The 57,671-nt window shown below is 37.2% G+C and carries 54 protein-coding genes, 1 tRNA gene and 1 pseudogene (2 of these 56 only partly in view); 23 read left to right on the top strand and 33 right to left on the bottom strand.

Translation table 11 applies throughout. The features are described from left to right. The 6 genes from ANA_RS08280 to ANA_RS26995 all read right to left on the bottom strand — a co-directional run. Positions 1–275 carry the 5' end (the start) of a GumC family protein gene (locus ANA_RS08280; protein ID WP_015079611.1) on the bottom strand. The gene continues 1,930 nt to the left of window position 1, outside the view, so 275 of the gene's 2,205 nt are visible here — the first part of the coding sequence; its start codon is at positions 273–275; the stop codon falls past the left edge of the window. Positions 276–735: 460 nt separating this feature from the next. Further along, positions 736–807, bottom strand: a tRNA-Gln gene (locus tag ANA_RS08285). A gap of 127 nt (positions 808–934) precedes the next feature. Further along, positions 935–1,747, bottom strand: coding sequence for a carbon-nitrogen hydrolase family protein (locus ANA_RS08290; protein ID WP_015079612.1), 813 nt, complete (start codon positions 1,745–1,747; stop codon positions 935–937). Positions 1,748–2,350: 603 nt separating this feature from the next. Continuing rightward, positions 2,351–3,004: an HAD-IA family hydrolase gene (locus tag ANA_RS08295; protein WP_015079613.1), complete on the bottom strand. Its 654-nt coding sequence runs from the start codon at positions 3,002–3,004 to the stop codon at positions 2,351–2,353. 134 nt (positions 3,005–3,138) lie between these two features. After that, complete coding sequence (locus ANA_RS08300; RefSeq protein ID WP_015079614.1) at positions 3,139–4,332, bottom strand: NAD(P)/FAD-dependent oxidoreductase; 1,194 nt, start codon at positions 4,330–4,332, stop codon at positions 3,139–3,141. Between the two features lie 193 nt (positions 4,333–4,525). After that, a complete protein-coding gene (locus ANA_RS26995; RefSeq protein ID WP_174782924.1) occupies positions 4,526–4,684 on the bottom strand; it encodes a hypothetical protein in 159 nt (52 codons plus the stop codon). A 652-nt stretch (positions 4,685–5,336) separates the two neighbouring features. On the opposite strand from ANA_RS26995, the gene ANA_RS08305 reads away from it, so the two are divergent. The 3 genes from ANA_RS08305 (at position 5,337) to ANA_RS08315 (ending at position 9,942) form a co-directional block, all read left to right on the top strand. After that, positions 5,337–7,448, top strand: a complete 2,112-nt coding sequence (locus ANA_RS08305) for a S8 family serine peptidase (protein WP_015079615.1) — start codon at positions 5,337–5,339, stop codon at positions 7,446–7,448. A 729-nt stretch (positions 7,449–8,177) separates the two neighbouring features. Continuing rightward, on the top strand, positions 8,178–8,537 hold the full coding sequence (locus tag ANA_RS08310; RefSeq protein WP_015079616.1) for a hypothetical protein: 360 nt from the start codon (positions 8,178–8,180) through the stop codon (positions 8,535–8,537). A 250-nt stretch (positions 8,538–8,787) separates the two neighbouring features. Next, positions 8,788–9,942 carry an LptF/LptG family permease gene (locus tag ANA_RS08315; protein ID WP_015079617.1) on the top strand — a complete coding sequence of 385 codons (1,155 nt, stop codon included), beginning with the start codon at positions 8,788–8,790 and terminating at the stop codon, positions 9,940–9,942. A gap of 271 nt (positions 9,943–10,213) precedes the next feature. Here the strand turns inward: ANA_RS08315 and ANA_RS08320 are convergent, their stop codons facing one another. Next, positions 10,214–11,005 (bottom strand): lysophospholipid acyltransferase family protein, encoded by a 792-nt coding sequence (locus ANA_RS08320; protein ID WP_015079618.1) that lies wholly within the window; start codon positions 11,003–11,005, stop codon positions 10,214–10,216. A 112-nt stretch (positions 11,006–11,117) separates the two neighbouring features. Beyond that, the gene (gene tadA / locus ANA_RS08325; protein WP_041458316.1) at positions 11,118–11,558 is read right to left on the bottom strand and encodes a tRNA adenosine(34) deaminase TadA; all 441 of its coding nucleotides are present in this window, start codon (positions 11,556–11,558) and stop codon (positions 11,118–11,120) included. A gap of 38 nt (positions 11,559–11,596) precedes the next feature. Here tadA and ANA_RS24340 point away from each other — a divergent pair, with 38 nt between their 5' ends. Beyond that, positions 11,597–11,869, top strand: coding sequence for a hypothetical protein (locus tag ANA_RS24340; protein WP_083881446.1), 273 nt, complete (start codon positions 11,597–11,599; stop codon positions 11,867–11,869). On the opposite strand, the gene grxC is transcribed toward ANA_RS24340, so the two are convergent. Continuing rightward, the gene (gene grxC / locus ANA_RS08330) at positions 11,843–12,163 is read right to left on the bottom strand and encodes a glutaredoxin 3 (protein ID WP_015079620.1); all 321 of its coding nucleotides are present in this window, start codon (positions 12,161–12,163) and stop codon (positions 11,843–11,845) included. The two genes, ANA_RS24340 and grxC, sit on opposite strands and share 27 nt — an antisense overlap. 165 nt (positions 12,164–12,328) lie before the next feature. Here grxC and ANA_RS08335 point away from each other — a divergent pair, with 165 nt between their 5' ends. From ANA_RS08335 to ANA_RS28145, 3 genes are all read left to right on the top strand, one after another. After that, positions 12,329–13,429 carry an amino acid ABC transporter substrate-binding protein gene (locus ANA_RS08335; protein WP_015079621.1) on the top strand — a complete coding sequence of 367 codons (1,101 nt, stop codon included), beginning with the start codon at positions 12,329–12,331 and terminating at the stop codon, positions 13,427–13,429. Positions 13,430–13,583: 154 nt separating this feature from the next. Next, positions 13,584–14,510 carry an amino acid ABC transporter permease gene (locus ANA_RS08340; RefSeq protein ID WP_015079622.1) on the top strand — a complete coding sequence of 309 codons (927 nt, stop codon included), beginning with the start codon at positions 13,584–13,586 and terminating at the stop codon, positions 14,508–14,510. Between the two features lie 60 nt (positions 14,511–14,570). Then, positions 14,571–14,699: a hypothetical protein gene (locus tag ANA_RS28145; protein WP_256380198.1), complete on the top strand. Its 129-nt coding sequence runs from the start codon at positions 14,571–14,573 to the stop codon at positions 14,697–14,699. Here ANA_RS28145 and ANA_RS08345 read toward each other — a convergent pair. The 3 genes from ANA_RS08345 to ANA_RS08355 all read right to left on the bottom strand — a co-directional run bounded on the left by ANA_RS08345 (position 14,680) and on the right by ANA_RS08355 (position 16,648). After that, positions 14,680–15,609 (bottom strand): hypothetical protein, encoded by a 930-nt coding sequence (locus tag ANA_RS08345; protein WP_015079623.1) that lies wholly within the window; start codon positions 15,607–15,609, stop codon positions 14,680–14,682. The two genes, ANA_RS28145 and ANA_RS08345, sit on opposite strands and share 20 nt — an antisense overlap. Positions 15,610–15,709: 100 nt before the next feature. Beyond that, the gene (locus tag ANA_RS08350) at positions 15,710–16,240 is read right to left on the bottom strand and encodes a restriction endonuclease (RefSeq protein WP_015079624.1); all 531 of its coding nucleotides are present in this window, start codon (positions 16,238–16,240) and stop codon (positions 15,710–15,712) included. Between the two features lie 45 nt (positions 16,241–16,285). After that, positions 16,286–16,648 carry a hypothetical protein gene (locus tag ANA_RS08355; protein WP_015079625.1) on the bottom strand — a complete coding sequence of 121 codons (363 nt, stop codon included), beginning with the start codon at positions 16,646–16,648 and terminating at the stop codon, positions 16,286–16,288. Positions 16,649–16,823: 175 nt separating this feature from the next. Here ANA_RS08355 and ANA_RS08360 point away from each other — a divergent pair, with 175 nt between their 5' ends. From ANA_RS08360 to ANA_RS08370, 3 genes are all read left to right on the top strand, one after another. Beyond that, positions 16,824–17,090 (top strand): hypothetical protein, encoded by a 267-nt coding sequence (locus tag ANA_RS08360; protein WP_148279037.1) that lies wholly within the window; start codon positions 16,824–16,826, stop codon positions 17,088–17,090. Next, entirely contained in the window at positions 17,083–18,234 is a 1,152-nt protein-coding gene (locus ANA_RS08365) for an amino acid ABC transporter permease (RefSeq protein WP_015079627.1), read from the top strand. Before ANA_RS08360 ends, ANA_RS08365 begins: the two co-directional genes overlap by 8 nt. Positions 18,235–18,601: 367 nt before the next feature. Continuing rightward, the gene (locus tag ANA_RS08370; protein ID WP_015079628.1) at positions 18,602–19,342 is read left to right on the top strand and encodes an amino acid ABC transporter ATP-binding protein; all 741 of its coding nucleotides are present in this window, start codon (positions 18,602–18,604) and stop codon (positions 19,340–19,342) included. Positions 19,343–19,439: 97 nt separating this feature from the next. Here ANA_RS08370 and ANA_RS08375 read toward each other — a convergent pair whose 3' ends face one another. The 5 genes from ANA_RS08375 to ANA_RS08395 form a co-directional block, all read right to left on the bottom strand. Further along, entirely contained in the window at positions 19,440–21,416 is a 1,977-nt protein-coding gene (locus ANA_RS08375) for a DUF262 domain-containing protein (protein WP_015079629.1), read from the bottom strand. A 424-nt stretch (positions 21,417–21,840) separates the two neighbouring features. Further along, complete coding sequence (locus ANA_RS08380) at positions 21,841–22,884, bottom strand: WD40 repeat domain-containing protein (protein ID WP_015079630.1); 1,044 nt, start codon at positions 22,882–22,884, stop codon at positions 21,841–21,843. Between the two features lie 80 nt (positions 22,885–22,964). Next, positions 22,965–23,933 (bottom strand): CobW family GTP-binding protein, encoded by a 969-nt coding sequence (locus ANA_RS08385; protein WP_015079631.1) that lies wholly within the window; start codon positions 23,931–23,933, stop codon positions 22,965–22,967. Positions 23,934–24,081: 148 nt separating this feature from the next. Next, positions 24,082–24,762, bottom strand: coding sequence for a hypothetical protein (locus ANA_RS08390; RefSeq protein ID WP_015079632.1), 681 nt, complete (start codon positions 24,760–24,762; stop codon positions 24,082–24,084). A 500-nt stretch (positions 24,763–25,262) separates the two neighbouring features. Beyond that, a complete protein-coding gene (locus ANA_RS08395; RefSeq protein WP_015079633.1) occupies positions 25,263–27,524 on the bottom strand; it encodes an amylo-alpha-1,6-glucosidase in 2,262 nt (753 codons plus the stop codon). Between the two features lie 341 nt (positions 27,525–27,865). Between ANA_RS08395 and ANA_RS08400 the strand changes: the two genes are divergently transcribed. Together ANA_RS08400 and ANA_RS08405 are read left to right on the top strand one after the other, a co-directional pair. Next, positions 27,866–28,633, top strand: a complete 768-nt coding sequence (locus tag ANA_RS08400) for an ATP-binding cassette domain-containing protein (RefSeq protein ID WP_015079634.1) — start codon at positions 27,866–27,868, stop codon at positions 28,631–28,633. Positions 28,634–28,657: 24 nt separating this feature from the next. Further along, a complete protein-coding gene (locus tag ANA_RS08405) occupies positions 28,658–30,184 on the top strand; it encodes a glycine betaine ABC transporter substrate-binding protein (RefSeq protein WP_015079635.1) in 1,527 nt (508 codons plus the stop codon). 83 nt (positions 30,185–30,267) lie between these two features. On the opposite strand, the gene ANA_RS08410 is transcribed toward ANA_RS08405, so the two are convergent. From ANA_RS08410 to ovoA, 5 genes are all read right to left on the bottom strand, one after another. Then, complete coding sequence (locus ANA_RS08410) at positions 30,268–30,591, bottom strand: nucleotidyltransferase domain-containing protein (protein ID WP_015079636.1); 324 nt, start codon at positions 30,589–30,591, stop codon at positions 30,268–30,270. A 382-nt stretch (positions 30,592–30,973) separates the two neighbouring features. Beyond that, positions 30,974–31,468, bottom strand: a complete 495-nt coding sequence (locus ANA_RS08415; protein ID WP_015079637.1) for a DUF427 domain-containing protein — start codon at positions 31,466–31,468, stop codon at positions 30,974–30,976. A 68-nt stretch (positions 31,469–31,536) separates the two neighbouring features. Beyond that, complete coding sequence (locus tag ANA_RS08420) at positions 31,537–32,364, bottom strand: sterol desaturase family protein (protein ID WP_015079638.1); 828 nt, start codon at positions 32,362–32,364, stop codon at positions 31,537–31,539. Between the two features lie 70 nt (positions 32,365–32,434). Next, positions 32,435–33,412: an L-histidine N(alpha)-methyltransferase gene (egtD, locus tag ANA_RS08425; protein ID WP_015079639.1), complete on the bottom strand. Its 978-nt coding sequence runs from the start codon at positions 33,410–33,412 to the stop codon at positions 32,435–32,437. Positions 33,413–33,511: 99 nt separating this feature from the next. After that, the gene (gene ovoA / locus ANA_RS08430) at positions 33,512–34,834 is read right to left on the bottom strand and encodes a 5-histidylcysteine sulfoxide synthase (protein WP_015079640.1); all 1,323 of its coding nucleotides are present in this window, start codon (positions 34,832–34,834) and stop codon (positions 33,512–33,514) included. A 485-nt stretch (positions 34,835–35,319) separates the two neighbouring features. Here ovoA and ANA_RS08435 point away from each other — a divergent pair, with 485 nt between their 5' ends. Next, positions 35,320–37,308, top strand: coding sequence for a DICT sensory domain-containing protein (locus ANA_RS08435; protein WP_015079641.1), 1,989 nt, complete (start codon positions 35,320–35,322; stop codon positions 37,306–37,308). Here ANA_RS08435 and ANA_RS27000 read toward each other — a convergent pair. Next, positions 37,268–37,417 carry a hypothetical protein gene (locus tag ANA_RS27000; protein WP_200863845.1) on the bottom strand — a complete coding sequence of 50 codons (150 nt, stop codon included), beginning with the start codon at positions 37,415–37,417 and terminating at the stop codon, positions 37,268–37,270. The genes ANA_RS08435 and ANA_RS27000 overlap by 41 nt on opposite strands. 94 nt (positions 37,418–37,511) lie before the next feature. Here ANA_RS27000 and ANA_RS08440 point away from each other — a divergent pair, with 94 nt between their 5' ends. Both ANA_RS08440 and trpE read left to right on the top strand, forming a co-directional pair. Then, positions 37,512–37,928, top strand: a complete 417-nt coding sequence (locus tag ANA_RS08440; protein WP_015079642.1) for a photosystem I reaction center subunit II PsaD — start codon at positions 37,512–37,514, stop codon at positions 37,926–37,928. Between the two features lie 222 nt (positions 37,929–38,150). Next, positions 38,151–39,662 carry an anthranilate synthase component I gene (trpE, locus tag ANA_RS08445; RefSeq protein WP_015079643.1) on the top strand — a complete coding sequence of 504 codons (1,512 nt, stop codon included), beginning with the start codon at positions 38,151–38,153 and terminating at the stop codon, positions 39,660–39,662. 247 nt (positions 39,663–39,909) lie between these two features. Here trpE and coaE read toward each other — a convergent pair whose 3' ends face one another. From coaE to cobA, 3 genes and pseudogenes are all read right to left on the bottom strand, one after another. Further along, the gene (gene coaE, locus ANA_RS08450) at positions 39,910–40,503 is read right to left on the bottom strand and encodes a dephospho-CoA kinase (protein ID WP_015079644.1); all 594 of its coding nucleotides are present in this window, start codon (positions 40,501–40,503) and stop codon (positions 39,910–39,912) included. Between the two features lie 159 nt (positions 40,504–40,662). Beyond that, complete coding sequence (locus ANA_RS28470; RefSeq protein WP_371260391.1) at positions 40,663–41,469, bottom strand: uroporphyrinogen-III synthase; 807 nt, start codon at positions 41,467–41,469, stop codon at positions 40,663–40,665. A 72-nt stretch (positions 41,470–41,541) separates the two neighbouring features. Beyond that, a pseudogene (gene cobA / locus ANA_RS28475) lies at positions 41,542–42,261 on the bottom strand (uroporphyrinogen-III C-methyltransferase); the annotation flags it as partial. Positions 42,262–42,482: 221 nt separating this feature from the next. Here cobA and ANA_RS08465 point away from each other — a divergent pair. Then, on the top strand, positions 42,483–43,178 hold the full coding sequence (locus ANA_RS08465; RefSeq protein WP_015079647.1) for a response regulator transcription factor: 696 nt from the start codon (positions 42,483–42,485) through the stop codon (positions 43,176–43,178). A gap of 265 nt (positions 43,179–43,443) precedes the next feature. Here the strand turns inward: ANA_RS08465 and ANA_RS08470 are convergent, their stop codons facing one another. Beyond that, positions 43,444–43,725 carry an Npun_R1517 family heterocyst differentiation transcriptional regulator gene (locus ANA_RS08470; RefSeq protein WP_041458318.1) on the bottom strand — a complete coding sequence of 94 codons (282 nt, stop codon included), beginning with the start codon at positions 43,723–43,725 and terminating at the stop codon, positions 43,444–43,446. 995 nt (positions 43,726–44,720) lie between these two features. Here ANA_RS08470 and ANA_RS08475 point away from each other — a divergent pair. Together ANA_RS08475 and ANA_RS08480 are read left to right on the top strand one after the other, a co-directional pair. Further along, positions 44,721–45,077 carry an NAD(P)H-quinone oxidoreductase subunit M gene (locus ANA_RS08475; RefSeq protein ID WP_041457849.1) on the top strand — a complete coding sequence of 119 codons (357 nt, stop codon included), beginning with the start codon at positions 44,721–44,723 and terminating at the stop codon, positions 45,075–45,077. A gap of 350 nt (positions 45,078–45,427) precedes the next feature. Then, the gene (locus ANA_RS08480; RefSeq protein ID WP_015079652.1) at positions 45,428–47,593 is read left to right on the top strand and encodes a PP2C family protein-serine/threonine phosphatase; all 2,166 of its coding nucleotides are present in this window, start codon (positions 45,428–45,430) and stop codon (positions 47,591–47,593) included. Here ANA_RS08480 and ANA_RS27005 read toward each other — a convergent pair. Continuing rightward, a complete protein-coding gene (locus tag ANA_RS27005; protein ID WP_168651836.1) occupies positions 47,567–47,710 on the bottom strand; it encodes a hypothetical protein in 144 nt (47 codons plus the stop codon). The genes ANA_RS08480 and ANA_RS27005 overlap by 27 nt on opposite strands. Before the next feature lie 112 nt (positions 47,711–47,822). On the opposite strand from ANA_RS27005, the gene ANA_RS08485 reads away from it, so the two are divergent. Both ANA_RS08485 and ANA_RS08490 read left to right on the top strand, forming a co-directional pair. Further along, positions 47,823–49,442: a CHAT domain-containing protein gene (locus tag ANA_RS08485; protein WP_015079653.1), complete on the top strand. Its 1,620-nt coding sequence runs from the start codon at positions 47,823–47,825 to the stop codon at positions 49,440–49,442. 138 nt (positions 49,443–49,580) lie between these two features. Then, positions 49,581–50,213 carry a hypothetical protein gene (locus ANA_RS08490; RefSeq protein WP_015079654.1) on the top strand — a complete coding sequence of 211 codons (633 nt, stop codon included), beginning with the start codon at positions 49,581–49,583 and terminating at the stop codon, positions 50,211–50,213. A 37-nt stretch (positions 50,214–50,250) separates the two neighbouring features. Here the strand turns inward: ANA_RS08490 and ANA_RS08495 are convergent, their stop codons facing one another. The 5 genes from ANA_RS08495 to ANA_RS08510 all read right to left on the bottom strand — a co-directional run bounded on the left by ANA_RS08495 (position 50,251) and on the right by ANA_RS08510 (position 54,788). Continuing rightward, complete coding sequence (locus tag ANA_RS08495; protein ID WP_015079655.1) at positions 50,251–51,600, bottom strand: PrsW family glutamic-type intramembrane protease; 1,350 nt, start codon at positions 51,598–51,600, stop codon at positions 50,251–50,253. A gap of 189 nt (positions 51,601–51,789) precedes the next feature. Continuing rightward, a complete protein-coding gene (locus tag ANA_RS08500; RefSeq protein ID WP_015079656.1) occupies positions 51,790–52,248 on the bottom strand; it encodes a phosphate-starvation-inducible PsiE family protein in 459 nt (152 codons plus the stop codon). Positions 52,249–52,501: 253 nt separating this feature from the next. Continuing rightward, a complete protein-coding gene (locus tag ANA_RS25760; protein ID WP_371260392.1) occupies positions 52,502–52,672 on the bottom strand; it encodes a hypothetical protein in 171 nt (56 codons plus the stop codon). A gap of 129 nt (positions 52,673–52,801) precedes the next feature. Further along, the gene (locus ANA_RS08505) at positions 52,802–54,379 is read right to left on the bottom strand and encodes a B12-binding domain-containing radical SAM protein (protein ID WP_015079658.1); all 1,578 of its coding nucleotides are present in this window, start codon (positions 54,377–54,379) and stop codon (positions 52,802–52,804) included. 160 nt (positions 54,380–54,539) lie between these two features. Continuing rightward, complete coding sequence (locus ANA_RS08510; RefSeq protein ID WP_015079659.1) at positions 54,540–54,788, bottom strand: type II toxin-antitoxin system Phd/YefM family antitoxin; 249 nt, start codon at positions 54,786–54,788, stop codon at positions 54,540–54,542. A 177-nt stretch (positions 54,789–54,965) separates the two neighbouring features. Between ANA_RS08510 and trpS the strand changes: the two genes are divergently transcribed. The 3 genes from trpS to ANA_RS08525 all read left to right on the top strand — a co-directional run. Beyond that, positions 54,966–55,973, top strand: a complete 1,008-nt coding sequence (gene trpS, locus ANA_RS08515; protein WP_015079660.1) for a tryptophan--tRNA ligase — start codon at positions 54,966–54,968, stop codon at positions 55,971–55,973. A 59-nt stretch (positions 55,974–56,032) separates the two neighbouring features. Beyond that, a complete protein-coding gene (locus tag ANA_RS08520; RefSeq protein WP_015079661.1) occupies positions 56,033–56,947 on the top strand; it encodes a methylenetetrahydrofolate reductase in 915 nt (304 codons plus the stop codon). A gap of 192 nt (positions 56,948–57,139) precedes the next feature. Further along, positions 57,140–57,671, top strand: the beginning of a protein-coding gene (locus ANA_RS08525) for a serine/threonine-protein kinase (protein WP_015079662.1). It continues 1,172 nt past the right edge of the window; the window shows 532 of its 1,704 coding nt (coding positions 1–532); its start codon is at positions 57,140–57,142; the stop codon falls past the right edge of the window.

Consider the following 57,671-nt stretch of genomic DNA (forward strand, 5'->3'; position numbering starts at 1 on the left):
GATAACTGTGGTTTTTGTAAGTCTTTTGTCGTTTTTTCTGGCTTACTAGCTGGTAAAGATTTATCTGAATTATAACTTACCAATATTTGCATATAGCTTTGATAAGTTGGTTTACTAGTAATAGCTAAGAGGCTTGTTACTGACATAACCGCACAAGAAATCCCTAGAATAAACCAACGGTGGTGAAGTGCAATCGCAGTTATTTTTTTGATATCAACTACACTATGTGTATAGCTATTAAGCAATTTTTTTAACGTTATCGCATTTGTAGCCACAATTATATTCCTCTCAAATTCAATAATATATCTGGAAGAAGATGATAATTAGAAAACTTTTAGAGATATTTGATACTCAATGTTTTCTGTTTAATAATCAATACTTATTCTTCCTCTGATTACAGATATACTTAACAGAAAATATTCAGCAAGTAGTTCTTGGCTAATACCTTCAACTAGATATATGTCTAATCAGTGTGAGGAACATAAATTTTCTGCAAATATTTATCTTGGGAGGAGGTACCAGCAATACCTTTAGCCAATTTAATTCTTAGGTTGGATTGTTCGCGTCAAAGTTGCGTAGTGATAGTGCTTATCCCTTGCGAGAGCCTAATATATGACTTAATAAATGCCTTGGGTTTTGCTTTGTTGAATCCAAGCGACAGAAGAAGAACTTTTTCCAGCTTGGTGCAATGTAAAAACAAAAAAGGCAAGCGTTAAAAACTTGCCTTCTATATAACTGGGGCGCTAGGATTCGAACCTAGGGATGGCGGGACCAAAACCCACTGCCTTACCACTTGGCTACGCCCCAATGATTTCACTATAGAGAATATAGCAGTTCTCTTGGGATAATGTCAAGTGTTTTGGGAAAAAAGATTTTACTTAGGAAAGATCCCCGACTTCTTGAAGAAGTTGGGGATGTGCGGGAGTCTGAGTGGCTAAAATACGCGATGCTGTAGGGATGGCATTTGTCGGCGGACTTGTTCTAGTCTGGTAGGTTTGATTTCGGCGATCGCCACTCCCGGTTTTTCCCCAGCGTCTGCTAAAATGACACCCCAAGGGTCAATAATCATGGCGTGGCCATGAGTTTGGCGACGGTCATAGTTAGTACCAGTTTGGGCGGGTGCAATCACATAACAGGTATTTTCTATGGCTCTAGATTGCAATAATACTTGCCAATGGTCTTTACCAGTAAAAGCGGTAAAAGCGGCGGGAACAAATAAAATATCTGCACCCTGACTTGATAAATGTCGGTACAGTTCGGGAAAACGGACATCATAGCAAATAGAAAGGCCAATTTTCCCCAAGTCAGGGGAAGCATAAACAGGAGGTAATTCCAGTCCAGCCATGACGGTACTTGATTCTTGGTAGGTATTACCATCAGGAACATTGACATCAAATAAATGGACTTTTTGGTAACGGGCGAGTTCTTGACCGTTAGCACCGATAAGTAATGCTGTATTATAAACCTTACCGTTATGATCCACAGGGATAGGGAAGCCGCCGCCGAGAATGGTAATTTGAAAGCGTTGTGCCATTTTGTGGAGAAATGTTTCCGTTTCTTGGGCGATCGCATTTCCTTGTGCTAGTTTATCTTTTTCTTCTCCCATAAAAGAGAAATTTTCTGGTAAACTCACCAATTCCGCACCCTGACGCACGGACAAATCAATTAATTCTTCTGCTTGTGCCAGGTTTTTTTGCAAATCAGGCACACTGGTCATTTGAATAGCGGCGGCTAAATAAGACTTCATAGATTCAAAAACAAACGATAAATTGAGACAATGTAGATATTTGGCATTGGTGAATGAAAGTATGAATTTGCCTCACGCAAAGGCGCAAAGGCGCAAAGTTTAAGAGTTTCAGACATGGAATTTTTGCTTTTCATCTCTCAATTCAGCAACGCCAGATATTTAAATATATCGTCATATCATGCCATTTGAACTTCTAGAGTCACCGAGGTAGAAAGAAGGAGTTAAGAATAAGAATCTCTCAAAAATCGTTTCTTTAAAGCCAATGGCAGATTTTTCGCCATTTCTAAACCTTCTGCATTTTGCCAATTAGTTTTTTCATTTAACCATCTAATTTCTAGAGGTAACAGCGATAACTTATGAATTTGACACTCTCATGGAGCCAAGCCACTGAGATTCTACTGACAGAATTAAATTAAGAGTTTAGCTCAATCTAATCTCGCTGCGACCGTCAAACGCCGCCTAAACGCTCAAAACAACTGCCAATCAAGGTGTCGAAATTGCGCTTACTTTTATGGTTTTCAGTGTTTTTAGAATCCATCACTAAGCCAAGACGCGGTACGCTCCACAACCTGCCATTACTCTATTAACCGGACAATTACGGTATTATTCAGTGGAATTACGGTTAATCCAAATACCTCTTATTCCTGCGGATTTTGCCCCATAATAATCATCTGTTATACTGTCGCCAATGTGCCATGCGGCTTCCGGTGAACACTTGTGCTTGTTTAAGGCAATTTTAAAAATTTCTGGATCTGGTTTAGCAGCACGGACTTGAGTAGAAATCGTCACAGAAGTAAAATATTCTTTAAGTCCTAAACCTTGCAATACTAAATACAAACGAGAATCAAAATTAGATAATATTCCTAATTCAATTCCTAAGCGTCGCCAGTTGATTAAAGCTAACTTAACATCAGGATAAACATACCACGGTTCGGAAGTCCCAAAGTGGATATAAAGTTCGGTAAAAAAAGCGGGAAAATCGGTAAATTGTTGGAGAACTCCTGCACCTTCAAAGGTATTTAAAGCAATTATCTGCCACCAATCATATTCACGCTGGGGAATATCTTTGATATCTGCATCAATAAATATCGGTGGTGGTGATGCTTTGAAGCTTTTCATAAAGTTTTCATCCAAAATTTGGGCGGAAACTTCTACACCAAATTCTTGGGCGATTTGTCGGTAAATTTCCCCAACACTACCTTTAACACCAAATAATGTCCCCACAGCATCTACAAAAATAACTTTAGGCTTTTTCATAAGAATTAATACTTTAGTCCCCAGCAGTCGCTAAATACATAGCCATAATATCTGAATTTGTCTAGTTTACCATTTCAGATCCCCGACTTCTTTGAGAAGTCGGGGATCTTTATCTTTAATTAGGGGATATTTAATTACTTAGAAATGGCTTCTATTATAGGGCTAACTAACCAATTAAAACCGACTTTCAACTGATGATTTAAAGTTGGTAAACGATACAGATAAGCCAGCCGACGGGCTAAGTACGCAAAAGATCCGTCTAATTGCACACCTAACCCGGTGAGGGTGGCGTTATCTATTCCCAAAGCCATCATTTCTCCTAATGGTTGATAGCGGAAGGGAAGGAGGGGACGATTGGTAATAGTAGCCCAGATATTCCAAGCGGTATAATCAGCTTGTTGGAAAGCAACTTGGGCGGTGGCGGGGACTTGTTTTCCGTCTGCGTCGAGACAGTCGGCTAAATCTCCTAACGCGAAGATTTCGGGATGTTCTATGGCTTGTAGTTGGGCTGTGGTGGTGATTTGTCCACGCTGATTTTGCTTGAGGGGTAAGGCTGTGACAACTGGAGAAACTTTTGTTCCCACTGTCCAAATGACTACATCTACGGGAATGGTATCTACTTGATTTTTATACTCCAGAGAGATGCTATTTTGATCAATTGCTGCTACTTTGGTTTCTAAGTCAATAAATACGCCTTTGCTATCTAAGGCTTTTTTGGCGGCTTCACGGTTAAATTCTGGGGAAGTGCGGAGAATTTGGTCGCTAAGTTCAATCAGGCGGAAACGTCCTTTTTCACCGATTCTATCTGCTAGTTTACAGGCTAATTCTACGCCGCTGTAACCTGCACCAACTATGGCGACACGGATTTTTTCGGGATTTGCTGCTTCGAGAATTCGCAGCCGTTCTTCTAATTTGTAGGCATCAGTAATAGTACGGAAAGGGTAAGCATGAGTGACAGCACCGGGAACTAAGTCTAGGGGGGTTTCGCCACCTAAGGCTAAGACTAAGCGGTCATAATTTAGTTCTGATTTATCTGCTAATTGGACTGTTTGTTCGTTGATATCTATGGCGGAAACAGCGGCTTGGTGGAACTGGATTCCTGTTCCTTGCAGTAGTTCTGAGTATGGTGGGGCGATTTCCCAGGTTTGGAGTTCTCTGGTGAGGAGTTCGTAAAGCAGGGGAGAAAAGACAAAGCGATCGCTCTGATCTACTAAAATAATCTCAGGTTTTGGTGTAGATTCCCAGGGTAATTGGCTTAAACGCAGGGCGGTATAGAGTCCACCAAAGCCACCACCTAGTATACAAATTTTTGTAGTTGGTTGAGTCATAGTTTTTTCAGGTGCTAAATCCTAACAGGGTAAGATACTTTCTCTTCTTGATAGCTATATCCTTTGATATCACTTGGTTTGCTGTTCTTTACTTATCAGTGCTTTTACCAAGTTTTTAGCTTTTTTAATGGATAATGGGACTCGACTTATCCAGTTCATATTCACCATTAATTTTAAATTAGTTTCACGCTCATTAAGCACTGTCAGCAACCATTATACTGTCAAAATCTATTTGTTTAGAATATTCCACTAAGATGTGAGCGAATACGGTTTTATCTGATTCATTTCCTGATGCTCCTCTAAAAAATAAAGGTATATCTCCATCACTACTTACTATTAAATTAATATACATTGCTTTAAGTCTGGGCGATGGAACGGACTCTAGGGGTACTCGGACAACGAATTGAATTACAAATCACCACAAAATAGAATATATTCACCAAATAGAAGGAAAGGCACGGAAGCCACTTGGCAATAGATGCGTGGAGGAAGTGCCAACGGCGTTCGCGGAGCGTGCCGGAGGCTCTATTTATTCGCGGTGACATGATAGAATTAATTAGCAAGTAGGAATAACCATCAGCGCAAAGAAGTGTTTTATTAAGGAGAAACCCCTGATTTATCTCGTCTCGGCATAGCTGTAGCCTGGGTAAACAAGCAATGGTAAATCATGGAGCGTTTAACATTAAAAATTGATGGACTCACAAAAGCAGCAAAAAAAAATCAAAAGTAAGCGCAATTGCAATACCTGTCGTACTGGTATTTGCCTTGAGCGTCTAGGAGGATAATTGACTATCCTTTTTAAGCAAGTCTTAAAGAATCTGCGTGTCTTTAGACCGCAGAGTGTCAAAATATATTCGCCATTTTTTGTAGGTTTGGTTGACCCAAGGAAACCCAACAAATGCGTTGGATTTTGTCCCATTGCTGTGGGAACATAAACGTTCTACAACCCAACCTATGAATCAAGGTTTTTTCAATTTGGCTAATTCCACCAATCCCCAATTCTTATGAGTGATAATATTAATCCTGCGGATTTTCCTAAATCAGATGTAGCAAATAAAAGTCAGTCACTAACCTTACAACGCGGTGGTGAAGAGTTAATGCTAGAAAAAACGTTGTATCGTTTTACTATTCGTCCCAATGCTAATTTTCCCCATGAAAAATTATCACAGATTCCTGGTAGCGTATGGCGGCGGAGTATTCCTCAAGCGAAACTAGAACTATATACGGTCTTTCCTAATCAGCTAGATGCAGTTATGTCTCAATTACGCAATGATGAAAATGTGGACTTTGTGAGTCATGTTTATACATTGGAAAATAATCCCGGAACTTTTGTTTATCTCAGCGACCAAATTACAATTCAATTTGCTACTTGGGTAGATAATACTAAAATTAATACTATTACCAGTACATTGAATTTAGTTCAAGATCAACCAGTATTCGGCATACCAAATACCTTCATTTTTATTGTTAGTAAACAAGCCACACAAAATCCCGTTAAAATTACCAATTATTTACAAACATTGCCAGAAGTTTTGGCGGCTGAACCGAATATTCTCATTCAACAAGAACCCAATTATAAACCCAAAGATTCTCTTTATTCCCAGCAATGGTATCTCAATCATAATAGTAGTAATCAATTGGTAGCTGGTTCGCATATTTCCGTAGAACAAGCTTGGGATACTACTCGTGGTCTGCGTTCTATAGTGGTGGCTGTAGTAGATGATTCCTTTGATTTAAAACATCCAGATTTTCAAGGTACAGGTAAAATTGTTGCTCCTAGAGATTTAAAAGAAAATGATTTTTTACCCTTACCAGGAGAAAAAGAAACAAGTCATGGGACCGCTTGTGCAGGATTAGCTGTAGCTGAAGAAAATGGTTCAGGAATTGTGGGAGTTGCACCTGGTTGTGCAATGATGCCCATTCGCACTACTGGCTTTTTAGATGATCAATCAATTGAGGATGTTTTTAATTGGGCTATAGAAAAAGGCGCAAGTGTAATTTCTTGTAGTTGGGGAGCTTCTGCTGTTTATTTTCCCCTTTCTATTCGGCAAAAAGCCGCTATTAACCGGGCTGCTACCAATGGACGCAAGGGGAAAGGATGTGTGATTGTTTTCGCAGCCGGAAATGCTAATCGTCCCATTAATGGGACTATAAATGAACAGAATTGGCCGAAAAATATTGTTCAAGGGAAGACAAATTGGTTAAGCGGTTTTGCTGTTCATCCTGATGTGATGACTGTATCTGCGTCTACTAGTTTAAATAAAAAGGCTGCTTATAGTAATTGGGGAGGTAATGTTTCTGTTTGCGCTCCCAGTAATAATGCTCCCCCAGGAATGTGGTTTCAAGAAACTGGTTTTGTTTATACACAACCGGCAATTGTTTCTTCTCTATTTGGATTGGGAGTATTTACAACAGATCAAATAGGTGCGGCTGGTTATGATGCGGGAAATTTTACTAAAAACTTTGGTGGTACTTCCAGTTCTACTCCCATTGTGGCAGGAGTAGCGGCTTTGGTATTATCAGCTAATCCTGATTTAACGGCTCAACAAGTTAAACGGATTCTCCAAGATACGGCTGATAAAATAGTGGATAATAACCCTGATCTTCAGTTGGGTGTGCGTGGGGGTACTTATGATAGTAATGGTCATAGTCAATGGTTTGGTTATGGCAAAGTTAATGCTGCTAAGGCTGTGAGACTAGCGCAGCAGATGGGTGCGGTTGCTAAAATTACGAATAAACAAATTCAGGTCAAAAATTCTCAAGTTGTGAATATTCCTGATAATAATAGACAGGGAATTAAAAGTGCGATCGCTATTAATGAAGCTGTCAATGTCACAGATATCCAAGTTACCGTGAATATCACCCATGATTTTTTAGGAGATTTAGAAGTTTATTTAATTGCTCCTAATAATCAGCGGATTTTATTACAAAGTCGTACATTAGGTCGTCGTAATCAATTACAAAATACTTACACAGTGCGATCGCATCCTGCCCTCAAACAATTACTTTCTCTACCCGCAAAAGGTAAATGGCAATTACAAGTTATTGATTATGCTGTTCTAGATGTGGGAAAACTTAATTACTGGGAATTGGTAATTGGAGTAGGTAATAAATAATTCGTAATTGGAACCGCTAATTGGTATATCAATTCCTATTTTAGTGAAGTACAAGCAATAATAATTAAACGCAGATGGACGCTGACAAACGTAGATAGTTTTGTACTTCATTAGACTAGGAAATGCTATATTTGGTAATTGGTAATTGGTAATTGGTAATTGGTAATTGGAATAATTGTTATTTTCTCTTGTCTTTTTCTCTTGGTTATTATTAATTATTTCTTCTGTTGGTAAACAATCTTCCCAATTCAATTCTAACTCTCTGCATATCCTTTTCAGGGAGTCAACTGAAATTGGTTGAGCCTGAAAAAATTTGGTAACTGTTGTTCTAGATAAATGATGTTTAGCAAAATTGGATTTTGATTCAAATCCTAGTCTAATTAAAGCCATTTCGGCCTTCTTTATACATTGACAAGAGGCTGTCACGGTAATTCTTTTCTTTTTTTGATCATTATTAGGGCTTCTCATCACCTAAAAACATATTATTACTGACAGTATTTATTCTCTCATAAAAAGTCTCTCATCATGTATCAACAAATCTTATATGCCTCTAAAATCCCTTTGAAAGAAGCAGATTGAATAATTAACAAGTGTCTAATATTACAATAAAAAACTTTTTCAACGACCTCCAAGTTAATCATAAAACAGTCACAAGACAATCATTACTTAGACAGGAGTTGAGATTTTTAGATTTAGAGTGGGATAAGTAAATCTATGTAAAACTACTTTATGTTAAGAATTTTTTCAACTCATAGGCTTTTCGGATTTCTACTGATTGGTTTAATGATTACCTCCTGTGGTGGAGGTACATCAAGTAATACTCCTAGTACTACCTCTCAAACTACCTCTCAAGATCCCGGTCAAAATCCCCCTCCACCAGAGAAGCCTCGAACTTTAACTGTTAGTGTTCCCTCACTGGGAACAAGTTATACAGTTACTGAAAGTACAACTACTGGAGATATCGGCAGGTACACTAATGAGGGAGTAGAACAGTGTGTAGAAAGATTTGGTCTCAGTCAAAGAAATACTACCTGTCAAGCTGAAGTACGAGCAGCAAATAGTCAAGCACGTGATTTTATCCGTAGGTAAAGTGAAACATAAATAGGACTTACGTAAAAACAAAAGTAGGGGTAATTTATGAATTACTCTTATGCAATATTTAGAGTAGTAGTAGGTTGGGTAGAGCGACAGCGAAACCCAACATTTCCAAAAATAACTTCAACCAAGTTTACGAAAAACAAAAATAAGATTAATAAGCGCACCACAAAATTTTTATCACTAATATCTGTATATCAAAATATCGTCAACTGCTGCAACTACATAACCAGCAAAATGATAAATGAAAAAAATAAATATTTTTCCTCGCATATCATTACTAGAGCGCTATTTAATCTCGGAAATTACCCCGATTTTACTATTTACCATTGTTATTGTTACTGTTGTTGCGGAATCAATTGGTATATCATTCGAGCAATTTAGTTTTCTCCTGACGGAACAAATATCTTTTGGTACTTTAATATATTTACACATTCTTAAAGTACCTGAGTTTATTGTTTTGGCTGTACCAATTGCTATTTTAATGACCACAATATTCGTTTATAATAAATTATCAATTACCAGTGAAATTATTGCTTTACAAAGTTGTGGAATAAGCTTGTATAAATTAATCTGTCCAGCGATTCATCTAAGTCTTATTCTTTCATTAATCCTATTTATTGTTAATGAGAGTATTGTCCCTATCTCTAACTATAAAGCTGCTATTACCCTAGAAGAAGTGATGAATGTAAATAGATGGGATCTTAAAAGTCATCACATTGTTTATAAAGAATTAGCCAACAGAAATTATGAACAAATATCTGATAAAGATAATTATCTTAAATACTTCTTTTACTCAGAGAGATTTAGTGATGGAAAAATGCAAGAAGTTACCTTATTAATTAGAGATAATCGGGGTTTGAAGGTAATTATAAAATCTAAATTTGCTGAATGGAATGAAGGAAACAAATATTGGTTTTTTTATAATGGTGTCAAGAGTATAATTAATCCAGATGGTTCTTATGGTCAGGGAATTAAATTTGATGAAATTCGCCTTAATCTTTCTAGTATATCTCGGCAATTTCAACTAGATAGGGAAAAATTAGATCATAGAGAAATGAATATATTTCAAATTTATCAACGATTGTTAGTTGCAAAAAAAGCAGGAGATATCTCGAATCTAATCAAATTACAAGTTAATCTTCAAAAAAGATTTACCCTACCTATTTCCTGCGCTGTATTGGCTTTCTTGGGTACAGCTATAGGAATTAATTTGCAACCAAGGATTAAATATAATAGTTTTACAGTTACTTTAGTAATTCTGGGGTTAATGAAAATATTTGAGGCGGTTATTAATGCTTTAATTATTTCAGGAAATATCTACAGTTATGTAATATGGCTACCAAATATTTTGGCTACAGGTTTTAGCTTTTACATATTAACTGAAAAAAATTCCTGAGAGGTTGTTTGAAAAGTTTTAGGTTGTGATTTTAGGCACTTACAGATCCCCCCTAACCCCCCTTATTAAGGGGGTAACTAGAATCAAAGTCCCCCTTAATAAGGGGGATTTAGGGGGATCAAAAAATATTTGATACACCATGAGGGACTTTTAAAACATCCTCTGAAATCGGATTATATTTGTTAAATACCTGTAAGTAATGGGAACTAGGGGAGGAATTTTGCTGATTGTAACTTATGAATGGGCGCAAGCCCTGCGCCCCTACCTGATTTTAATTATGAATTTTTGCAAAAATGCGATCGCTAATTTCTACTTCTTGATGACTTAATTGTTTTAATTTATGGGTTAAATCTGCCGTCAGCCTTTTGGCTTCTAGTTTTAAATTTCCATTCATATAATCTGCGGCTTTGATAGGTTCACCAATATGAATACTCACATCAGTACCCCAATGAGGATAGGGTTCACTGTAATGGATACCGACAGGAATAACTTTAATATCTAATCCTGGATAGGTAGATTCAGCCGTCACAGCTAAACGAGCGATTCCCGGCTTCAGGGGGTGAAGTTGACCATCACGATGAATACCACCTTCGGGATAAATAACTAACATTTCCCCCTGCTGCATTAACTCTACTGTATGCCGGAGAGTTGCGATCGCCGGACGTTCAATATTTACAGAAAAACCCCCCATTCGCAGCACAAACCAACCTTGCAACCCCTGACATTCATTACTCGTTACCATAAATCGCATATCTCTACCCGTCACACAACGACCAGTAGCATAGGGCAAAACCAAGGAATCCCACCGGGAACGATGGGTAGGTGCCAGAATTACCGGTCCACTTTTAGGAATATTTTCTCTTCCAGTCACCTTAATATGCCCAAAGAAAGATGGCAAAATCATGTAGTGTCCTAGAAGATAAGCAACACGGATTAACCAAGGCGAAACCCGCGAGGTATTCTGAAGCACCGAAGGTCGCCGAGCGGAGTCGAGGTGAGGATTTACAGGCGTATTTTTAGTTTGAGAATGGCGGTTGGTAGAAGCAAAGTATGATTTGATCATAACGGTGGCTGATTTTTTGGCTAATAAAAGATGACACCAACTTGATTATGTCCACCGTAGATTTTCTTGGGTAACTTGTGTTTTCCCCTTTGGACAGTTTTATCTGTGTCTGTTATTTTTGTTGACGTTGGGTAGCAAACCAATTTTGTAATTGTTCTCGACAGTCTGATTCTAGAATACCTCCTAGCACTTTCAGACGGTGATTAGAGGCTGGATGGTCAGGGATGTTGATAACAGTACGAATCGCGCCAGTTTTGGTATCGTCCACGCCATAGATCAATTTTCCCAATCGGGCATGAACTATCGCACCGGCACACATCGGACAGGGTTCTAGAGTGACATATAAAGTGCATTGATGCAAGCGCCAACTTTGTAAAACTTGACTAGCAGCCCGAATCGCCATAATTTCTGCGTGTGCAGTCGGATCTTGATCCCGTTCTTTGCGATTTTCACCCACAGCAACCAATTGATTATCTGTGTCAACAATCACAGCCCCCACAGGAACTTCACCAGCATCACCCGCCACCCGTGCCAATTCCAGGGCGTGATTCATCCATTTTCGATGTTGTAAATATTCTGGGTGTTCAAGCATTGGGGGAAGAAGGAGTCACCGAGTCAGGAGTCAGGAGTCAGGAGTCAGGAGTCAGGAGTCAGGAGTTCAGGAGTCACCGAGTCAGGAGTTCAGTAGAAGGAGTCACCGAGTCAGGAGTCAGGAGTCAGGAGTTCAGGAGTCAGGAGAAGAAAGAAGAAAGAAGAAAGAAGAAAGAAGAAAATTACCCAATCACCAATCACCAATCACCAATCACCCATTACCAATTACCAATTACCAATTACCAATTACCCATTACCCGCAACCTCAAATAACAGAGGGTCAAGTTGAGCTTTTGCATCTAATTGATACAGGTCATCACAACCACCAATATGTTGATTATTAATAAAAATTTGGGGGACGCTACGGCGACCGTCGGCGCGTTCTGCCATATTTGATCTGGCTGTTTCGTCGCCATCAATTTTGTATTCGGTGAAATTAACACCTTTCCATGATAGTAGCATTTTAGCGCGGATGCAGTAGGGGCAAGTTTGCCAAGTATAAATTTCAACATTAGCTTTGATTCGCTCTGGGTGGCGACCGAGAAGAGAGTTGAGAAAATTTAGCATATTCTTAATTAAGAGGTTTTCTTGTAATTAAATCTCATCTACAGAAATCCAGTTTAATAGCTGGAGTGCCGTTAGTTATACTCCTCAGAGGATATATTTGCCACGAGTATCAATAAATGTTTCAATTATGTAGAAACATCCAAAGAAGATTCTTGGGAAAAAACGATGATGAAATTTAGGAGATTATCTGTCATTTTACAGGGGATAGGGATGCCTTTAGCGATCGCCCCTTTAATCCTAATTCTGAGTGGCTGTAATGATCAACCACAAAATAATACAAAAAATCCCGTTAGCACTCCCCAAGGACAAGTTACTCGCGTTCTCTGGAATCGCATTAAAAGCCGTGGACAGCTTATTTGTGGCGTTAGCGGTGAACTACCAGGATTTAGTTTTGTCGGCACTGACGGCAAATATAGCGGCATTGACGTTGATATTTGTCGGGCTGTTGCAGCAGCAGTATTTGACAATCCAGACGCGGTAGAATATCGCAATCTCAACGCGAAGGAACGATTTACCGCTTTACAAACTGGAGAAGTAGATATTCTCAGTCGCAATACTAGCTGGACTTTTAGCCGTGCAACTTCCCAAGGTTTAGATTTCGCACCTGTGGTATTTTACGATGGTCAAGCTGTCATGGTGCGTAAAAATAGCAATATTAAATCTATCAAAGACCTGAAAGACAAAGCCATTTGTGTGCAAACTGGAACTACTACCGAACAAAATTTAGCAGACCAAATGCGGAAACGGGGAATTACTTATAAACCCGTTGTTTTTGAAGATGTGAATATTACCTTTGGTACTTATGCTGAAGGACGTTGTGATGCTGTAACTACAGACCGTTCCGCTTTGGTTTCTCGACGGACAACCTTACCTAAACCAGAAGATAATATCATTTTAGATGATGTTCTTTCTTCTGAACCTCTAGCGCCAGCAGTTGCTAAGGGTGACAGTCAGTGGAGTGATATAGTGAAATGGACTGTTTATGCTTTGGTGAAAGCGGAAGAATTAGGCATTAATTCTCAAAATTTAGCCGAGTTTGCTAATAGTAAAGATCCCGATATTAAACGTTTTTTAGGAACAGAAGGAAATCTCGGAGAAGGAATTGGTTTAACAAAGGATTTTGCTGCCAAAATTATCAAGCACGTTGGTAATTATGGCGAAATTTATGATCGCAATTTAGGAACAAAGACAAAACTAAATCTCCCGCGCGGACAAAATCAAGTTTCCACAAAAGGAGGATTACTTTATTCTCCACCTTTCCGCTAAGGAAGCAAAAGAACTTTATTACTATTAATAACTGACAACTGACAACTGACAACTGTACGGGCGAAGCATTTGGAGAACTATTTTTGGCAATGACCGACAATTTATCTTCCAAATGCTTCGCCCCTACTAACAACTGACAACTGACAACTAACTAATGACCAATTCAAAACCTCCTTTATGGCGTGATCATCGCTTTTGGCAAAATGCTATCCAGCTAATTTTTGTATTTTTAGCAGTGGCTATAGTTATTATCTTGTGGGGGAATGTCAGACGAAATTTACAGCAATTAGGAATTCAATTTGGATTTAATTTTCTCAAACAACAAGCATCTTTTGATATTGGGGAAACTCTCATTAACTACAAACCAACGGATGCTTATAATTATGCTTTATTAGTAGGATTAGTTAATTCTCTAAGAATAGCAATAATGGGAATTTTTCTCACCACAATTGTGGGAATTACTGCGGGAATTGCGCGATTATCAGATAATTGGTTAGTGAGGAAAATTAGTCTGGTTTATGTAGAAGTTTTTCGGAATACTCCATTATTATTGCAATTGCTATTTTGGTATTTTGCAGTTTTCTTGAGTTTTCCCAAAGCTGAAAATAAACTTTCCCTATTGGGTTTTGTTAACTTTAGCCAAAACGGGATTCAACTTCCTTGGTTTACCTTATCTCCAGAATTTTCTAGTTTATTATTGGGGTTAACTTTTTACACAGGTGCGTTTATTGCGGAAATTGTGCGCGGGGGAATTCAATCAGTCCCGACAGGACAACTAGAAGCAGCCAAATCCTTGGGGTTAAACCCAGGTTTAGCAATGCGATTGGTTATTTTTCCCCAAGCTTTGCGGGTGATTATTCCCCCATTAACTAGTCAATATCTCAATTTAACCAAAAATTCCAGTTTAGCGATCGCTATCGGTTATCCTGATATTTATTTTGTTGCTTCTACTACTTTTAACCAAACTGGAAAAGCTGTGGAGGTAATGCTGTTAATTATGATTACCTATCTGACTTTGAGTTTGATAATTTCTTTCACGATGAATTTGTTTAATCGTTCTGTGCAAATTAAGGAAAGATGAGTTTAAGCGCAGATGTAGCTACTTCCGATTCTGAATTGACTCAAAAATGGCTGGTTCAATATGACAGAACATCAGAAGTTTAGCCAACTTACTAAAGATTTCTCCTCAGAAAGAAAAGCCAAAATTGCCAATCAAGCAGCTACACTAAAAGAAAAAGCGGATTATCATGCTAAGTCTTCAAAAGTATAACTTCAAGTTCTGAACGTTCTCGAAAGCGAAAGGGCAATACTTGAGTTATTGCATTTGTAGTAAATTTAATAGTTCCTGTACACCATACATCTGTCCAGATCAAGCTGTATTCACAAGCATTGTCACCACTAAGCTCAACTTCGTACTCTAACTTTTCACTTGTTGTATAACTACGCCCTCTTTGCCTTTCTACTTCAGTGAGTATTGAAGCTCCAATAATATCCTTAAATCCTAAATTCAGATTTTCGCCTTTTAAATTACGCAAAGTAATATCTAATGTATGTTCAATTGTACGAGATCGTCTGACCGTAATTTTGACATTGAGAGGTACAAATATCGTCTCAGCACTTGTCCGAATCCTTTCAAAATCTGAATCAAGACAAACCTTGACATTTTGGATATTCTGTTTATCTACTGGCTCAGAATATTTACCGCTAGTATGTGTTTTTTTCTCCAAGTTTCTAACATGGTCAGATAAGCAAATCCATCGGCTGCTATTCAATACTAGAGATTGTTGATCAATAACTATTCCATATTGACTTAATACCCAAGGTGCTAAAAAATTATTCAACAATTCACTACACTCTATCGGAAGATTATTTGTTGTTGCAGCATACAAAATGGAATCAACTTGATAGCAGATACTGAAAGATGAAAAAGTCTGCAATATCGCCAATTGACCAGGAGAAGCAATAAAAAAGTTTACTTCTACTTTTGGTATTAATCTTTTAGATGTAGTTCCAGAGATAGCTGCTGCCAAAGTTTCTGTATAAGCCAGAAGACTTGCTGGAGGAGCATGGAAATAAGTAATCCCACATCCACGTTGTTTAGCCCAGGCATTAATAGCGGAGTAAAATTTATCCAAATTAAAATCGGATAATTTGTATCTTCTAATACTCCATTCAACCATTTATCCCTCCAGCCCCATAGATTGCATTAACCGATATTTCGCTATTATACAGATTGTTTAAACCAACTACACAACAGAACTGTATAAACTTTTATAGTGCTTATTCTACAGGATGCTTAGTATATGATGAATATAGTTGAGCAGCACTTATACTACCAAATTCTTCAGTAAATACAGCAACAGCCTGATTATTTTCAGGAGAACGAATAACAAAGTTTTTGTCTGTTGAATTATAGTCTAATTGCAATAATTCTATACCTTCATACTTAGCTACTTTACTAGCCCCTTCTTGTAATCCTTGTGTAGTTACGATTATTCCTCTACTTGCTCCCACATCTTTAATTATATAAGCAAATGCAGCTATTATATTTTGTTCTAATGCTGCACCTTTTTCAGATTTTTTGCGTTTGTAGTGTTTACATTCAACCAAAATACGCTGTTCATTGATGTCATCACCATAAGCGTCTACTTGCCAATTTGTACCAGATTTACCAGGCAATTTTTCTTTAGGTTGAATTTTAAAATCTTTTAAGCTCAGGTGTTTTTCTAAATATTTTTTAACTACTTCATCGTTAAGAATACTACTTGTATATTCTTCATATTTTCGCCAGCTTGTTTGTTTTTTTAACATAGAAATTTGGACTTCAAATATTAGGATTTAAGTGTGATTGCTCTGCTATTGTGATAGATGCGTTAAATAAAGTGGTAAATTAACAGGAATAGGAACTACATCAGGAAACCTTTCTGCAACTAAAGGTTTAAGTGTATATCCAAGATAATTTTCAATACCATTTTGGAGTTTCGGTTCGACAATAGTCCAAGTTACAAACAATTCACCAAATTCTTTATAAGACATAATCTCTTGAGTATGCCGATGTACAGACAATCGGTCTAAAATTATACCTTGTCCTATACGCACTACCCTTTCTTCTATTCCTTCATACCAAATGATATAAACACCTGAAAGTCGATACTTTGACAATTCAGTAAGATTCACTCCTTCTAATAATTGCCTTGATTCCCATTCAACAGAAAGCATTATTTAATCCTTGATCTCAGTGTATTTATTTTACTATACTATTAATAATTCTATTTGCACATTTATGACAACTACTAAATTTCCTGAGTATCATTGTGTGATTATCCTACCCCCCAATTCCCAAAGAGCGATACATTTGCTAAAATTGTAATCATCACAACACAAATTAATGACCATGTATTCCACCAATCCACACCAAGAACTCTTACAAGCGATCGCTAATCTTAGTGATCAACAAATCCCACTTGTATTACAATTTATCTCATCATTGGAAACACCTGTTAACAATTATCCAATTTCAGCTAAAACAGTTTTAGAACGAATGGGTGGTTATCCCAAATTTTTACTAGAAGGATCAGGAGATTTGTCAGATAGAGATGTACGCAAAAAAGCAATCGCTGACAGAATTCAAGCAAGACATCAAACAAGAACTCATGAATAATTACCCCCTGACTTGGTTAAGAAAAAATCTCTTTAATAATTGGTACAATAGTTTACTAACTGTTGTTTGTTTTATCTTTCTATTTTGGTTAGTTCAAGGATTTGCAATTTGGTTAATTACTAAGGCACAATGGCAAGTAATCCAAGTTAATTTACACTTATTTTTAGTAGGAAGATTTCCCCAAAGTTTATATTGGCGGATTTGGGTTGTTTTGGGAATATCTACAACTTTAACCGCAATTACAGCGAGTGCATTTACCAAAAAAGCAATAATCAAAAACCGCAATTCTTTGATTGCTGTTGTGATTATGGGGATTTCACTGTTTATTTTCCCCATACCATTAACAAGCCGTTTATGGTTATTATTAATAGTAGGTTCAATATTTGCAGGTTTGATAATTGGTCAAAATTTTACTAAAATCATCACACCTTGGCTTTCACTAATTTGGTTATCATCATTTTTCATAATTATCTGGTTAATTGGTGGTGGTTTAGGATTACAAACTGTATCTACAAACCTATGGAATGGGTTATTACTTACCCTATTAATGGCAATAATTAGTATTTTCCTTTCCTTTCCTATAGGAGTTTTACTCGCATTAGGAAGAACCAGCAATTTACCTGTAGTGCGGTGGTTTTCTATTCTTTATATTGAAATTGTTAGAGGATTACCCTTAATTGGGATTCTATTTTTAGCCCAAGTTATGTTACCCTTATTCTTACCAGCAGATTTACGTTTAGATCGTTTACTCAGAGGTATTGTGGGACTAATATTATTTAGTGCAGCATACATGGCTGAAAATGTGCGCGGAGGACTACAAGCAATTCCCAGAGGACAAATAGAAGCAGGAAAAGCACTAGGATTAAATACACCTTTATTACTCATATTAGTCATATTACCCCAAGCCTTACGCGCAGTTATTCCCGCAATTGTTGGTCAATTTATTGGTTTATTTAAAGATACTTCTCTTTTATCATTAGTAGGATTAGTAGAATTAACAGGAATGGCACGCTCTATATTAGCACAACCGCAATTTTTAGGAAGATATGCAGAAGTATATTTATTTATCGGGTTGATTTATTGGGTATTTTGTTATTCAATGTCCTTAGCTGCTAAAAACCTAGAAAAACAATTAACATCGTAGGTTGGGTTGACGCAAGGAAACCCAACATTCCTAAAATTTTCAACTACACAAAAGGAATAATTGTCAGAATCAGGATATCCAGGATTAAAGGATAAACAGGATGAAAAACAATGATTTTATCACCAATTACCCGTAGGTTTGGTTGACACAAGGAAACCCAACATTCCTAAAATCTTAAACTACACAAAAGGAATAATTGTCAGAATCAGGTGGTTATCGAGCGAAGTCGAGATAATATCCAGGATGAAAAGATAAACAGGATGAAAAACAATGATTTTATCACCAACTACCCGTAGGTTGGGTTGACGCAAGGAAACCCAACATTCCTAAATATCTATTTAAATCTTCAACTACACAAAAGGAATATATGACAGAATCAAAACCGATAATTATTGCTGAAGATGTTCACAAATGGTATGGTAAATTTCATGCCCTCCAAGGTGTCAGTTTAACCGTAGAACGGGGAGAAGTGGTTGTTTTAATGGGACCATCCGGTTCAGGAAAATCAACCTTTATTAGAACATTTAACGCCTTAGAAGAATATCAACAAGGAACTATTACCATTGACGGGATTACCCTCAGTCATGATTTAAGAAATATTGAAACAATTCGTCGAGAAGTGGGAATGGTATTTCAGCAATTTAATTTATTTCCCCATTTAACAGTTTTAGAAAATATCACCTTAGCACCAATATATGTCCGCAAAATATCCAAAGTTAAAGCCGAAGAATTAGCAATGCAATTATTAGAAAGAGTGGGAATTTTAGCACAAGCACAAAAATATCCAGGACAATTATCTGGTGGACAACAACAACGAGTAGCCATAGCGCGTGCATTAGCAATGCAACCGAAAATCATGTTATTTGATGAACCGACATCAGCATTAGATCCAGAAATGGTGAGAGAAGTTTTAGACGTAATGCGAAACCTAGCTAATGACGGAATGACAATGGTAGTTGTTACCCATGAAGTCGGATTTGCGCGAGAAGTTGCTGATAGAGTAGTGCTAATGGACAGCGGTTTATTAGTTGAATCCTCTACCCCCGACACCTTTTTTACTAATCCCAAGGAAGAAAGAACCAGGAAATTCTTATCACAAATTCTCTAGGGTGATTCAATTCAGGCTAAAGATCTCCGACTTCTTAATTTAATTTAACGAGCAAAAGAGGAAAATAAGGCTTTTGGAAAATGATACTTAACATAAATTAACTTGTGGTTTCTATTTGCCAATCTTCTAGAGAAATTTCTGCCGTTTCGATAGCTTTTATACAAAAAGCATTAATATCTCTAGCTGATAAGTTGACATTAACAAACACCCCATTTTCTAATTTTCTCGTATCCCGAAAATCTTTTTCATCTCTACTAATGAACCGGGGAAATTGTTCCATAACATCCTTAAATTTATCGGCATCTAAATCAGCGATCACATTTAAAGTTTTTTCTAAAACATCCCGCCAACTTTTGACAGGATATTCCTTACCAAAAATTTTTAGTTGTTTGGGAGTTGTACCCCTTACCTTAGTTTTCGCAGAATTCATAAGATTTTCATTACCAAAGTAAGGCCAAATTTGTAAAACTTTTTCTGCTAAATATAAACTCCTTTTTTCTATATCTTCTCTTTTCCAAGTTTCTTGATTTTCAAAGTATTTATTGATTTCCAAATGACTATTGATCAATATTTCTTTTTTCTCGATAAATTCCAAATTATATAATTCACCATTGTAAGCTGTAATAGTTATATTACCCAACGAGTGCAGTAATAAATCATGAGTGATATCGCCTTCTTCTCCTAAATGTTCTTGCCACCATTTAGTTATAGTTTGTGGCATAATATGTTCAATAGTTAGATTAGTAAAAGATACTTGTTCTTTATGATAGAAGGATTCTTCTATAGATTCTAAAATTAATTTACCTTTACAAGTACGTCCAGTACCATATAGTTTAACATCCAATAATCTATCTTTAAATTCTGTATCTTTGGGATAATCTCGATTTTGTAAATCTAGTTTTAATCTTTCCACAAAATCAGCATGAGCTAAATTACTTGCTTTGCTAACTTGAGAATACAGTACAGAAAATATCCTATTTAATCCCCTGGTTTGGACGTTACAAATAAATCGGCGAATAATGAAATTTTCTAAAATGTGAAAAACAGCAATAAAATCTGCTTCTGAAAGTTTATTTTTTTCATAATCATGATAACAATTAAGTAAAAAAGGATAAACAGTAGCTACTTCTAAACGGTTGATTCTTTCCAAACAACGACGAATTTTTAAATTATTCTCTTTTAGTGGATCTAAAAGTTTTGCATAATATTCTGAAAATTCATATAAATCTTTTAAATAATCAATAGCATCTCTTTTGATCATTCTTTCTTTAATCTCAAAATAAACTTCATCTTTCTTGATTTCTACGCCATCTCTGGTTAAATAATGTCTGATAAATTCTGTTAAATTAACATCTAAAGTTTGTTGCATTGGTAGCCAATATTTATTATAAGCATCGTCTTGATTTTCGGTATTAATTCTCAAGAAAAAATAATTACGAATTAAATCTGCTTGTGTTAAAGGTTCACCTTTAGCATTGAGACTTTCAAAGACTAAATAAGGATTATCTTCTGTACTTAAAACAACGCTCACAATAGATAAATAACTACAAATTACTTTCTTGAGATCAGAAAAATCTAAATTACTTTGTCTAATCTTCTTTTCAAAAAATAAGTAACATTCAGTAATACCAGAATTATTTACATAATCTTGACCATTAATTAAACTATGAAAAGACTGTCTATCTACCTGGGTAGGTTGAAGTTTATAATGGTCTAAACCTTTTTTATATGGATTAACAATAATAGTATTATGAATTTCTGCGGCTAACTCATCATGAATATTTTTAGCTTTATCTCGCAAAGCACAAAGCAGGATAAAAATAGTAGTTAAACGTTGTTGTCCATCAATTAATAAATATTTACTTACACCTTCAGGTATAGCAGAAGTTGGCATAGTGACAATAGAACCCATAAAATGAGGACGACGATTATCGCTATGATATAGTTCTAAAATATCATTCCATAGAGATTCCCACTGAGATTTTTTCCAACTGTAGGCTCTCTGAAACAAGGGAACAACATACTGTTTATTACCTTCAATAATCTCTTGCAGCTTAGTTTCTGATGCTTGCATGGTTAATGTACTCTGATTTACTCAATAGTTATGCTTTTAGTATAAAAGAATCTTGTATAAATAGCATAAGATAGCGTAACAAAATTAAACATCAAATATATCCAGGGAATAAATTCCCTGTCTAAAAGCAAAAGTCGGTTAAAACCGACTCATAAAAAATAATTCCCCTTTTAGTGACATACTCCACACACTCCCTTATGCCTTGCGGCACGCTTGCGCGAACAGGTGAGTGTGGGCTTCTCGGCGACTCCTCTATGAAGACATTAACCGAGCTTTAAAGCCATAAGCCCTAGGGACTTTTTGAGATAATTTTTAACTTTTTTGATAGGCTGCTTTTGGTGCATTTAATTGAGTTACACCTACTGTTGAAAATTATATTAAACCTTAATTAACACCTTAGCAAATTTCAAGGTATTTTTAATTTTTAATTCCCCAAAGAAGTTGACCAAATAATTAATTCACCTTGTTCACCACCTGCGGCTAAAAATTGTCCTTGGGGATGCCAAGATAGGGTAGAAAAACCTGCTTCTGTATCGGTAAAAATCTGTGATACTTCTTGATTTTCATCCCATAAACATAACCAACCGTCAGCACCAGCGGAAGCGAGAATCAAGCTTTGGGGTGCATAAGATATTGCTTGAATAATATCTACATGATTGGTTAATACTTGCGCTTCCCAACCTATAGATTCATCTAGGGACTTCTCCCATAATACTATACCTTCAACACTGGAAACAGCCAAAATTGGCGCACCTGTAGGGGCTTTTAGTTCTGACCATGCTAAGTGACGAATTTTTCCTGGAAAGCCGCGCATGACCCAAGGATCAGGGTTTTCCCATTGTAAAACGGTGAGAGTCCGATCCATATTTCCAGATGCTAAATATTCACCATCACCAGACCAAGCTATTGCTGTACTGACGGTAGACATGGAAAGCATAAATGGTTCTTCATCCCAATCTTGAGTAGACCAAGTTTTTACGCCTTTATAACCGTTAATAGCTAAATATTTGCCATCTTTGCGCCAATCAATTCCCAAAATTGAGGAATCATTAAAATTGAGAGTAGCAATAACTTCTAATGTATCTGCATCCCAAATTTGCACATAACGCCCTAAACTAAAAGCTAGTTGATTATGAGTAGGACTCCATGCTAATTGATCAACCCAAACAGGCGCATTTTCTAAAGTGCTAATTAATTGATTTTCACACCAAATTTTTACTTTACCATCTTGTCCACCAATGGCTAAATATTTGCCATCATGGGAAAAAGCCAGACAATTTACTGCTTTATCTGTAGCAGTTTGTAAGGTTGTTAATTCGCCATTTTCCCATAAAATAACTTCTCCAGCCGCCGAACTAGCTGCTAGTATTTCTCCTTGAGAAGACCAAGCCAAAGCGGTGACATAATCTGCAAGTTTTGTGGAATAATGTTTTGTAAATTCTGGAGATTTGCTAGTTGTTAAGTTCATAGTTTTGATATTTCATTTACAGATTTACAGATTTCCAGATCCCCGACTTCTTCAAGAAGTCGGGGATCTAATTAGTTTATTTAACTCATACAAGCGAAAAAGTCTTCTTTTAATTTAGCTTCATCTAAATTTCTACCAATAAATACAAGTTCATTTTTACGAGTTTCATTTACTTTCCAAGGTCTATCTGCTTTACCTTCAAATATCATGTGTACTCCTTGAAAAACAAAACGAGTATCCTCATCTTCAATATTTAAAATCCCTTTCATTCTGAAGATATCTGTTCCTTGTGTTCTGAGTAATTCTGACATCCAGGCATTGATTTTTTCACCATTTACAGAACCTGCTGCGACTATAGCTACAGAAGAGACGCTTTCATCATGGACATGAGCATCTTCTCCTAAAAAATTAGGATCAATTTCTAAAGCCTGATCTAAATTAAATGCTTGAATTCCTAATAAAGCTGACATTGCTAATTCGGAATTATGGGTGCGGTGAATTTTTGCCATTGCATTCATTGACCGAATCCGGGTTTCTAATTCATCTAAAACTTCTGGTGTTACCAAATCAGTTTTGTTCAATAAAATCACGTCAGCAAAAGCAATTTGTTCTTGGGCTTCGTCCGCTTCCCAATGTTGCCAAATATGTTTAGCATCAACAACTGTGACAACTGCATCTAATGATAATTGATCTTGTAGATCTTCATCTACAAAAAACGTTTGAATTACAGGTGCAGGATCAGCTAATCCAGTGGTTTCAATGACTAAATGATCAAACTTATCTCGGCGTTTCATTAAATTGCCAATGATGCGAATTAAATCACCACGAACTGTACAACAAATACAGCCATTATTCATTTCAAATATTTCTTCATCTGCATCAATTACCAATTGATTATCAATACCTACTTCGCCAAATTCGTTGACAATAACGGCAACTTTTTTACCGTGTTCGTAGGTAAGAATATGATTTAATAGAGTGGTTTTACCTGCGCCTAAGTAGCCAGTTAAAACGGTTACTGGTACTGAATTGAATGTTTCTGAAGTCATCGCCCACCTGAGATTAATTTAGGTTAATTTTATTGAGTATAGCCCTATCTAGCCCTGAAAAACAAGATCCCCCACTTCTTAGAGAAATCGAGGATCTGACTCTTGCATTAATTAAATGAACATGATACTAATCTCTATTACCGTGAGTTTAGCTACCCTTGGTATATACCAATAAGTTCTTATACTCTTCAATCTTGTGCATTTTCCCCTGTTTTACAAATGATTCAATCATTGGTTTAGCATGACCCCAACCAATTGATTTTGTATAGAAGAGAATTTTGCCATTGGGATTCAGTTTACTAAGAAACATCGCTAGAAGAGATTCTTCATTATGATGTAAAAAAGGTGCTTCTTCAGGCATATAAAATTCGCCTAGATGAAACAAAGAAATTACATCGAGCATGGGTAAAGAACGATCTGTCAAGGTGTATATATCTGTACAGAGAACCTTATAATACTTGGACAGTAGACGATCTTTAAGAGATAATCGGACATATTCTTGATGTTCGGGTGCAGAAGCAGTAATCCCAATAATTTCATTTGGTTGAGAAAATTTCTGATTTTCCAATCCTAGAATATGATGAGAGCCTGTGCCAAAATGGAAGATAGTTTGATCTTGGATATTATGCTTTTGTAAGTATTCAACTAATTCAAGATCACATGGACAACGCTCTGGTTGTAATCCCCAAGATGATTTTTCGCGGTAGTAATCAGCACCAACCCATTGTGGTAAAACTGGACGAGAAAAACTCAAAAAATAGTAAAGTCTTGCTAGGTGGCGATTTGTAAAAACTATTCCCCGAACTGTTTTTCTAATACTAGTAACCATGAATTAATCAACCTCAATAGTTTGGAAAAGATGTTTTTGATATGTTAAATACTCAGCAGATTAAGGTAGGATGCTAAAAATATTCATCAGCAAAACTACAATTAAGCTATAGAAATTTAGCTCAATTCAAATTTATTGAGCCAGGTAAATTGACATCCCAGATTATTTTTGTAATTGTCGTGCTTGATGGTGACAGACAAATGATTACTGATGATATGCTTGAAGATTGAGTCATCCTAGATGGACAAAGTTCATCAAAATCCCTGAAAACCTGCTCTATGTGAGTACCCAAAAAAATACTGGGTGCTGAATTTCTAGAACTTAGGCAAGTCTAACATACGAAAAATAAAGCTCACATCAAGTACAGATGAAAGTTTAATTAACTTTTGCTATGTGTGGGCATTTTTGATAAATCTCTACAGAATATAGCCATCCTATTTGATTGGTGTCAGAGTCAGATCCCCGACTTCTCAGAGAAGTCGGGGATCTTATTGTTCAATTTAAGCTTCAATCACCACGCGCAAATTACCGCGTTTTTTCGCAACTCGACAAGCGGTAGTGCTACCAATTCGTTCAAATTCTAAATCTAAAATCGTGCCACCAACACGCAAATTGTGAAAAGATAAATTGTTAATTGATTCTGGTAAAGCTGGGTCAATAATTCGCAAACAATTATTCTGTGCGTCTGGGACTAAATTCACCATCATTTGCAATAGTTGAAAAATACTACCTGTAGCCCAGGCTTGGGGAGTACAAGCAACGGGATACTGGACGGGAGCATTATCACCGTTCATTTCATAACCACAAAATAGTTCTGGAGGACGTTGATAGGGTTGCTGGGAGGTCATGTTGAATAATCCTTGAAATAGTTCCAGAGATTGATCAATTAAACCGAGCGATCGCAATCCCATTGCTATCATAGAATTATCATGAGGCCAAACTGAACCAGTATGATAACCCATCGGATTATAAGCCGGTGACAAACTACTTAAAGTTCTAATTCCCCAACCATTAAACATATCCGCAGCCTGCAGTCTTTCTGCCACACTATAGGCTTTTGCAGACGTAAATATCCCCAAATTTAAACACTGGCCAGGATTAGAACTAATACTATCTACTGGTTTACCTTCTCCATCTAAAGCCAAAGCACAGAAATCTTGATCTTCTAACCAAAAATCTTGGTTAAATTTAGCCCTAAGTTGTCTCGCTTCTGTTTGCCAAAGTTCTTCTAAGTCTGGGCGTTGTTGGATTTTGGCAATTTCTGCGAGGCGGTTTTTCGCTGCATAGACATAAGCTTGCACCTCACACAGAGAAATTGGCCCAATGGCTAATTCTCCTTTGCGGTTGACAATACAATCACCAGAATCTTTCCAACCTTGGTTAATTAAACCACCTTTAGATTTGCGTGCATAGCTGAGATAACCAGTTTCTTGAAGTTGACGATCAATCCAACCCATAGCCGCTAAAGCATTTGGCCACAGTGCTTCCAAGGTTTCTTGATCATGAGTCCAACTGTAATATTCAGCATACAACATTAACCACAGCGGCGTAGCATCCACAGTACCGTAGTAGGGTGTATGGGGAATTTCTTGACATCTCGCCATTTCTCCCAACCGCAGTTCATGTAAGATCTTACCAGGTTCTTCTTCCCGCCAAATATTATCAGTTTGACCCTGATATTCTGCCAATAGTATCAAGGTTTCTTTGGCAATTTTGGAATTCAACATCAAGGTTTGGGACGCGGTAATGATAGAATCTCGACCAAACAAAGTAGAAAACCAAGGAACACCAGCAGAAACAGTTTTATGTTTACCAAAGGACTGAAGCAATAAATATATATCTTGTTCAGCCCGCGAAATGACGCGATTAAAAAGACTTTTATCTGAGCTAATCCGGGTAATTTGCTGCAACCAATTTTGCTCCTCCATTAATTCAGCAGCTTTTGCTTGTGCTAAAGTAGAGGCAGCACTGATAGTAGAGCTAGGTTGATTGTCAGTGAACATATTCAGCCGATAACCTAACTTCTTAGTTTCATGAGATGCCAATTCTATGCGCCAAACTGCCGTAGAACCGTGAAACCGAGTTGGTTGTAAATGCTGAAATTGAATTAGAGACTCCATAATCGAAGCATCTAAACCCTGATATGCAAGGGTTAGAGATTCCTCTTTATGGGTTTGAGGAGATGAGGATGCAACATGATCAGATGTTAATTCATTTAAATGTAAAAGTCTTCCCCGTTTTTGGCGATGATGACCTCTAACCTCAAATAAATCCACAAAATCAGCATCAAAACTCAGACTCAGTTCAAAAACAATGCTGGTAGTGTTGTAGTTAGCAACTTCTATTTCTTCAAATAATGCACCATTGAGAACAATTTCCCGACGAATACCTACAGTATCAGCCTTAAAAAGATTCTCTAAATCAGGATTGGTACATAAAACCGAGAGGGCAAATCCCTTGTCAGCGTTACTACTCAGTAGTATAGGCGATCGCCCTTCAATCTGTAACTCCAAACGACTCAAAAACCTGGTATCACGGCAAAACATCCCCATACTAGGAGTGCTACCATAAAGGTAACAATCGGAAATATTCCCCATGGTATCTGTCACCAGGAATAAATCATCATCTTTAACTGTAATGGTTGGCTGTGGTCTTTGACTGACAACACAAGGCCATTCGGAAATCTCTTTTTGGTCTGCGGGAGTAAAAGTTCTGTTGTCGAGGACAATTGTTTCTGGAGTCATCAATGTATCCGGTGTCATTAGCCAGAGTTACCTATACAGGTGTAAATTTGCTCAAATCAATACTCTTAAAAAACAAAAGTAATTAAATCTAAGACAATGAATTTCTATAAATGTATACCTTATTAATTAGAAGTCAAGCCTGAAAACTGGCTGTTTTTCAAGAGTTTATTCCTTCATAAACATTGAGAGGTGCTAGAGGTAGAGAATACTTACTCAGGCATAAAATCTCATAAAAGTAGAAAGAGGTGAATAAAAAATACCCACCACCTTTGTTTCTTTTCATACGGAACCAATAAGATCCCCGACTTCTCTAAGAAGTCGGGGATCTGACCACCTTAATTTTGTTTAACGAAACCATTATGTCAACAACATCAGAAATTGCCGTTGAGTTTCAAAATACCAGTTTTGCCATTAATCACCGTCCCCTATTATCTAACTTAAATTTGAGCATTCATCAAGGGGAAGCCTTAATTTTATTAGGACGCAGTGGGAGTGGAAAAACCACAACTTTAAAATTAATTAATCATTTACTTATTCCCACCCAAGGACAAGTTTTAGTTCAAAATCGTCCCACAACTAACTGGGATGCCATTAAATTGAGAAGACGGATAGGTTACGTCATCCAAGAAACAGGTTTATTTCCCCATTTTACCATCGCGGAAAATGTCGGACTCGTCCCATCTTTAGAAAAATGGCCACCACAGAAAATTCAAAATAGAGTTTATGAAATGTTAAACTTAGTAGGATTAGAACCAGAAAAATTTGCTCAACGTTATCCCCATCAATTATCAGGAGGTCAACGTCAGCGAGTGGGAGTTGCTAGAGCTTTAGCCGCAGATCCACCTATACTATTAATGGATGAACCTTTTGGCGCACTTGACCCAATTACCCGTTTAGAATTACAACAACAATTTCAATATTTACAACAACAATTAGGAAAAACCGTGATATTTGTCACCCATGATATTCAAGAAGCCTTCTTTTTAGCCACAAGAATTGGTTTAATGTGTGAAGGAAATTTAGTCGTATTAGGAACAAGAAGAGAATTTCTCCAATCTCAACATCCAGAAGCAAAAGCATTTTTAGCTTGTTTAAATATTGGTAACAGTTGGGAAGAACTTAATTAAAATTAGATAAAAAATACAAAAGTTATGTTTTTATTTCAATACGGTACAGAAATAATTATCCACAGTGGAGAACATTTAATATTAGTCATTATATCCCTAGCGATCGCCATTTCGATTGGTCTTCCTGTCGGCATTTTTATCACTCGTCAACCAAAATTAGCTTCCCCCATTCTTGGTTTAGCAAACGCCATTCAAACCATCCCTAGTTTAGCCATCTTTGGCTTTTTAATTTCCGTACCTTTTCTGGGAGGAATTGGTAAAACTCCCGCCATATTTGCCTTAACTCTTTATGCTTTACTTCCCATAATTCGTAATACATATATTGGCATTAATAGCATCAATCCCGCCATTAAAGAAGCCGGGATAGGTATGGGAATGACAGATCAACAATTACTATTGCAAGTAGAAATTCCCCTAGCTTTACCAGTCATTTTAGCAGGGGTAAGAGTAGCCACCGTTATATCCGTAGGAATTGCCACAATTGCTGCTGCTGTTGGTGGTGGTGGTTTAGGAGTATTTATTTTCCGCGGTATTTCCACAGTTAATAATGAATTAATTTTAGCCGGAGCAGTCCCCGCTGCTGTAATTGCTTTGAGTGCAGATTTCGGTTTAGAATTATTAGAAAAAAACCTTACGAAACAAATAGCAAACAAAGGTAAATTTAATCAGCAAATAGGTATTGTTTTGGGAATAATCACCTTAATTATCGCAGGATTAATAGCTTTTAACTATCAACAAGCACCAGCAAAAATTATTATCGGTTCTAAAAATTTCACAGAACAAGTAATTTTAGGAGAGTTATTAGCACAACACATAGAAAATCATACCAAATTAAAAGTAGATCGTCGTTTTAACTTAGGAGGAACATTTATTGCTCATGAAGCAGTAAAAGCGGGAAAAATTGCCGGTTATGTAGAATATACAGGAACTTCATTTACTACTGTTTTAAAAGAAAAACCAATTAGTAATCCTGAGACTGTTTATAAAAAAGTCAAGGAATACTATGATCAAAAATTGAAATTAGCAGTGATGAAGCCTTTAGGATTTGAGAATACCTTTGCCATGATTATCAGAGAAGAAGATGCCAAAAAATGGCAAATTAAAAGCCTTTCGGAAATTGGTAAATATAGTCCACAAATGAAAGCAGGATTTGGATATGAATTTTTAGAACGTGCAGATGGTTATCCAGGATTATCTAAAACCTACAACTTAAAATTTGCCAATATTAAACAAATGGAATTAGGATTAATGTATCAAGCATTAAAAGAAAAACAAGTAGATTTTATTGCTGCAAATTCTACAGATGGTTTAATTCCAGTTTTAAACTTAGTGATTTTAGAAGATGATAAAAAATACTTTCCACCTTATCAAGCTATACCTATTTTTAATCAAGAAATTCTCCAAAAATATCCAGAGTTAACAGATACCATTAATCAATTAGGAGGAAAAATTTCTACCACAGAAATACAAAAGATGAATTATCAAGTAGACAATCAATCTCAACCCGTGGAAAAAGTTGTTAGTGAGTGGTTAAAATCTCAACAATTATAATTTTCAGATATTTGATTCTCAAAAATATAAAATTTTTTATAAAGTTTTCTCGGCAATTTTAATAAATTTTTTCTCCTCCGATATCATAGAAAAATACCTTCTTTTTTGACATTATAGTTAAAGGGAGTATTTTCATTTTCAAACTTTGCTGAAGAGATAAAGTGACGAGAAATAACAACATCGTTGTTTAGACAAATGGTTGAGATTATTTGACTGGTTTTATCAATTTCATGATAGGGGTTAATCTCTGATTTCAGAACAACCAGAATATCAATATCAGAAAATTCTTTAGCGTCTTCCCTCGCTTGAGAACCATATAAAATAATTGCTTCCAGTTGGTTTTGATAAAGTTTTTGCAAAGCTTGTTTAACTTCTTGTAATATCAAATTAAGCTGTGATTTGTTCATTGTTTAAATCATTCCTTTGGTTTCAAATGATTGGGTTTCGGTCTACAAACACTATTATATCACAACCAATAATATAGCGATTCTCATCCAAGTGAGGTACACCAAAGAAATAATTAACCGCAGATATAAGAGGATGGACGCAGATAACCGCAGATAATTTTGTACCTCAGCAGACTAGTACCGCAGGGCGGAATTAAAAATTAACAATTAAAAATTAAAAAAGCAGATTGTATAAGCTTTTCAGGTATTTCTAATGGTTATTTTACTTATGCCGCAGTGTACTAGAAATTATCTATATATTCAGGAGAAATATATAGATAATTTCTACATGATGTTCATGAATTGTCAAACTATCAATTTTGATAACTGAAATTCTCCTTATTTACCACCACATAGTTCCTGGTTCACCTTTAAATGGTCCAACAATATCAGAAGTAATCCACCCTCCGTAAAAATCACCTGTTTGGGCTTTAACTAATTCATCATTCACATAGCAAGCATCCATTAAACTAGGATAAAAACTGTAATATTCTTGAATTGATTCAAAATTAGGACTAGGTTGAATATATCGCCAAGCACCATTATTTATGTATTTATCTCCTACGGAAATATCATAATATTGACACCAACCTTTCCATTCACACCAAGTTTTTCTAGGTGTCTCTATTAAATGTTCTAACTGAATATCTTCAGCCGGAATATAATAACCTGGAGGATGACTTGTTTCTAAGACTCTTTTAGCTTGATGTGTTTGAGCCAAAACCATCCCATTAACAATTATCTTGAGATGTTTGTTCGTATTTTCTAAAATTGCCGGACGGGGATAGTCCCAAACTGATTCTTGACCTGGTTGTGGGGGGATAGGATTTGGTTTCATGGTTAGTCAGTTGCTTTTGTAAAATTGTCAGGGAAATTTTAAGAAACTTCTACATCTACACTACTAGATCATTTGAGAGTTTTAATTTTATTCTCAAGAATACTCACAGGAAACATAATTCCCAGTTTCTTGGTAGGATGATTAAGTGTTTTAAATACTCTGTCCCAAAATCCATGAATACCATAATTTCCATTAAAATTAGTGTGATGAAGATCATGAAAGTCTGAGGGAATGAAAAATATTGATAAAGAACTATGTCCTTCTAAATTATAAATGTTACCTATCAAACTCCATGCACAAAGTTGGGTGATGTCATATCCAAATATAAAGATTGGTAAAACGTCTGTGATGGTAACAATAATATATTCTAGAAGGCTTTTATGTCCAGCTACAAAACTGGATGTATCTTGAAATTCATGATGTTTAAGATGGATTTTGAGAAATGCTTTTTTATGAAATAATCTATGGACTATATAAAAGCAGAAATCAGCCGCAACTATTCTCATAAAAAACCATCCCAAATTTAAAAGTAAACTATTACCTCTATGAACTTCTGGGGCTAAATATAGTATGATTAATGCTGCTATTAAACTTTTAATTTCTCCTGTAATTATACCTTTGAAAGTGAAAGCAGGAAATGATTGCTTTTTTACTTTTTTAACTCTTGCAGTTAATTTTTCAGTTAAATTATCTTTACTTTTGATGAATTTTTCAATGAAAAAACCAATAGCATAAAATGAGATAGAACCAATCAGCCAGTATAGTAATACCTGGGTGATAAAATTAAGTTCTATATTATTGAACAGCAAATAAAATACCTGCTGCACAATTGTGCAGCAAATAGAAATCTTGATATAAAACTCGATTTCCAAACAAAAATTCAAAAATCTTTGCATATCTACACCCAACAACTTTCTAACCTTTAGCTAAAAACATCTTTCTTGATTTTCTATTTGAATATCTGGATCATTCAACTTGACAAAGAATCAACCCAAACCACGCCTTTTCATCTGTCCAAGTTTTTACAGTTTTCAATCCTTTATCTGACAAGTTTTTTTCCATTGTTGCTAAATTAAACTTACGAGAAATTTCTGTAAGGATACTTTCTCCTGCTTCAAAGTTAACCTTTAAATCCAAAAGTTCTAAAGATACCCAATGGCTTTTTTGGCAATGTAAATACATTTCAATTTGATGATCAACTTGATTATAAACAGCTTGATGTTTAAACAAACTGATATCAAAGTTACCTTGAAACCGCCAATTTAAATGAGAAAGCATATTTAAATTAAAAGCAGCAGTCACCTCCTGACTATCATTATAAGCAGCTTCTAAAATATCCGGGGGCTTTTGTAAATCAATCCCTAGCAGAAAGTAATCTCCTGGTTGTAAGGTTCGAGAAACTTGATTTAAGAAAATATCACATTCTTCCGGGTTAAAATTGCCTAAAGAACTTCCCAGAAAAAACAACATCCGCGATTGTAAATAATTCGATTCTAGATGAACTAAAGCTTGTTCATAAGTTCCCAATAATCCATGAATAGCAATATCAGGATACTTTTCTTGTAACTGTAAAACACTAGTTTTGAGAATCCCTCCGCTGACATCAATAGGCAGATATCTACAATTACCAGAAATTTTCTGATAAGCAGTTAATAAAGCTTGAGTTTTAGTAGAACTGCCACTACCTAATTCTATTAACTCACAACAATTTGTAATTTCGGCAATTTCATCAGCATATTGTTCTAAAATCCAGGCTTCTGTGCGAGTCGGATAATATTCTGGTAACTCACAAATTTTTTCAAATAATTGAGAACCAGGATCATCATAAAAATATTTGGGAGGTAAACTTTTCAGTTTTTCAGTTAACCCCTTAATAACATCCTTGCCATCAATACTTAACTCTTGATAATGATGATCTAAAACGGTTAAAGGTTGTGTAATCATTTTCTAAATCCTCTAGAGTGATTATAAGATCCCCGACTTCTGATATCAATTGATAATTTATTCATAAAATAAAAAAAGAAGTCGGGGATCTCGATTTTATTAATCCAAACTTTCAGCAACTCTAAAACCGACGTGCTGATAAAAATAAGGACGAAACCAGTTACGATAACAAGGTAAAGCCATTGTACCATTCGTTGCCCAAGAACCACCCAACATCATAAAATGTTTATCATCAAAAAAGGGTGCAGATTGATCTTCATAAAGATGGTGAGTTTTAAATCCTGGTAAGGGTTTGAATGTTTCCCCTAACCATTCCCAGACATTACCCCGTAGGTCAGAAAGTCCAGATTGATGATTTTCTGAAAACATTCCCACAGGCGTGGGAGAAATAAATTGTAAGTTAAGATTATAGTTATTTGCTAAACTGGAATCTGCTGATATTTTTAAGGCTTGATGCCATTCTGCTTCTGTCATTAACCGAGTATTTTTACCTTTCCACCGACAAAATGCCATGGCTTCATAATGGTTGACTTCTACAGGCCAATCTAAAGGTAAATCTAGTTCATCAAATGTGGCACGATAGCGATAGTTATTTTCTTGGTGTATCCAGAATTTGGGATATTGGATATTGTAGAGTTGTTTCCATGCCCAAGATTCAGTATGCCAATAATTTACATTATTATAACCACCGTCTTGGACAAACTCTAAAAATTCTCCATTGGTAATGAGATATTGACTTGCTAAAAATGGTTTTACTTCAACTTCTAAATGACCATATTCACTATCCCAACCAAAAGTTAAATCATCTTGGCGTTTTCCTAATTTTACTACACCACCAGGAACTTCTCGCATTTGATGATGTGGAATTTCTCCATTAGTAGGTGCATAATTCCATCCTTGGGGACGTTTTAAGTTCTCAACGGGTAATTGACGCAGCAGCATGGAAGAGGTTTCGACATGAATACGACTATGTTCTATTCCCATTAATAAAGCCCAAATAGGATGCTGTTGATGAATGGGTAAATCTAAAGGAGTCTTATTAATGATTGTGGTAATTTCTGCTCTGGCTTTGTTTCGATATTCCCAAACTTTTTTGATATTAGGCCAGTTGACTCCTTGAATGGCTACCTCTAGTTCTGCTGGTGTTTCTGGATCAACTCCTATTTCAAATAAGGTTTCATATTGGGGATTAATCCGATTTTTTATTAATCCCACCTGAATTAATTTGTTAATATAAAAAACAGCCGAATGTCCAAGATAGAAAATTAATTTATTTCTTAAAGGATCGGGATTTAGATAAAATGTTTCTTCTTTAACCAAACTCTTCATTAAGGTTTCTTCCAGTTCCCAGGAATTTTCAAAATATTTGAGTAGGGTTGTGGAACTACAATTATCGAGTTGGGGAATATGAGCATCTGTCATTTTATTAACCTGGGGGAATTATGGGGATGACCTGAATAAATTAACTTTTGTAAATAAAGCCAGAGACTAATTTTAGCATTGATGGAAATTTCATCTCAGTGATAAACACTTACAGAATTTTTTGGGCAATAATTACAGGCTATAGAGTTAAATAGCCTATATTGGGACTATTTTGTGATTTTTAACTAAAATTTAATATTTTTGGCAATTTTACCAAAAACTAGATTCCTAGATTTACGGAAGATCAATATAAACAGTCTTTTTAGGCTAATCTAAAATAAGGATATGAATTTCTAAAATGCCAAATTATGCAAGCAAATTCGTTAAGCTTATACATTGCCCCGACTACATTAGGTACGAACAAACCTATATTGAGGTTAAAAAAAATAGATAAATGTTCTTGCGACTGGTAATAGATAAGGGTAATAGATCATAGGTAATATGTGTTTAATGACCACTGACCACTGACTAATGACTAATGACTAATGAGTATTTCCACTTCCGTGCTGAGTGATTTACTAAACTCACTCCCCCATCTGCGACCTCAGTTATATTTTAAGGCTTCACTAACCGCTCTCTCCCATGCAATGGAAGATCAGGTTTTAGCAGCCAATTTAGACAGTCCTTTGATCATTGCTAGTTTCCAGCAAGAGCGATTTTACCGGCAAGAAGCTCATCGTTATCAGCGACTTGCACAAAAAAGTAATCAAATATATGTATTATCTGCACCAGAAACAGAGTTTGCTAATAGCTCAGAATATTATGAAAAGATCTCTTTTGAGCCTGATGATGCTTTAGCGCAAGAATGGCATTTGCTAGTAATTGCTGATAACTATGCTACTTGCTTAATCTGTCGAGAAAGCCTGGGTTCTCTGGCCAAAAATCAATATATCCCAGAGATGATTCCTAGTTTGGATATGGATACAGCGCGAAGATTTGAGGGGATTTGGACATCGGAAAAAGGGGTATGCTTAAAAGCCGCTCAATTGTTATTAGATAGAATTGAGATTTATCGGCCAGATTTAGCGGATAAAGTTGATGAAGTGAAGCAGCGGTTAAATATTAAGGAATCAACAGACGAGTTAAAAGTTAATTTCAATCATAAATATGTAGATGATATTGATACCGATCCTTTTGTGCAGAGGTTGGTGACATATCTGCAAGCTAGTCAGTATAAGCTGCATAAAGCTTACCGTGCGATTGCGGATCAAGCAAGGAAAGAACGGTTGGTAAATTCCATTAGTACAGCAATTAGGCGATCGCTTGATCCACGAGAAATTCTCCAAGTTGCGGCTCAGGAGTTGGGACAACATTTAGAAGCCTGTCGTTGTCTAATTTATCGCGCCCAAGCTACAGATGCCAAAGCTATAATCGAACATGAATTTTTGAACTCTAATGTTACATCTGTACTGGGGCAAAGTTGGGAGTTACAAAATAATCCCCTGTTTCAGCAGGTTTTACAACAACAGGAGGGAGTATGTGTAGCTGATACCGTGGGGGACTCCAAAATAAAGAAATCAACAGCCTTATCGTCAATTGTGAAGAAGTTTAGCGTGCGTTCTTGGTTAATCGAACCCGTATTATATCAAGGGCGACTACTGGGAATTGTGGAGTTACACGATTGCCATTTTCCTCCCCATGAATGGCAACCAGGGGAGTTAGACTTAGTGAAGGCGATCGCTACTCAAATTGGTGCAGCCCTGATTCAAGCGGAATCTTTTGCCAATTTAGAAGAACTCAACCAACAATTAGAAGCCTTAGACCGCACCCGCAGTAATTTAATTGCCATTACCGGTCATGAACTCCGTACCCCCCTATCTACCATTCAAGTTTGTTTAGAAAGCCTGGCTACTGAACCGGATATGCCTTGGGAATTGCAACAAATAATGTTGAATACAGCCCTTGCAGACTCCGAAAGAATGCGGAAACTGGTACAAGACTTTTTAACCCTTTCTAACTTAGAAAGTGGTCGGGTAGAATGGCATCCTGAATCATTAACCATCCAAGAATGTGTAGATTTATCCCTCAGTCGCTTACGGACACGCTCTAGCCAAGAAAAAATACCCAAGATCACAAATCAAATTTCTGCCAACCTACCTTTAGTCAGGGCTGACGGTGATTGGTTAGTAGAGGTAATCGCCAAACTTGTCGATAATGCTTGTAAATTTACTCCCTCTTCTGGGCAAATTATTATTAAAGCCATTAGCAATAGTCAGGAGATGCTAGAAGTCACCGTAGCGGACACAGGCAGGGGAATTGAACCCAATCGCCTAGAAATCGTTTTTGACCGCTTCTACCAGGAAGAAGGGGCATTACGGCGAACAACCGGCGGGACTGGATTGGGTTTAGCAATTTGTCGCCAAATTGTCAACGGCTGGGACGGAAAAATTTGGGCAGAATCCACAGGTAAAGATCAAGGCAGTCAATTTCATTTTACAATTCCCATCGTCCAAGGCAGCCAGGAAAATAATTAACCACTAACCACTGTACGGGCGAAGCATTTGGGGAACTATTTTTGGCAATGACCGATAATTTATCTTCCAAATGCTTCGCCCCTACTGACCACTGACAACTAACCACCAACTAATTACTAAAAACTGTTACAGTCTATAACGCGATCGCAACATAAGTCCAGTTCCAATGTTAGTATGCCGTAAAAACCTACAAGAGACAGTTTATGGCAACTTTGACTGGAAAAACCCCAATCTTTGGTGGCAGCACTGGCGGATTACTCACAAAAGCTGATGTAGAAGAAAAGTACGCTATCACCTGGACAAGCCCTAAAGAGCAAGTCTTTGAAATGCCCACAGGTGGCGCTGCTAAAATGGTAAAAGGCGAAAACCTACTTTACATTGCTCGCAAAGAGTACGGTATTGCTTTAGGCGCGCAACTTCGCAAATTCAAAATCACCGACTACAAAGTTTACCGCATTCTTCCCGGCGGCGAAACTACCATGATTCACCCTGCTGATGGCGTTTTCCCTGAAAAAGTAAATGCTGGACGTTCTATGGTGCGTCACGTACCCCGCAGAATCGGTCAAAACCCCAACCCTGCACAAATCAAATTCAGCGGTAAAGCTACTCACGACGCTTAGTACCGCAGGGCGGAATTAAAAATTAACAATTAAAAATTAAAAAAGCAGAAATAACTAGCTTTTTGTGTGATTTTTAATTGTTGGTTGATTTACGCCGTTGTCAACTAATCGTTATGTAGTGGGTAATGGGTAATAGGGAAAAAAGAAAAATTTTGCCCCCTTACCCATGACTAAAAGCTCGTTGTTAATTTTTAATTTTTAATTGTCAATTTTTAATTATTTATGATTTTCCCCGATTTCGACCAATTTCAGAAACTTGCTGTCCAAGGTAATTTTGTGCCAGTGTATCAGGAATGGATAGCCGACTTAGATACACCTGTATCTGCTTGGTATAAAGTTTGTGCAGATCAACCTTATAGCTTTTTGCTGGAATCGGTGGAAGGTGGGGAAACTGTAGGGCGTTATAGTTTCTTAGGTTGTGATCCTTTGTGGATTTTGGAAGTAAGGGGTGATAAAACAACCCAAACCCATCGAAATGGTGATCAACAGGTTTTTATAGGTGATCCGTTTACAGTTTTATCTGAATGTTTAGCACCTTATCACCCAGTAAAATTACCAGAATTACCTTCAGGAATTGGTGGTTTATTTGGGTTTTGGGGTTATGAATTAATAAATTGGATTGAGCCGCGCGTGCCAATTCATGCTCAAGATGAACGCAATATCCCCGATGGATTATGGATGCAGGTAGACCAGTTATTGATTTTTGACCAGGTAAAACGGAAGATTTGGGCGATCGCCTACGCAGATTTACGTGATCCAGCCGGGTTAGAGGTAGCATATCAAAAAGCAAGCGATCGCATTCAGGAAATGGTCAGGAAGCTATCTTTGCCCCTATCACCAGAAAACACCAGAATATCTTGGACAGCCCCTGGAAACAAGCCTAAAGCGGGCATAGAGGACTATACCAGCAACTTTACCCAGACAGAATTTTGCGCCAGTGTGGAAAAGGCCAAAGCACATATCAAAGCTGGTGATATTTTCCAAGTTGTCATTTCGCAACGCTTGTCCACAGAATATACAGGCAATCCCTTCGCTTTGTACCGTTCTCTGCGGCAAATCAATCCTTCGCCTTACATGGCTTATTTTAACTTCCAAGACTGGCAAATTATCGGTTCTAGCCCCGAAGTCATGGTCAAAGCCGAATGCAATGATGAAGGGGAAATCATCGCCACAGTCCGTCCCATTGCGGGAACTAGACCTAGAGGGAAGACAACAAAGGAAGATGCAGCTTTAGCCGCTGATTTACTTCAAGACCCCAAGGAAATCGCCGAACACGTCATGTTAGTAGATTTAGGACGCAATGATTTGGGGCGGGTGTGCAGCAGCGGTAGTGTTAAGGTTGATGAATTAATGATCGTTGAACGCTACTCTCATGTGATGCACATTGTGAGTAATGTGGTGGGTAAGTTAGCGCCGGGTAAAACTGCATGGGATTTACTCAAAGCGTGCTTTCCTGCTGGGACTGTCAGCGGTGCGCCTAAAATCAGGGCGATGGAAATTATTAATGAGTTAGAACCAAGTCGCCGGGGTGTGTATTCTGGTGTCTATGGATATTATGATTTTGAAGGACAATTGAATAGTGCGATCGCTATCAGAACTATGGTATTACATAATCAGACGGTCACAGTCCAAGCTGGTGCAGGTTTGGTGGCTGATTCTGACCCAGAAAAGGAATATGAGGAAACTCTCAATAAAGCCAGAGGTTTATTAGAAGCTATTCGTTGTTTGCGTTGAGAATTTATTTTCGCGCAAAGACGCTAAGGAGCAAAGACGCAAAGTTTAAGAGTTTGGATTTTCCTGATCAATACTGGAGTTAAACTATGATACCAGCTATTAGTAGACCTTCAACATGGTTAGGACATAAATTGATAATGAAACTCCGTTTACAACAGGGTTATACTCCTGACTTCTGCCATAATGTAGCATTATATAATATAAAAGTATTTTATACAATATATTTTATTTAAAAATGCAATTAATTTTATGTTAAACTTTGCAACAAAACTTTATCTATCTGTTGTAAAAGCGATTCTAAATTGGCAGAATTATCTAAAACCACATCAGCACGAGCAATTTTTTCCGCAATAGGTAATTGACTATTAATTCTCGCTGCTGCTTGTTCCGGTGTTAAATTATTGCGTTCTATTAATCGCTGTTCTTGCTGTTGTGGAGAACAAGATACAACCCAAATTTGATTAACTAGATTTTCTAAATTAGCTTCAAATAATAGGGGAATCACTAAAATTAAAGTATTTGCAGATGATTCGTTAATAGCTTTAGCGAAACAATTTCTCACATAAGGATGAATTACTCCCTCTACCCAACAACGTTCTTCCGGTTGATGAAAAATAATTTCTCCTAATTTGGCTCTATTTAAATTACCATCATTTAATATGATTTCTCTACCATATTTTTCAGCAATTTGTGACAAAATAGGAGAACCGACAGATACCGCGTCTCTCGCATAAATATCTGCATCTAAAATCGGTAAATTGTAAGTTGTCGCTAAATAATTAGCAACTGTACTTTTACCTGTCGCAATTCCACCAGTTAAACCAATTAAGTTTTTAGTCATTGGTTATAATACTAAATTAAGATGAATCTTCATAGAATCAGATTTTAAGATTTATTGAACGCAGATAAACGCAAATAAACGCAGATAAAGAGGGATGAATTAATGGATTTCATGATTCTGTGCCACCTCACATAAGGTTGGTATTAGTCATTAGAAAATTCAGCTATGATTTGTCCATTTAATTATGGCATTTGTTAAACCTTCTAAGGTATATTCTTCCGCTTCAATATCTACTCTCCCAAATACAGTTTGACAGGTTTTTGAAGTTTGGGGACCAATGGAAGCTATGCAAACTCTGGCTAAATTTTCTGGATTGTAGGTAAATATATGTGCTGTTAATTGCGAGAAAAATAAGACTGTTTTAGAACTGGCAAAAGTAATAATATCTACAGTATTATTAACTAAGGCATATTCAGCCGCAGGGGGGATACTTTGAGGACAGCAAGATTCATAAGCGGGAACTTCAATTACTTCTGCACCTTTAGCTGTTAATTCCTTTACTAATACTTCTCTTCCACCACTTTCAACTCTAGGAAATAATATCTTTTTACCTGTTAGTGATTCGGGAAAGTTTTCCACTAAAGAATCAGCCACAAAGTTAGGAGGAATAAAGTTAGCTTGAATATTTTGTTTTTGTAAACTTTGGGCGGTTTTTTCCCCAACAACGGCAATTTTTACACCAGCTAAAGCATTTTTATCTTGACCGGATTTTTCTAATCTCTCAAAAAAGTATTCCACACCATTACTAGAAGTGAGAATTAACCAATTAAAAGTTGATAAATGTGAAATTGCCTGATCTAAAGCGTCCCAACTGCTAGGGGGTCCAATTTCTAAAGCTGGCATTTCTATCACATTAGCACCTGCGAAGGTTAAGCGATCGCTAAATTGGTGCGATTGTCCCACAGAACGGGTAACTAAAATGGTTTTCCCAGTTAAAGGAGAAAGATTGTAATTCACGGTTGACATTCACTTAATAATTTTTGGTTTCGCGCAAAGTTGCAAAGGAGCAAAGACGCAAAGAAGAGATTTTTCATATTATAGGTAATCATCGCGTAATCGCACAACTTCACCAATGACTATAACTGCGGGAGAGAGAGATAAGCCGACGGTTTGTTCGAGAATATTTCCCAGTTCTCCTGTCCAGACTTCTTGACTAGGTGTTCCAGCCCAACGGATAATAGCAATCGGCGTAGAATGAGGTTTTCTATATTTTATCAGTTGATGGATTATTTCTGGTAAATTTTTTCCTCCCATCAAAATTACTAAGGTTTCTAAACTTGCTAATGCTTCCCAGTTTAAAGTTTCTGGTTCATGGGCTGTACAAACTGCAAAACAACGACTAAGAACGTTATCTGTAAGCGGAATTCCGGCTAATAATGGTGCTGCTAATGCGGAAGAAATTCCCGGAATGATTTCAAATTCACAACCTGCATTTTTTAAAGCTGTAATTTCTAAAATACAGCGTCCAAATATCAAAGGATCTCCCGATTTTAGTCTAATAACTTGTTTGTTTTCTAAACAATGTTTTACTAATAAATCGTTGATTTCATTTTGGGAAGTGCTGGGTTTACCTCCACGTTTACCAACATCTATTTTTAGGCAATCAACAGGAACACAATCTAATAATTGACTATCAACTAAAGCATCGTACACCAACACCTGAGCAGATGCTAACAGCCGATAGGCTTTAACGGTTAAGTATTCTACATCTCCAGGACCTGCACCAACAAGGTAAACTTTACCTATTTCTTTAATCATATTTATTGTTGACTTTTAATAATTTACCATTGGGTTTTGATGCGATATATAATACCAATTTAGGATGAGAATAGAATCAGATTTTAAGAATTATTGACCGCAGATAAACGCAGATAAACGCAGATAAAGACGGATGAATTAATGGATTTCCTCTGCCCTAGTAGTCAATACTCACCAAATTTCGCTAGATTAGATTAAGGTACACCTAATAGGAATTTTCAATGTCAGCACAATTGTTACTGGTAGATGACGAACCGGGATTGCGGGAAGCCGTCAAAGAATACTTACAAGAAAGCGGTTTTAGGGTTCAAACTGTCAGTAATGCCCGTGAAGGTTGGGACTGGATGCAAGCAAACACCGCTGATTTGGTCATTTCTGATATTATGATGCCCCAGGTAGATGGCTATCAGTTCCTCAAGCAAATGCGAGATGACCCCCGTTTTCAGGCTCTACCAGTGGTATTTTTAACTGCTAAAGGGATGACAGGCGATCGCATTCAAGGCTATCATGCAGGTGTTGATGCGTATTTACCGAAACCATTCGATCCTGATGAATTAGTCGCCATAGTTGAAAACTTACTAGCGCGTCGCAGCGCCCAAACTCCCTCAACCGGGGAAAACAGCGAAACTCCAAATCTTGCCGATTTGGCTAATCAAATCGCTCAAATTAGAATACTATTAACTCATCGGAGTGCCATATCCCAAACGCCAGCCCCGTTTAAAATAGATTTGACTCCTAGAGAGCAAAGTGTTTTAAATTTGGTAGCAGAAGGATTAATGAATAAAGAAATTGCCCGTCGCTTGGAAACCAGCGTCCGCAATGTCGAAAAATATGTGAGTCGTCTATTTAGTAAAACTGGTACTAATAGCCGCACAGAGTTGGTTCGTTTTGCTTTAGAACATGGTCTAGCAAAGTAAACTGCTCTACTTATGATGAGAGTTACTTGGTAAAAAAATGGTAAAGTGCACCTGGATAATTTTGCTGCCGAGATAGTAACACAATGTCAGACATTTTTACTTGTAATTTTCCTAGCTTGGCAGCATTGAGACGCAAATATTGTAGACGTAATTTTACGTTTGTAAGCGAACTCATGATTAAGAAAAACAGGTAAAGGCTAACTTTTCCAACTCAATATTGAAAAATCTGAATTAGACTGGTCACTATCAAAAATTACACCAATAACTATTGAATAGTATCAGCGAAATTGCGTAAACGCATCATTTGGCGACGCATTTGTGGGGAGGCTTTAAACTCCGAAATCTCCTGAGCTTTTACAGATGCTTGTAAGGTTTCTAAAAAATCATCAGATCCTTCAGTTAAAGCCTCTAGTAATACTTGTAACAGTTGCTCACGATCACCTAATAGACTCTTTTCCTCAATCAGGCGGAATTTAAGGTGAATTTCGCACTCATAAACACCTACTTCTGGATTATTTATTTGGCGTGGTAATGCTTTAGAGTTCATAGTTTTGACAATACTATTGCCAAAATAAGAGCCTTGATAATTTTTGGCAAAAACGGCAAAAATAATCATATATAAGCGTTTCGATGAAAAGGTAGTTTAGAATCTAAAACCCTTATCCTACCGTCAATACATTTAAAAAATCCTTGTCGGAAACCTTTAAGGAATTTTTAGGGGTGATTGTTTTTGCCAAGCAAGAGCGAGGAACGGGAGTTCATGGTTAAAGCATTATCATCTCACCCTCGTAATTTGACTAAGGTATTGTTTGAGGATTCCTTTAGTTAGTGGTCATCCGGGTAGGGTTCTAGATCTTCAGAAAAATTTCTTATACTTTCTTTGTACTTTTGTGAATCCAAAGTTTTTGAAGATCAGAATTTTTTCTCATCCATAAAACTGGCATCTTATTTTACTCCCCCTGTTTTTTTTTAGTTAGATTCTACTATTTTTTGGTGTTTCTTTCCTATTTATGGCATATCCGAGCCATAAACTATTATTCAATTTCTGAGATGTCATACCATGAAGTTTTTGTAAAGAACTGATTAGACCTTGTTAAAGGTTTTTACATCAACTTGTTAAAAACGTCAAGAAATATTATTTTTTTTACTTTTCTCGGATGAGAACAATTAAGCATTTGTACTGAAGATGCTCCTTTGATAAATGCAATTTATAACTGTAGGAAAATTGACTAACTGGAAGAAAATCTAGTGAAGTCACTACAAGATGAGTACATTTACATCAGAAAAAATCAGAATCAGTCAAAAAATCAGAAAATTTTTTGTGAATTATTACATACATGAGACGGAATCAATTTAGAAGAATATGGCACATTCCGGGTAAATGAGATCCGAACTTAACATCACAGCCCAAACACCAGTCCTGCTTCTGACTGCGCCCATCTGTCCTAATTTTAGACTTTCGCCGTCATTTTTGCTGTAAGCTCAAACATAGCAGTTAAAATGATTGCAGTGCAATTCAGCTAAATTCTTACACCCAAATTTATGGATAACCTGATGCTGCTCAAGTCCACAACCCGCCATGTTCGCATTTTTGCGGCGGAAATGGACAAAGATGAACTGATTCCGAGTAATCAAGTTTTGACACTAGATATTGATCCAGATAACGAATTTAACTGGAACGAAGATGCTCTGCAAAAAGTTTATCGCCAGTTTGATCAATTGGTAGAAGCGTCTAGTGGCGCGGATCTAACAGATTATAACTTACGCCGTATTGGTTCAGACTTAGAGCATTATTTGCGATCGCTTCTTCAAAAAGGCGAAATTAGCTATAATCTCTCCAGTCGGGTTACTAACTACAGTATGGGATTACCCCAAATTGCCGTAAGTAATAATCAATAACCGGAATACATATCTACCTAGTAGTTCGTCAAATTTATTTTGACGGGTAATGATCGGAAAAAACTTCTGTTTGTTTTTCCCTCCCCTACTCCCCCTGCCCCTCTTCTCCCCCTGCTTGCCTTTCTTTACCCGTCATTTTTGGATTGACAGACTACTAGCCTTGGCGAATTATATTCGCCAGCTATGTCAAGTTTTAATGACAGGTGGAGAATTAGTTCTGCTATTGCTACATATTCCCATAACAATAAAAGTTATGATGAGCCTGTGGGTTGCCAAAAATATGCGCGGTAGCAACTAATGACACGAAATACTCTGGAAAAAAATGCCAATTGTTGATCGGTGGGAAAACTATGGAAAATGATGCGGTAACGCTCTGCTGCCCAAATGAATATTGTCAATCTGCTAATCCCCTCACCCACAAATTTTGCCAGCAGTGTTCCACTCCTTTGCCTAAGCGTTATTTGTGGGCTGTGGGCAATGATCTCAACTTTGGTGATCCCGGATCTATTTTAGACGATGGGAGCAATCGCTATTTAGTTATTAATAAATTCATACTTTTAGATATCAAACCTGGGTTATTGCCCCAAATACCAGAGTTAGATGATTTAGGAAAAATTAGACCTTATCTGAAATTAATTCCCTATCGTCTCCACATACCACAAGTTTATGGAATTCTCAATTTAGGTAACGGGCAGAGTAAAACAGAAATATTACTATTAGAAAGACCACCATTAATAACTGATGCAACCATCACTCAAGCAAATCTATGTAGTAGTTTAGATACTGTTTGGAGTGCAGCTTCATCAATCCGCCAAATTCATTGGCTGTGGCAATTAGCTAATTTATGGCAGCCCCTAGGCATTGAAGGAGTAGCATCTAGCCTTCTAGACTCTTATCTATTAAGGGTAGAAGGGGTATTAATTCGCTTACTGGAATTGCGTTTTGATGGAGAAACCCCCCCGACATTATCCCAATTGGGAGAATTTTGGCTGAAACTGCTCAAAAATGCCAAACCAAATATTGCCCCATTTATTCAACAAGTATGTGAATTTCTAATTCAGGGGGACATTAACTCATCTGAACAATTAATCAAAGTTTTAGATCAAGGATTAAACCAATTAGAAAAATCTCAAACAACCACTATCACAATCTATACTAAAACAGACTCAGGCCCCAGCCGCCCACGCAACGAGGATGCTTGTTACCCTGCCGCCGACACTTTGATCACTAAACCACCCCAGCATAACGCCCTAGCAGTTGTTTGTGATGGTATTGGTGGACATGAGGGCGGTAATGTGGCTTCTAACCTAGCAATTGAAACCATTCAGCAACAAATAAAAGAACTTACTTCAGTTGCTGACGACAACATAGATCCTTCCATGCTACTTTCTGATTTAGAAAGAGCAGTGGCAACCGCTAATGATAAAATCAGCCAGCGTAATGATAGCGAACATCGTCAAGGACGACAACGCATGGGAACAACTATTGTCATGGCTTTACCTATCGCCCATGAGATATATATTACCCATGTTGGTGATAGTCGTGCCTACTGGATTACCCGCCATAGTTGTCATCAAGTTACTTTAGATGATGATGTCGCGTCCCGTGAAGTCCGTTTGGGCTATGCTCTCTACCGGGAAGCATTACAACACAGTGGTTCTGGCTCCTTAGTTCAGGCTTTGGGAATGAGTAAAAGTACCTCACTACATCCTACCTCTCAACGCTTTATTATTGACGAAGATGCTGTTTTTTTACTCACATCCGATGGTTTGAGCGATTTTGACCGAGTAGAAGAATCTTGGGAAACAGAAATATTGCCTCTCCTTTCTGGGAAAACAAGTATAGAAAATGTTTCCCAAAGATTAATAGAAATTGCTAATACTAAAAATGGACATGATAATGTTACTATTGCTTTAGTACATTACAATGTCAAATACTCTGAACCAGATATAAGAATTACAGCGGATATTTCTCATCTTTTAGCTGACACAGAATTATATTCATCAGATGATCCAAACAATGGTGAGAGTTTTATTAATAATCAAAAAACTCAAGTTATTTCCGAAAATAAAACTATCAAACTTCCCCAAATACCATTACAGTTGTTTGTTATTTTGGGATTAACGTTATTATCTGGTTTATTGGGATATTGGTTTAAACTTCAATTCAAATCACCAACAATAATAATTTCTTCTCCGACTCCTTTTTCCAGTCAGCCTCCACCTTCGACTATACAAAGAACTTTAGATAATCTCTCTCCTAATTGGGTGATTCAAGCTAATAGTTCCATAACTTTAAATAACCAACCTTTTTCCGCTGAAAGTTTTTTCCAAGTTATAGAGAAAAAAACTAATCCTAATAATGAAAATAATCCAGAAGTGCGTTTGCGCCTCTGTGAAAAATCCAATCCTGCCTTAGAAACTTCTCAAATAGTCCAAGTTAACTTTTCCGAACTGCAAGATCTAGGGAAGGGTATTTCTATTTTACAATCAAATCAACCTAGTCCTTGTCAATAGGTGACAGGTATAAATTTTCCCACTAACAACTAACAACTGTACGGGCGAAGCATTTGGAGAACTATTTTTGGCAATGACCGATAATTTATCTTGCAAATGCTTCGCCCCTACTGACAACTAACAACTGACAACTAACTAATGACTAAATTCGCTACTTCTGTCTAGAATATCTGTATCTGTGTTTTGAACGTTTAGTTTCTACCAATCCATGTCCAGCCCGAATTTGGCAATGCCTTCGGCGAGTATAGCGATCGCCCGTCTAGTGAATACTGGCACAGATCACTTCGCCATTTGGGTAGTCCAAGCACCATATCCCAGTGGTTATGTTCTCCGTGATTGTGTTTTCTCCGCTGAACTTAATCAGGTTTGGCGAGATTGGCAGCAAATGTTTGCTGGTCATAATCTATTAGATGTTACGTCCGGTTCAACATCTCCATTAGTTAATGGCTTACCCTTAGCTGTAATTTCACCTGCTGAAGGTCAAAATACAAGTCCCTATAGTAGTCGTTTGATGCAATCCTTGGGCATCAATTTATGGCGATGGATATTTGATGGAGCGATTTTGAGTAGTTGGGAACGGAGTCGGGGGATGGCCATGGGTCAACAGACTCAATTACGCTTTCGGTTAGAAATTCGTGATCCTGATCTGATTGCCTTACCTTGGGAAATTATGCAGCCAGAAGCCGGACAATCAGCCATGTCTCTTTCCCAGGATATTTTATTTAGTCGCACCATCCGTGAAGTTGAACCTCTGCCAGAATTGCGAACCGACCGGGCTGTAAATATTCTGTTGGTATTAGGACATGATCATAAATTACAACTAGATCAGGAAGCATCTTTACTGAAAAAAATCTTGTTAGCAGGTCGTCCTGTGGGCAAAACTGCCGCTGGCTATGCACCTTGTACAGTAAAGACATTGGTACAACCGACGAAAACAGAGTTAATTCAAGAGTTAGAAACTAAAGTTTATAATGTGTTTTTTTATGCCGGGCATGGACTACCAGATCCAGATGGAGGCTCATTATTTTTAGGAAATGAACTCAAAATTAATGGGATAGAATTAGCTCAAGTCTTAACGCGGACAGGGATAAAATTGGGAGTTTTTAACGCCTGTTGGGGAGCGCAACCAGCAGCAACTAATCACCAAGCTATCCCTGCTAGTAGTTTGGTAGAAGTGTTAATTCGTCATGGTGTGCCAGCGGTGTTAGGAATGCGTGATCAAATTGCTGATGCAGAAAGTTATAGTTTTATTCAAACTTTTGCTGCTAATTTGCGATCGCGTAAATTAATTGATGAGGCGGTAGCAGCAGCTAGACAAGAACTGTTGACACTGTATAAATTCAATCAACCAGCTTGGACTTTACCAGTTCTCTACCTCCATCCTGATTTTGATGGAGAACTGATTAAAGGCGTAGATGAAGGAGTTACAGAACTACCAGAGCCGGCAATTTCTGGCATAGCTACCCCGGTGAATACAGCTTATTTGCGATGCCTAGGGCGGGCAAAGCCATCACTGTCACCAGGGGAGAAAACTTGGTTATTACGTCCCGGTGTTACCCGCATCGGTCGCACGAAAGATAATGATATTGTGATCCCCGAACTTTACATTTCTAAACGGCACGCGGAAATTTTATGTCGGCATACTCTCAATGAAACTACATCAATGATTACTTATTACCTACAGGATTTCTCTACCTATGGGACTACCTGGTATTTAAGCCCCAATGGTTGGCAACAAATTCTGCGGGAAGAAGTGGCTTTAACATCGGGAATGCAGTTAATGTTTGGCAGTTCTCAAGGTGACATTTGGGAATTTATCACAGAAGAATGCAGTAAGAGTCAGGATTGAAAACCGTTGAATTTGATTTACCTGCAACCTGCTGGATTAAAATTTATTGAGATGATGTTTATTTCCATGACTTTACGGAAATCCAATTCTTCAGGTTGTAGCTGTCAACAAGAACAATGAATTAATAGAGAAAAGAACATGAAAAACCAACCTAAGGATTTAAATATTGTGAATATTGTCCCATCGAATCTGGATTTAGAATTTATAGAAGCACTACTAGAACCTGAAGATGCTACTTATCCCTGGAATTTGGCTGATGAATCGTCAGAAGCTTATTTTCAGCATCTAGAACTACAATTTGGTTTGCAGGATTTCACCGACGCAGAACTAATCACCAGCGCCGATAATTTTTACCAAAACTTAGATATAATTTGGGATCAAGTTTCTGTTATTGAAAATAACAACATTAGTAAAAATACAGTTAATTATCTTCGGTCAGCTTTGCAAAATGCTTTTTCGGTTATGCCTGAAGTTTTACTCACGGCAATTGCTCAAAAAGCTGCTGAAGTTTCTATTCTTGAAAAATCAGCTAGTGAGAAATTAGTGGAATGTGTCCAGGCTTTACTACCCAGTTGGGAAATGGATGATCTGTTAGTTTTAGCTCGTCCTTTTGCTTATGCAATGCGAAGTAGTGAACCACAAACATTGACATCTATAATTAGAGATTTTGAACATCGAGATTGGGCAAATTTATCAGAAATAGAACAAGCAAAAATTACTTTAGCGATCGCTGATTATGCCCTCCAACATCTCTCAAAATCTGATTCTTAAACTTAGTTTTAACTCTGTTCCCTGTCCCTGCTATCTGCTATTTTGGGTCGAGAAACCGGGTTGCAAAGTTTTTTGATCTTGTTGGTGATAATACTCTGGCTTTGAGAATGGCTGCCATGAGAAAAGCATAGGACAAAACACCAACTACCACTAAGAAAAAAGCATTAATCGAACCTGTGGCATTCCATAAAGCGTGAAGTGCAGAAGCACTCAAATAACCCACAGAGAGAATTTGCTTTCCTTTCAGGGGTTTTAACACAGCCAAACCAACAAAATAGCCTAAGTATCCACTGTAGGCCATGTGTCCAGCCACAGAACCTAAAATGCGGGGAATAAGTAACTGTAAACCCACTGATTGACCAGAATTTTGAGAAATTAAGGGGACATATTGACCAAGGGTTTCTAGTAAAGTAAAGCCCACAGCGGAAGCTGTACCCAGGAGAATGCCATCTAAGGGTTCCCAAACCCCAATCCGTTCTCGCCAAGGTGAAGGTAAGGAATTTCCAATCCAATATGCCCCTAATACTGGTAGTATTTTCAGCAACTCCTCCATTAACCCCGCCCCAAAAAACATCCGTACGAATAATTCGGTGAAGGTAATACCATCTGGAGATGTCGTATCTAAAGTCCCCGGTAAGATATCTCGGAATACTTTGATGAATAAATCTAATAGAGGACTCAGCAAAATTAACATTGTACTCAGTGCCGCAGCTATGAGTACCCACCAAGGCTTAGACTTACCACATAATTGATAAACAAAGTAGTAAGCCGCGAAAGCGATATAAGATCCGACAATTACTTGATTGGCTTGAGGATGACCCACACTAGCAAACATTAACACCACAAAAACTACCGTGAGGATTCCTGGGATTAGGTAGGCTTTGCGAGTTAAATCCTTACCAGTAGAGATAATGGGAAACAATTGTGTGAAGCTTACAGAATCCTGCTTTGATGACAGACTTTGGTTATTGATAGATGATAATACTGTCGCTTTACTCACATTAATTATCGTTTTTTGAGCAATAACTTCATACTCAAAAATAAATTGTGGTCCATCAGAGCCAAGGGAAATGCGATCGCCTAAATGTAATTCTTGACATCCTTTTAAGTGTTCTCCATTTAAAAAAGTGCCATTGGCGCTATTTAAATCACAAATTACCCAGCTACAACCGCTATTGGTCACTAAAGAAAGGGGACGAACTACCGCATGACGACGAGATACCATCCGGTATATCATGGCATCCAAGACAATTTGGCAGATGGGGTCACGTCCAATTACCATTTCTTTACCAGGAAGCAACGAGTAGCGAGATGCTGACTCGGAAACTTCGACCTTACTGGACACCAACCGCAGAAATGCATTCTGTGTTGCGTTTTTGCCTGTCATCGAGTTACTGAGTGTGTCTAAACAAATTCTCTGGCTGATGCCACGCGATCAAATTTTCTGCTAGTAGAGTTAATTTTCGCCATATTCACGGCCGCACCACCTCTGAATATACCATAGCTTCTCTAACCATTACTCCCATTCAAAATACAAAATTGAAAAAAATAATAGATTAATAGCAATAATCCGCATTTAATTCCCTTTTTGAGAATTACTACTCCGAATTATCAAATAACTAATTGATAAAGAAAGAATCGCAATACCTAAACCGATAATTTCGATACCTTCAGTAACTTTCACGTCAAGAATAATAATTTTTCTGGCAATAGCAATTAAAGAAGTAACAATAACTAGTTCAACTTGTAAAACTTGCTTTTTCAGATAGCCAGTGATATTTTCTAGTATTTCTAAAGCAATTAAAACATTGAGAAATAAACCGAAAGTTTGAAACAATGTCTTGCTAAAACTACCTTCTTGTGGAGAAAGTATTTCCTTAAAAATAAATATTGCTAAATCACCAAGTGTTGCAAGAATTACTATTACCATAAGTAGAGATAGTAATTTTGCAACTATTACCTCAATAACTTCAATCATGTGCATGAAGCTTTTATCACTGGTAAGTTCTAGAAAGCTTTTAATGAATTTTCTCATTTGATCCTCCTTGATTAAAATTAATTTGGAAATTACGAAGATAAAACAAAAATCCTGTAGATAAATCTCAAGGATAAAAAAGCATAATATATTTTCTCTTTTCACAAACTTTGCAGTTTAAGAAAATTCCTTTAAAAATAATCATGATCATGCTTTAACAATTTAGATAGCTAAAAAAATAATCATAACTATTGATGATTAACTATAGGTTAAATTGTTTGTGCATTTCTAATTTATGAATACAGTTAATATCTTACCATTGAGAGGACTGAAATTGATAATTTTTAAAAGTAGATTCTACAGAAATTGGTAATAATGGCACAGCATAGGCTGTTAATCCTGCTTGAACGGAATTATGAAAAGCTTCTGAATAGGTAAGAGTGTTAGCTTCCGCATCATCTACCCATAGCCTACCCCAGTGCATAGGGACAAAGACAGTAGCGGGGGAAATAACTTTTGCAATTTTAGCGGGAAACTTAATTTTACCATGACCCTCGCAGAATAGATCCCCGACTTCTTTAAGAAGTCGGGGATCTGGGTATTAAGGAGCTACTTAACTCACAGGTTCTAACTGTAAATTTATGGCTTCTTGCTCCCGTTCATGCTGCTGGAATTCTGCTAATTCTGCTTCTATTTCTGCCTTTACCTCATGACGGAACTTGAAAAAATGTTCACCTGTACCCAAAGCAATTAAATAATCATATAATAGATGAGGTTTCTGCCGTGCCATTGTTATTAATTGCTGCCAAAAAACAAACCGTGTAGAACGGAGCATTCCCTGTCGCCAACAAATAGACATTAAAAATTGAAACTCTGGTTTTGTTAAAGTCCGTTGATATTTAGCTCGCCAACCTTCCATCATCATAAAATGGCGAAAAGTCCGTTTCAGGTATGGCATAGGTTCATACAAATTCCAAAAAGCATCAATAAACTCCTCCGCAATTTCCGACATTGGCCGAGTGGGAACAAAATTCATTAAGGCTTTTTGAGAACCAAAAAATTCACCCAAACCATCCCTTAACCGTCCTTCTTTTTGCAAGCGAGTCCACATAGCTGTATTGGGTAATGCTTGCAATAAGTTAAGATGAGCTTGGGGAATACAAGTTGCTTCCACAAACTCTTGAATCCGTTTACCTGCGCCTGGTTTTTCCCCATCAAATCCTAAGATAAAACCAGACATAATTTGTAATCCGGCTTTGGTAATTTTATGGCAAGATTCAACTAAGGAACTGCGAGTATTTTGTGGTTTATTAATTCCTACTAGACTATCTACGTCAGGAGTTTCAATTCCCATGAATACCTGGACAAAACCAGCTTTTACCATTAATTCTAGTAACTCATCATCTTCAGCTAAATTCAAAGAAGCTTCTGTTAATAAAGCAAAAGGATAATTACGTTCTTCCATCCAGGGAATTAATGCCCTTAAAAAGACTTTAGCATTGCGTTTATTGCCAATAAAGTTATCATCAACAATAAACACATAACGCCACCAACCCATCTTATATAAAACTTCTAATTCCGCCAGAATTTGCTCAGGTGTTTTTGTGCGGGGTTTGCGGCCAAAAAGGGTAATAATATCGCAAAATTCACATTGGAATGGACAACCACGGGAAAATTGCACCGTCATTGCTATATAAGCATCTAAATCTAATAAATCAAACCGAGGTGAGGGAGTTGTGGTGACATCTGGTTTTTCTGTGGCGCGGAAAATCCCCTTTTCTTCTCCCTTTTCTAAAGCTTCTACAAACATGGGAAGAGTGATTTCCCCTTCATCTAAAATTAAATAATCTGCGCCTGCTTCGAGGACAAATTCTGGTACAGATGTGGCAAATGGTCCCCCCACTGCGACTTTTTTACCTAACTTTTTGCCTTTTCTAATTAAGTCGCCAAAATCCTGTTTTTGGATAATCATTGCCGAGATGATGACTATATCGCACCATTCCCAATCTGCATCTGTTTCTAGACGGACATTGCGATCGCTCAATCTGAATTCCCAATCACTCGGTAACATCGCTGCAACAGTGATTAAACCTAATGGGGGATTCGTAGCACGTAACCCAGCTAAATCAATGGTTTCCTGATAAGACCAGAATGAATTAGGCATTATCGGCCAGATTAATAAAGCTTTCATTAAGTATATTTCCCTGAGTTGTTTTTGATCAAAACCTATTTAGTCTGAAGTATAAAAGTTAGGTCAGTTGGTTTTTATCTCTCTGGAGGTACAGATTCTTTTAGTTTTATATTTAAGCAACAAAACAGAGTAACAAAGAGGCACTTCAATGGCAGTAAATTCATATATTTCCAGTCCAGAAATCTTCAGGTAGTGGCTCATCAAAATCTTCACTTGTCCAAATAACTCCAGAATGTAATCCTGCTGTGCGAGATTGAGAACTTGAAATTTTTTCGGAAGACATTGATATCAAACGTGCTTGGGGGATGCTACCATCAGTTAAAACAATTTCTTTGCCTGCAAGCACTAGAGATAACAACTCTTTAATACTGATATTGGATTGATTTACATCAATGTTAAGTGGGGGCATAACTAAATAATTTCCTAGTTGTTAATACACCTAATTATTAATTGTAGAAGATGATGAGAAAATGTTTGATCATATTTTCTAACAAACCTCTCCTAATCTACTTAGGACGGTTTTCAGGGGTTTGACTTGACGGTTAGGGTCTATAAAATTGAGCAAGTTCTCGTTACACTGATAATTATGGGTAAGCAGCGCGTTTTGTCGGGAGTTCAACCAACTGGTAACTTACACTTAGGTAACTATTTAGGTGCGATTCGCAACTGGGTAGAAATTCAAGACCAGTATGAAAATTTCTTTTGTGTGGTAGATTTACACGCTATCACTGTACCGCATAATCCCGCCACTTTAGCGGCTGATACTTACAATATTGCTGCATTATATTTAGCCTGTGGCATTGATTTACAGCATTCTCACATCTTTGTTCAGTCTCACGTTTCCGCACACAGTGAACTGACTTGGTTGCTAAATTGCATTACCCCTCTGAACTGGTTGCAAGATATGATCCAGTTTAAGGAAAAAGCCGTTAAACAAGGGGAAAATGTCGGTGTTGGTTTGTTAGATTATCCCGTACTCATGGCGGCGGATATTCTCCTTTATCAAGCTGATAAAGTGCCAGTAGGTGAAGATCAAAAGCAACATTTAGAACTAACGCGAGATATCGTCAATAGGTTTAATCACCAATTTGCGAAAAAAGCACCTGTATTAAAATTACCAGATCCTTTAATTAGAAAGGAAGGTGCAAGGGTGATGAGTTTGACAGATGGAACCCGGAAAATGTCAAAATCAGATCCTTCAGAATTAAGTCGGATTAATATTTTAGACTCACCAGAGGAGATTAATAAGAAGATTAAACGCTGTAAAACTGATTTAGTGAGGGGTTTAACCTTTGATGATTCAGAACGCCCAGAATGTCATAATTTATTAACTCTGTATACCCTACTGGCTGGAAAAACCAAGGAAGAGGTAGCGGTTGAATGTGCAGATATGGGTTGGGGACAATTCAAACCTTTATTGACAGAAACGGCGATTTGTGCTTTACAGCCAATTCAAACTAAATATCAGGAGGTAATGGCGGATAAAGGCTATTTGGAGTCAGTGTTGCGAGATGGTGGGGAGAAAGCCAGAGCGATCGCTAATCAAACTTTAGCAGATGTTAAAGCTGCTTTGGGTTTCACTGTTCCTCTTTAAGGTTTAAGCTTTTAGGTGTCTGATGTTTTACCTGATTAGCAAACCAAAATTATAATGTTATGCCGGATACCCATAGCTTTAGTGCTTTTAATAACTTCCGTAAAGCCGCCCTTGCAGGTGAATTTTTAATTACCGCCGAAGTTGCACCTCCCAAGGGAGGAGATCCAGTCCAGATGCTTGCAATGGCGGCGACTCTTAAGGGAAGGGTTCATGCTGTCAATATTACTGATGGTAGCCGTGCTGTAATGCGGATGTCTTCGTTGGTAGCCTCGGTAATTTTATTGCAAAATGGGATTGAGCCGATTTGTCAATTTGCTTGCCGTGATCGGAATAGAATTGGATTACAAGCAGATTTAATGGGTGCTCATGCTTTGGGTATCCGCAACATTTTAGCTTTAACTGGCGACCCTGTAAAAGCAGGAGATAATCCTCAAGCAAAAGCCGTTTTTGATTTAGAAGCTGTGCGGTTATTGCAGTTAATTAGAAACATGAATCAGGGCTTTGATTTTAATGAGAAACCTCTCACTGATGGCGCATTAGATTTATTTGCCGGTGCAGCAGTAGATCCTCAATCTCAAAGTTGGTCAGGTTTACAAAGTCGGTTTGAAAAGAAGATAGTAGCCGGGGCGCAATTTTTTCAAAGTCAATTAATTACTGATTTTGAAACATTAGAAAAGTTCATGGATAAAATTGCTGTAGGTTACAATAAACCAATTCTGGCGGGAATTTTTCTGTTGAAATCGGCAAAAAATGCCCAGTTTATTAATAAAGCCGTTCCCGGTGTGAATATTCCTGAACACATTATTGAGAGGTTAGCAAAAGCGAAACATCCTCTCGAAGAAGGAATGAAAATTGCCGCCGAACAAGTGCAAATTGCGCGAGGATTGTGTCAGGGTGTGCATCTGATGGCGGTAAAGCGGGAAGATTTGATTGCACCGATTTTGGATTTAGCGGGGGTCGAAAAGGTTAGTTAGCCTATAGGGGTAATTCATGAATTACCCCTACTAAATTAGGATGATCAAATTTAGCTGCGTAACAGCTTACAGTTTTGAAAACCAGCAAATTCAGTTTTGTCCAAACATTGAGAACGCAAAACATTGATGAAAACGTAAATTACCTTACTCCTTTTGTAGTCATTGATAACTTCCCATTTATCCTCCAATACCATGCAAATATATTGCAGTCAACAACACATAAATAATGGTAGTCATCGTTTTTGTACTCATTGCGGTGAAGCATTACCTTTGAGTGTGGGACAAGTTATTGATAATCGTTATGAAATTGCGCGAATATTGGGACAAGGTGGTTTTGGCCGCAGTTATTTAGCGATTGATCGGCAAAAATCTCGTAAAACCTGCGTTTTAAAGGAATTTGCCCCCAATATTGTCAAACCGCAGGAGTTAGAAAAAGCAAAGGAACTGTTTGAACGAGAAGCAAATGTCCTGAAAAAAATCCAACATCCCCAAATTCCACGTTTTCACGCTTCTTTTCAGGCAAAAATTGGGACTAAGGATTTTTTCTTTTTGGTGCAAGATTATATTGAGGGTGATAATTATGACCAATTATTTACACAGCGTCAAAGTCAGGGAAAGTCTTTTAGTGAAGAGGAGGTTATTAATTTACTGCACAATATTCTCCCAATTTTGACTTATATTCATTCTCTAGATATAGTTCACCGCGACATTTCCCCGGATAATT

The sequence above is a fragment of the Anabaena sp. 90 genome (assembly GCF_000312705.1).
Lineage (GTDB): Bacteria > Cyanobacteriota > Cyanobacteriia > Cyanobacteriales > Nostocaceae > Dolichospermum > Dolichospermum lemmermannii.

Excerpts from the sequence above, each read along its gene's own strand:
- ANA_RS08290 (WP_015079612.1), bottom strand. The coding sequence starts at position 1,747 with ATGAAGTCTTATTTAGCCGCCGCTATTCAAATGACCAGTGTGCCTGAT.
- ANA_RS08295 (WP_015079613.1), bottom strand. The coding sequence starts at position 3,004 with ATGAAAAAGCCTAAAGTTATTTTTGTAGATGCTGTGGGGACATTATTT.
- ANA_RS08300 (WP_015079614.1), bottom strand. The coding sequence starts at position 4,332 with ATGACTCAACCAACTACAAAAATTTGTATACTAGGTGGTGGCTTTGGT.
- ANA_RS26995 (WP_174782924.1), bottom strand. The coding sequence starts at position 4,684 with ATGTATATTAATTTAATAGTAAGTAGTGATGGAGATATACCTTTATTT.
- ANA_RS08305 (WP_015079615.1), top strand. The coding sequence starts at position 5,337 with ATGAGTGATAATATTAATCCTGCGGATTTTCCTAAATCAGATGTAGCA.
- ANA_RS08310 (WP_015079616.1), top strand. The coding sequence starts at position 8,178 with ATGTTAAGAATTTTTTCAACTCATAGGCTTTTCGGATTTCTACTGATT.
- ANA_RS08315 (WP_015079617.1), top strand. The coding sequence starts at position 8,788 with ATGAAAAAAATAAATATTTTTCCTCGCATATCATTACTAGAGCGCTAT.
- ANA_RS08320 (WP_015079618.1), bottom strand. The coding sequence starts at position 11,005 with ATGATCAAATCATACTTTGCTTCTACCAACCGCCATTCTCAAACTAAA.
- tadA (WP_041458316.1), bottom strand. The coding sequence starts at position 11,558 with ATGAATCACGCCCTGGAATTGGCACGGGTGGCGGGTGATGCTGGTGAA.
- grxC (WP_015079620.1), bottom strand. The coding sequence starts at position 12,163 with ATGCTAAATTTTCTCAACTCTCTTCTCGGTCGCCACCCAGAGCGAATC.
- ANA_RS08335 (WP_015079621.1), top strand. The coding sequence starts at position 12,329 with ATGATGAAATTTAGGAGATTATCTGTCATTTTACAGGGGATAGGGATG.
- ANA_RS08340 (WP_015079622.1), top strand. The coding sequence starts at position 13,584 with ATGACCAATTCAAAACCTCCTTTATGGCGTGATCATCGCTTTTGGCAA.
- ANA_RS28145 (WP_256380198.1), top strand. The coding sequence starts at position 14,571 with ATGACAGAACATCAGAAGTTTAGCCAACTTACTAAAGATTTCTCCTCA.
- ANA_RS08345 (WP_015079623.1), bottom strand. The coding sequence starts at position 15,609 with ATGGTTGAATGGAGTATTAGAAGATACAAATTATCCGATTTTAATTTG.
- ANA_RS08350 (WP_015079624.1), bottom strand. The coding sequence starts at position 16,240 with ATGTTAAAAAAACAAACAAGCTGGCGAAAATATGAAGAATATACAAGT.
- ANA_RS08355 (WP_015079625.1), bottom strand. The coding sequence starts at position 16,648 with ATGCTTTCTGTTGAATGGGAATCAAGGCAATTATTAGAAGGAGTGAAT.
- ANA_RS08360 (WP_148279037.1), top strand. The coding sequence starts at position 16,824 with ATGTATTCCACCAATCCACACCAAGAACTCTTACAAGCGATCGCTAAT.
- ANA_RS08365 (WP_015079627.1), top strand. The coding sequence starts at position 17,083 with ATGAATAATTACCCCCTGACTTGGTTAAGAAAAAATCTCTTTAATAAT.
- ANA_RS08370 (WP_015079628.1), top strand. The coding sequence starts at position 18,602 with ATGACAGAATCAAAACCGATAATTATTGCTGAAGATGTTCACAAATGG.
- ANA_RS08375 (WP_015079629.1), bottom strand. The coding sequence starts at position 21,416 with ATGCAAGCATCAGAAACTAAGCTGCAAGAGATTATTGAAGGTAATAAA.
- ANA_RS08380 (WP_015079630.1), bottom strand. The coding sequence starts at position 22,884 with ATGAACTTAACAACTAGCAAATCTCCAGAATTTACAAAACATTATTCC.
- ANA_RS08385 (WP_015079631.1), bottom strand. The coding sequence starts at position 23,933 with ATGACTTCAGAAACATTCAATTCAGTACCAGTAACCGTTTTAACTGGC.
- ANA_RS08390 (WP_015079632.1), bottom strand. The coding sequence starts at position 24,762 with ATGGTTACTAGTATTAGAAAAACAGTTCGGGGAATAGTTTTTACAAAT.
- ANA_RS08395 (WP_015079633.1), bottom strand. The coding sequence starts at position 27,524 with ATGACACCGGATACATTGATGACTCCAGAAACAATTGTCCTCGACAAC.
- ANA_RS08400 (WP_015079634.1), top strand. The coding sequence starts at position 27,866 with ATGTCAACAACATCAGAAATTGCCGTTGAGTTTCAAAATACCAGTTTT.
- ANA_RS08405 (WP_015079635.1), top strand. The coding sequence starts at position 28,658 with ATGTTTTTATTTCAATACGGTACAGAAATAATTATCCACAGTGGAGAA.
- ANA_RS08410 (WP_015079636.1), bottom strand. The coding sequence starts at position 30,591 with ATGAACAAATCACAGCTTAATTTGATATTACAAGAAGTTAAACAAGCT.
- ANA_RS08415 (WP_015079637.1), bottom strand. The coding sequence starts at position 31,468 with ATGAAACCAAATCCTATCCCCCCACAACCAGGTCAAGAATCAGTTTGG.
- ANA_RS08420 (WP_015079638.1), bottom strand. The coding sequence starts at position 32,364 with ATGCAAAGATTTTTGAATTTTTGTTTGGAAATCGAGTTTTATATCAAG.
- egtD (WP_015079639.1), bottom strand. The coding sequence starts at position 33,412 with ATGATTACACAACCTTTAACCGTTTTAGATCATCATTATCAAGAGTTA.
- ovoA (WP_015079640.1), bottom strand. The coding sequence starts at position 34,834 with ATGACAGATGCTCATATTCCCCAACTCGATAATTGTAGTTCCACAACC.
- ANA_RS08435 (WP_015079641.1), top strand. The coding sequence starts at position 35,320 with ATGAGTATTTCCACTTCCGTGCTGAGTGATTTACTAAACTCACTCCCC.
- ANA_RS08440 (WP_015079642.1), top strand. The coding sequence starts at position 37,512 with ATGGCAACTTTGACTGGAAAAACCCCAATCTTTGGTGGCAGCACTGGC.
- trpE (WP_015079643.1), top strand. The coding sequence starts at position 38,151 with ATGATTTTCCCCGATTTCGACCAATTTCAGAAACTTGCTGTCCAAGGT.
- coaE (WP_015079644.1), bottom strand. The coding sequence starts at position 40,503 with ATGACTAAAAACTTAATTGGTTTAACTGGTGGAATTGCGACAGGTAAA.
- ANA_RS28470 (WP_371260391.1), bottom strand. The coding sequence starts at position 41,469 with ATGTCAACCGTGAATTACAATCTTTCTCCTTTAACTGGGAAAACCATT.
- ANA_RS08465 (WP_015079647.1), top strand. The coding sequence starts at position 42,483 with ATGTCAGCACAATTGTTACTGGTAGATGACGAACCGGGATTGCGGGAA.
- ANA_RS08470 (WP_041458318.1), bottom strand. The coding sequence starts at position 43,725 with ATGAACTCTAAAGCATTACCACGCCAAATAAATAATCCAGAAGTAGGT.
- ANA_RS08475 (WP_041457849.1), top strand. The coding sequence starts at position 44,721 with ATGGATAACCTGATGCTGCTCAAGTCCACAACCCGCCATGTTCGCATT.
- ANA_RS08480 (WP_015079652.1), top strand. The coding sequence starts at position 45,428 with ATGGAAAATGATGCGGTAACGCTCTGCTGCCCAAATGAATATTGTCAA.
- ANA_RS08485 (WP_015079653.1), top strand. The coding sequence starts at position 47,823 with ATGCCTTCGGCGAGTATAGCGATCGCCCGTCTAGTGAATACTGGCACA.
- ANA_RS08490 (WP_015079654.1), top strand. The coding sequence starts at position 49,581 with ATGAAAAACCAACCTAAGGATTTAAATATTGTGAATATTGTCCCATCG.
- ANA_RS08495 (WP_015079655.1), bottom strand. The coding sequence starts at position 51,600 with ATGACAGGCAAAAACGCAACACAGAATGCATTTCTGCGGTTGGTGTCC.
- ANA_RS08500 (WP_015079656.1), bottom strand. The coding sequence starts at position 52,248 with ATGAGAAAATTCATTAAAAGCTTTCTAGAACTTACCAGTGATAAAAGC.
- ANA_RS25760 (WP_371260392.1), bottom strand. The coding sequence starts at position 52,672 with ATGCACTGGGGTAGGCTATGGGTAGATGATGCGGAAGCTAACACTCTT.
- ANA_RS08505 (WP_015079658.1), bottom strand. The coding sequence starts at position 54,379 with ATGAAAGCTTTATTAATCTGGCCGATAATGCCTAATTCATTCTGGTCT.
- ANA_RS08510 (WP_015079659.1), bottom strand. The coding sequence starts at position 54,788 with ATGCCCCCACTTAACATTGATGTAAATCAATCCAATATCAGTATTAAA.
- trpS (WP_015079660.1), top strand. The coding sequence starts at position 54,966 with ATGGGTAAGCAGCGCGTTTTGTCGGGAGTTCAACCAACTGGTAACTTA.
- ANA_RS08520 (WP_015079661.1), top strand. The coding sequence starts at position 56,033 with ATGCCGGATACCCATAGCTTTAGTGCTTTTAATAACTTCCGTAAAGCC.